The sequence below is a fragment of the Kitasatospora sp. NPDC038210 genome (assembly GCF_055600605.1).
This window is the reverse complement of record NZ_JBVJYK010000032.1, coordinates 1-57,223: the sequence shown is the minus strand read 5'-3', so window position 1 is coordinate 57,223 and position 57,223 is coordinate 1. Positions and strand designations below refer to the sequence as shown.

The following is a 57,223-nucleotide window of genomic DNA, read 5'->3' as shown; positions in this document are numbered from 1 at the left end:
ACCGCGCGCGGCGGCCTGGGACTGGAGCAGTTCTACGCCCGCAGCGGCTACCGCGAGGTCGGTCGGGTGCCGGCCGCGATCCGGGTCGCCCCCGGGGACGACCGCGACGACATCACGATGTGGCTCGATCTGCGCTGATGCCGGTCCCCGGTCCCCGGGCGGCTGCGGCCGGCCGGGGCGGGCGGCCCGCCCTCCTCGTCCGGGCCCGGGCAGGAGGGGCCCCGGCCGCGCCGGCCGTCAGGCATGCTTGACTGGAGGACCCGCCCCGACCCCGCCGGCCGCCCCGCCGGCCCGCCCCGCGCAACGAGAAGGATGTGTTCCAGTGAGCAGCAACGGCCCGGGAAAGTCGCACGCCACGCTCCGCTACACCTCCATGCGGGTCAGCATCTTCCTCGGGTGCCTGCTGGTGGCCCTGCTGCTCGGTCACTTCCAGATCATTCCGGTCAGCGGCGAGGCGGGCGTGATCTTCCTCTTCCTGCTGGCCGCGATCGCCTCCGCACCGCTCAGCTACGCGCTGCTGAGCAAGCAGCGTGACGAGATGTCCGCCCAGATCAGCGGCAAGGTCACCGGGATCCGCAGCCGTACCGCCGACCGGATCGCCGCGCAGAACGCCGAGGAGGACGCCGCCGACGACGCCGCCCGCGCGGCGACCGCCGGGCAGAACTGACCCCGGCCCCACCTCCGACCGCCGAGCCGCCGCCGCAGCCGCCGTGCCCGCCACCCCGGATCCCGTGCCGTCCGATCAGCCGGTCGGGCTGCAGTCCGAGCCGTCCGCGCAGCCGTCCGGTTCGTCGCCCGACTCGTCGTCCGGTTCGTCGTCCGGTTCGTCGTCCGGCGAGAGCGAGCTCGGGACCTGGCCGGCCCCCGTGCGCCGGCCCACCGGGCGGGACGTGGCCCGGCTCGCCGGGGTCTCCCAGGCCACCGTGTCGCTGGTCTTCTCCGGTGCCGAGGCCGGCCGGCGGGTCTCCGAGGCCACCCGGCAACGGGTCCGGGAGGCCGCCCGCAGCCTCGGCTACCGTCCGCAGGCGGCCGGCCGGCAGCTGCGGCTGGGCCGCAGCGGGATGATCCTGCTCGCCGTGCCGAACCTCCAGGGCCCGTTCTTCGGCCGGGTGCTGGACGGCGTCCACCAGGAGGCCGGCCGCAACGGCCTGGCCGTCGTGGTGAGTTCCGGCTGGGGCAGCGCCACCCTCGCCGAGGCCGCCACCGCCGGGCGCTTCGACGGCCTGCTGATCTGCTCCCCGGACGACAGCCAGCTCGGCGAGCTGCCCGCCGACACCCCCGCCGTCTTCCTGGACGCCGACCCGGGCACCGACCGCACCCGTCCGACCGTCGAGCTCGACGTGGCCGGCGGGATGCGCGCCGCCGTCGAGCACCTGGCCGCGCTCGGCCACCGCCGGATCGGCCGGCTGCGCTCCACCCACTCCGCGTACACCTTCCGGGTGCGACAGGCCGCCTTCGAGCGGGCGGTGCGGGAACTCGGCCTGGACGTCGTGGAGTTGGGCGTGAGCCTGAACGAGGGGCACCGGGCCGCGCGGACCGTGGCGGACCGGCTGCTGGCGCGGGCGGACCGGCCGCGCGCGGTGATCTGCGACGACGACGTGGTCGCCTCCGGGGTCTACCAGGCCGCCGCCGAGCTGGGGCTGCGGGTGCCGGAGGACGTGTCCGTGGTCGGCATGGACAACGTCCCGGTGGCCGCGCTGCTCGCCCCGCCACTGACCACCGTCGACCTGCCCGGCGAGGAGCTGGGCCGCGCGGGCGCCGCCGCACTGGCGGGCCTGTTGCGCGGGGAGCGGGTGGAGCCGGTCGCACCGCTGGCCACCTCGCTGGTGCTGCGGGCCTCCACGGCCTCGGCGTAGCGCCCCGGTCCCGGAGGTTCGCCCGGCCGGACCGGCCGGGGAGAGGACTGCGCCCACCGGCCAGACCACCGGTGGGCGCAGTCGTTCGTGGGGTGGGCTCAGCCCACCGGGACGGGCCGGGCCGCGCCCGGTACGACCGGCGCCGGGTGGAACCAGCGCCGGGAGCCGAACAGCAGCAGCCCGCCGAGGGCGATCCCGCCCGCCGCGCACAGCGCGACCGACTGCAGCGAGCTCTCGGCGAGGCTGCCGGAGACGGCGTAGCCGAGCGAGTTGCCGGTGGCGAACAGCGTGACCAGCCAGGCGAAGGCCTCGGTGACGGTGCCGGTCGGCGCCAGCTCGGCGACCAGCACGAATGCCGCCGCGAGCAGGGGCGCCAGCATGATCCCGGAGAGGAAGGCCAGCGCGGCCATCGGGTACGGCCCGGGCAGGGCGATCAGCGGCAGGTAGCTGGCGGCCATCGCGAGCGCCATCACCCAGGTGCGGGTGGCGGTGGTGTGCCGCCACTTGACCGCGCCGTAGGCGAGCGCGCCGAGCAGTCCGCCGAGCGCCGCCAGCGCCAGCAGGGTGCCGGCGCCGCCCGGCAGTGCACCGGTGTGGTGTTCGGCGTAGGCGATGAACAGCACGTTCTGCGCGCCGACGGCCCAGCCGGCCCCGGCCAGCCCGACCAGCAGCAGCACCAGGCCGGGGGAGCGCAGCGGTCCGAGCAGTCCGGCGGAGTGCTCGCGGACCGGGGCGCGCCAGGCCCTGGCGGGTGCGGTGGTGGCCACGATCAGGGCGCCGGCCAGGCCCAGCCCGGCGGCCACCCAGAGCGCGACGACCGGGCTGAACAGGCCGGCGATCCCGGCGACGGCCAGCGGCCCGGCGACGTAGAGGATCTGCTGGGAGGCGGAGTCGAAGGCGTAGGCGGTGTCGAGCTGCTCGGCCTCGACGACGTCCGGCCAGAGCGAGCGCAGGCAGGGCTCCAGCGGGGGCATGGCGAGGCCGGCGACCGCGGCGCCGACCGGCGCGGCGAGCGCGGAGCCGGGGGCGAGGGCGAGCAGTGCGTATCCGCCGCCGGCCACCACGGCCGAGGCGAGCAGGACGCGCGGCTGCCCGGTGCGGTCCACGATCCGGCCGAGCACCGGCCCGCCGACGGCCGCCGAGATCGCGTACGCGGCGGTGGCCAGCCCGATCCGCCCGTACGGCGCGCCGGCCTCGCGCAGGGCGAGGGCGATCACCAGGGCGGTCATGCCGGCGGGCAGGCGGCCGAGCAGGGTGCCGAGGAGCAGGCGGGTCACGTGCGGGGCGCGGAGCAGGGCGAGGTAGCCCATCGGCGTCTTCTCCGGTCTGGGCAGGCGGGGGCGGGGACGTCGTCAAGGTTATACGTATAACTGCTCGCCGGTCAATCGGGCCGTCGGCCCGGACTGATGGGGCGTCAGCGTCGTTCGTGTCCGGACCTCGACTGCGGGACAAGGAGGGGTTTCGGACGATCTCAAACAAGTACTTTGAACATCTCAAACCTTTACTGCTAACGTATCGGCCATGTCAGCCTCAGACGCACTGCGGACGCACGGACCGGGCCTCCTGCCCGGCGCCGCCCGCCCGTGCGCTCTGACCGGTGCTGTGGACAGCCCGCGCCGTTGTCGCGCCATGCGCTGTACTGCCCTGAGCTGTACGTCGGCGGCACGCCCCTGACCGGGGGCCCCGACCCCTTCCGTCCGGCCCCGCGCCGTGCCGCCCGCTCCGCCCCACACCTCACCGTTCAGCCACGCCCTCCCCCGGAGTCGCAGCCCCATGTCCACAGCGCCCGAGGCGACCTCGTCGCCGTCCGTGCTCGCCCGTATCCGCAAGACACCGTTCTGGGTGCAGATCGTCGCCGGCCTGGTGCTCGGCGTCGGCCTCGGCTACCTGGCCCGCGCCGCCGACATCTCCTGGCTGGCCACCACCCTGGAGACGATCGGCAAGATCTTCGTCCAGCTGCTCAAGCTGGCCGTGCCGCCGCTGGTGTTCACCGCGATCGTGGTGAGCGTCGCCAACCTGCGCAACGTCACCAACGCGGCCCGGCTCGCCACCCGCACGCTGCTCTGGTTCATGGTCACCTCGCTGATCGCGGTCGGCATCGGCCTGGGCCTGGGCCTGCTGACCAACCCCGGCCGGGGCACCAACCTGAAGACCGAGGGCCTCAAGGCGCTCGACTCCAAGGGCACCTGGATCGACTTCCTGACCGGGATCTTCCCGACCAACATCGTCGACGCCTTCGCCAAGGTGAACGTGCTGCAGATCGTCTTCATGGCGGTCGTGGTCGGCGCGGCGGTCATCAAGCTCGGCGCCAAGGCCGAGCCGGTCCTCAAGCTCAGCGAGTCCGTGCTGGAGCTGACCCAGACCGCGCTGTGGTGGGTCATCCGACTCTCCCCGCTCGGCACCCTCGGCCTGATCGGCAAGTCCGTCGCCAAGTACGGCTGGGACCTGCTCAAGCCCTTCGCCACGCTGACCCTCGACATCTACGTCGGCTGCGCGCTGGTCCTGTTCGTCGTCTACTCGCTGCTGCTGCGCTTCGCCGCCGGCCTCAACCCGCTGCACTTCTTCAAGGGCGCCTGGCCCGCGATCCAGCTGGCCTTCGTCTCGCGCTCCTCGGTCGGCACCCTGCCGGTCACCCGGCGCGTCACCGAGCGCCTCGGCGTCCCGAGCGAGTACGCCTCCTTCTCGGTGCCGTTCGGCGCCACCACCAAGATGGACGGGTGCGCCGCGATCTATCCGGCGATCGCTGCGATCTTCGTCGCCCAGGTCTACAACATCGACCTCGGCATCAAGGACTACATCCTCATCGCCTTCGTCTCGGTGGTCGGCTCGGCCGCCACCGCGGGCCTCACCGGTGCGATCGTCATGCTGACGCTCACCCTGTCCACCCTGGGCCTGCCGCTGGAGGGCGTCGGCCTGCTGCTCGCCATCGACCCGATCCTGGACATGATGCGCACCGCGACCAACGTCGCCGGTCAGGTCCTGGTGCCGGTCGTGGTGGCCGCGCGGGAGAAGATCCTCGACGTGGCCGCGTACAACAACCCCTCGGGTGACCTGTACGACGAGGACGCCCCGGCGGGTGCCCCCGCGGGTGCCGTCGCGAGCCCTGCCGCCGCCTGATCCCCCCGACCTCGACCCGCGTCGACCTCGACCCGCGTCGACCTACGCGGAAGGGCCCTCCCCCCGACACCGGGGGAGGGCCCTTCCGCGTTCTCCGTTCCTCTTCGAGTCCCGCTCGAAAAGGCAGGGGGCCCGCCGACGGGCGGGCCCCCTTGGGTACTGCTCTTGTGCTCATGGTGACGGCTGTCGGGAGCCGCCGGTGGACCCGTCGGGGTCCCGAGCGATCAGATCATCAGAGGATGGTCAGACGGCGGTGACGTTCTCCGCCTGCGGACCCTTCGGGCCCTGGGTGACGTCGAAGGTGACCGCCTGGTTCTCCTCCAGCGAACGGAAGCCGTTCGCGTTGATGGCGGAGTAGTGAACGAAGACGTCCGGGCCGCCGCCCTCCTGGGCGATGAAGCCGAAGCCCTTCTCAGCGTTGAACCACTTGACGGTTCCCGTGGCCATGCCGTTCTCCTTGCGAGGCGTGTCGGGGACCACACCGTGTGGCCCCCGGTCCGCTGCGCTGATCGCCCTGCCTCCGGACGAGTCCGAAGTTTTTCGATATTGCTGAAAAACTACAAAAAGCCCGCGGTTACATGCTCCGCAGGCTTCAAGTACTGCAAGGGGAATCAAACTGCAACTGAGGGCAACGCTAGCATGCGGCCGCTGTGACGACCAGAGGTCGCTTGCGGCGCGGAAGGCGCGTGTCGTAAGGCCGGGAGCGGGCGCAGAAAGGGGCGTTGGGGGCGTGTGAGGGCGTGTCGGGTGGCCGGTGCGAGCCGCCGTGAACGGCGGGCATACGCTGCGGGGAGGCGCACGAACAGCAAGGGAGCGGCGCAGTGGCAGCACCGGACGCACAAACACCGGACGCGCAAACGCGGGAGCCCCAGAACATCCCGGTCGGAGAGAACCCCCCGCTCAGGCCCAGGGTCGGCCATATTCAGTTCCTGAACTGCGTTCCCCTCTACTGGGGGCTCGCCAGGACGGGCAATCTGCTCGATCTGGACCTCACCAAGGACACCCCGGAGAAGCTGAGCGACCGGCTCGTCGAGGGTGCCCTGGACATCGGTCCGATCACCTGCGTGGAGTACCTGCGCAACGCCGACGACCTGCTCGTCCTGCCCGACATCGCGGTCGGCAGCGACGGCCCGGTGATGTCCTGCCTGATCGTGAGCAAGGTCCCGCTCGCCGACCTCGACGGCCGCCGGGTCGCCCTCGGCTCCACCAGCCGCACCTCGGTCCGGCTCGCCCGGCTGCTCCTGGAGGAGCGCGAGGGCGTGCGCCCCGACTACTTCAGCTGCCCGCCGGACCTCAGCGCGATGCTCGCCGAGGCCGACGCCGCCGTCCTGATCGGCGACCCGGCGCTGCGCGCCTACCTCGGGCAGGCCGCCGACCTCGGGCTGACCGTCCACGACCTCGGCGAGATGTGGAAGGAGTGGACCGGCCTGCCGTTCGTCTTCGCGGTCTGGGCGGTGCGCCGCGAGTTCGCCGAGCGCTGCCCGGAGCTGACCGCGGCCGTGCACCGGGCCTTCCTGGAGTCCCGCGACCTGTCGCTGGTGGAGGCCGGCAAGGTCGCCGAGCAGGCCGCCCGTTGGGAGGCCTTCGGGGCGGACGTGCTGGAGCGTTACTTCAGCGAGGCGCTCGACTTCTCGCTCGGCGAGCGGCAGCTGGCCGGGGTCGCCGAGTTCGCCCGGCGGGTCGCGCACGACAGCGGCTTCGCGCCGGACGTGGCGGTGCGGCTGCTGGAGCCGGCCGCGCTGCCGGTCGGTCCGTGAACCCTTCGCACCGATCGCGTCGTCGGGGCTGATCCGGCACGGCCCGGCCCGGTACGGTCTGCCCCGAGGCGCGTCCGGCGGGTGGCCCGCGGGAGGCGCTCCGGAAGCGGCCCGCGCGGCCGGGCGAACCCGCCCGGTGCCGCACGGGCCGGTGCGAGGGGAGCGTGCGGGGCCATGCGGGCACTGGGGTCGGACGACCCGCGCCAGGTGGGCGCCTACCGACTGCTGCGGCGGCTCGGCTCGGGCGGGATGGGCCGGGTCTACCTCGGCCGGACGGCCGGCGGGCGCACCGTCGCCGTGAAGGTGGTGCGCCCGGAGCTGGCGGACGACGCCGAGTTCCGCGCCCGGTTCCGGCACGAGGTGGCCGCCGCCCGGCGGGTCGGCGGCACCTGGACCGCGCCGGTCCTGGACGCCGACACCGAGGGCGAGCGGCCCTGGGTCGCCACCGGCTATGTGGCGGGGCCCTCGCTCACCGCCGCCGTCCAGCAGTACGGGCCGCTGCCCGAACCGGCCGTCCGCGCCCTCGGCGTCGGGCTCGCCGGGGCGCTCGCCCACGTGCACGGGCTCGACCTGGTGCACCGCGACGTCAAACCGTCCAACGTGCTGCTGACCCTGGACGGGCCGCGGCTGATCGACTTCGGCATCGCCAGGGCCCTGGACGCGACCAGCGGCTTCACCCGTTCGGGTCATGTGGTCGGTTCGCCGGGCTTCATGTCACCCGAACAGGCGGCCGGGCAGCCCGTCGGGCCGGCCGGGGACGTCTTCGCGCTCGGCGCCGTACTCGCCTACGCCGCCACCGGAGTGCACCCCTTCGGGGAGGGGGTCAGCGCGGCCGTCCTGCTCTACCGGGTGCTGCACGAGGAGCCCGACGTCGCCGGACTGCCCGAGCGGCTCCGGGCGGTCGTCCTCGACTGCCTGGCCAAGGACCCGGCCGCCCGGCCCACCCCGCAGCACCTCGCCGCCCGACTGGACCCGGACCGCCAGGGCGCCGCCCGGCTGTGGGGCTCCCTGCCGCCGGAGCTGGCGGCGGGGGTGGGGCGCAGCGCGGTGGAGCTGCTGGACCTGGAGGACGAGTCCGGGGCGGCGGGCGGGGCCGAGGCGGTGGCGACGCCGACCTACGTGCCCAGGGGCCACCGGGCGCCGGGGGCGGAGTCGGGTTCGGGTTCGGGTTCGGGTTCGGGGGAGCGTGAGGCATCGGGCACGGCCGGTGCGTCGTGGTGGCGGCGGCCGGCCGGGCTCGCGGCGGTGGCGGTGCTGGTGGCCGCGGCGCTCGGGGGCTCCGGGTACGGGCTGTACGAGTGGTCGCACCGGGACGACGATCCGGTGGCCCCGGCCGCAGGACCGCTGCCGGTCCCGTCCACCGGCCCGGGCGGGACGGACTCCCCGTCAGCGCTCCCGTCATCGGCCCCGTCCGCCTCCGCCACGGCCTCGAACCCCTCGACGCCCGCGGCCTCCCCGACCGGCGCGGCGCCCTCGACGGGCGGCCCCAACGCGGTGCCGGCCGCGTTCCTGGGCACCTGGAGCGGGGACATGGTCACCGACAAGGGCCTGCCCGGCGGCACGACCACGCTGACCGTCCGCCCGGCGGCGATCGGTCAGGAGACCACCACCAGCCGCAACGCCGTCACCGGACTGATCCCGATCAGCTGCGAGGGCGGCTGGACGCTCACCTCCGTCTCCGACACCCGGCTGGTGTTCCGGTCCCGGCTGGTCCGCTCCTCGCTGCCCGGCGCCTGCACCGGCGGCGCCAACGCCGAAACGCTCACCCTGCAGGCCGACGGGACGATCCGGTTCACCTCCGCGGATCCGCCGGGTGGGAACCCGACCGGGACGATGCGCCGGGTGAACGGGGCGGCGGGCTGAAAGCGCCCGAAAGGCCTGGCGTAGGCTGGTTCGGCCGTACCCGAGTAGCACTTTAGAGAGAGAAGGCCGCCAGGTGACCGAGCTCGCAGCGACCACCCTCGATGCGTCCAGCACCGACCTGCAGGCCGTGCTCGACCGGGCCGCCGCCGGCGGCCGGATCACTCCGGAGGAGGCGCTGGAGCTCTACCGCTCCGCGCCGCTGCACGCGCTCGGCTCCGCCGCCGACGCGGTGCGCCGCCGCCGCTACGCCGGTACCGAGCACATCGCGACGTACATCATCGAGCGGAACATCAACTACACCAACGTGTGCGTGACGGCGTGCAAGTTCTGCGCCTTCTACGTGCCGCCGAAGAGCGACAAGGGCTGGTCCCGGGAGCTCGACGAGATCCTGCGCCGCTGCGCCGAGACCGTCGAGCTGGGCGGCACCCAGATCATGTTCCAGGGCGGCCACCACCCGGACTACGGCGTGGAGTACTACGAGCGCGCGTTCTCGGCGATCAAGGCCGACTTCCCGCAGCTGGTGATCCATTCGCTGGGCGCCTCCGAGGTCGAGCACATGTCCCGGATCTCGGGCGTCTCCATCGAGGAGGCGATCGCCCGGATCAACAAGGCGGGCCTGGACTCCTTCGCCGGCGCCGGCGCCGAGCTGCTGCCGGAGCGTCCGCGCAAGGCGATCGCCCCGCTGAAGGAGTCCGGCGAGCGCTGGCTGGAGATCATGGAGGTCGCGCACGGCCTCGGCGTGGAGTCCACCTCCACCATGCTGATGGGCACCGGCGAGACCAACGCCGAGCGGATCGAGCACCTGCGGATGATCCGCGACGTGCAGGACCGCACCGGCGGCTTCCGGGCCTTCATCCCGTACACCTACCAGCCGCAGAACAACCACCTGAAGGGGTCGACCCAGGCCACCGTCTTCGAGTACCTGCGGATGATCGCCATCGCCCGCCTGTTCCTCGACAACGTCGCCCACATCCAGGGCTCCTGGCTGACCACCGGCAAGGAGGCGGGCCAGCTGTCGCTGCACTACGGCGCGGACGACCTCGGCTCGGTCATGCTGGAGGAGAACGTCGTCTCGGCGGCCGGCGCCAAGCACCGCTCCAACCTCACCGAACTGATCCACCTGATCCGGGCCGCCGACCGCGTCCCGGCGCAGCGCTCCACCACGTACGAGCACCTGCGGGTGCTGGAGGACCCGGCCGACGACCCGGTCGACCCGCGGGTCGCCTCGCACATCGCCTCCACGGCGATCGAGGGCGGCACCGCGCACCCCGAGCTGAAGATCCTGGACAACTGAGGCCCTCCCCGCAACCGTGCTGACCCTGCACCGGGCGGCCCTCGTGCTGCCCGACCCGGCCGATCCGACCGCCCCGTCCTTCCCGGACGGGGCGGTGGTGGTGCGTGGCGAGCGCGTCGAGGCGGTCGGGCCGTACCCGGAGCTGGCGGCGGCGCACCCGGGCGCGCGGGTGCGGGACTGGGGCTCGGCGGTGCTCGCGCCCGGGCTGCGCAACCCCTACGGGCACTGGCTGCTGGAGCGGGCGTACCACCCGGATCCGCGGGAGGAGACCGGCGTCGAGCCGGTGGCGGACGGGCTCGCCGGATCCACGGACGAGACGCGGTGCGGGGCGAGTGCGCGGCGCGGGCTGCAGCGGATGCTCGGGTTCGGGGTGACGGCGGTGGCCGGGCCGTTCGAGCGGGCGTCGGTGCGGACGGCGGTGGCGCGGTCGGGGCTGGTGGGGCTGGCGGGGGCTTCGGGTTCGCCGGGCTCGACGGGGGTTCCGGGTTCGCCGGGCTCGGCGGGGGCTTCGGGGGCTTCGGGGGCTTGGGGAGCTTCGGGGGACGAGGGTGCGGGGCCGTTGGACCCGCTCGCCGTGCTGCCCTTCGCGCAGGCCGTGCACGGGCGGGTGGCGGTCGGCGGCCGGGCCGACTTCGCGGTGTTCGCGGCCGCGGGGGACGGGCTCGCCGAGCCGGCGGCGGGCGGCTGCCTGGCCACGGTGCTGGGCGGGCGGTTGGTGTACCGCCGGCGCTGAGCGGGGCCGCTGCGGGCCGGTGCGGAGCGGCCGGGGAGCGGCGGACGAACGGCGGACGAACGGCGTCGGACGGGCCGGGATCGGCAGCGCCGGTGTGACGTACTCGTCAGTAGGCCGATTCCCTTGCAGTGCACGGGACTTCCTTCGTGTGCACTCGAACTACGGTGCCGGTGGCCGGGGGTGATTGTCCCTTCGCCGTGACCTGAGGGCCCGCCAGCGGATACGATCCCGGACAGCTCACTCCGTACCCTCACCACACCACCGCCCGTGCCCGCGGGCGGCGGGGCCGCGTCCCCGGTCCCGAAGGCAAGCCAGGACAGGAACCATGCGAACCGCGATCGTTCCCCCGCCGCGCGCCCCGCGGTTGGGCCGTGGTTGGTACCTCGCCGCCGTGCTCAGCGCCGTGCTGGCCGTCGGCATGTGCCTGCTCGGTTGGCGTCAGGCCGACCAGGCCGACCGGATCGAGGCGCACCCGGTGAGAGTCGAGGGCGTCGTCACCCAGCTCCCCACCGGCGGCGGCACCTACAGCGCCGTCAGCTACCGGGTGGGCGGGCAGTCGCACACCGCGGCCGCGCTGCCGCTCGCGGACGGCGCCAAGGTCGGTGACTCGATCTGCCTGGAGCACGCGGCCGACGACGCGGGCGCGGTGCGGATCTGCGGCGACACCTACCCGCAGCCCGTCGGAGTGGGCCTCGCCCGGTTCAGCGTGCCGGTCGCCGTGGTGCTGTTCGCGGTCTGCGTGCTGCGCATCTGGCGGCACCGGAAGGCCGTCGCGATCCGCGCCGGGCAGGGGCGGCTGGCCGCCAACCTCGCCCTGGCGACGGAGGCACTGGCGGACGGGATGCCCGCGATCACGCACGGCAAGCGCTCCCGGCGGAAGCGGCGCGCGGGCGGGCGGCGCGGGCAGCACTGAGGGCGCCGCGCCGGGCGGGGTGACCCGTCGGTACGGCCCGTCGGTGCGCCCCGTTGGTCGGGGTGTCCGTGCGAGGGTGAACAATGGGGGCGTGACCCGAGCCTCTCTGGACAAGCAGCCGCACGAAGTCGCCGCCATGTTCGACGACGTCGCGGCCAAGTACGACCGCACCAACGACGTGCTCTCCCTCGGCCAGGCCCGCGCCTGGCGGCGGGCGGTGGCCGAGGCGGTGGCCGCCGGACCGGGGGACCTCGTGCTCGACCTCGGAGCCGGCACCGGCACCTCCTCGCTGCCCTTCGTCGAAGCCGGGGCCCAGGTCGTCCCGTGCGACTTCTCGGTCGGCATGCTCACCGAGGGCAAGGCCCGCCACCCCGAGCTGGCGCTCACCGCCGGGGACGCCACCCGGCTGCCGTTCGCGGACGACACCTTCGACTCGGTGACGATCTCCTTCGCGCTGCGCAACGTCCAGGACACCGACGCGGCGCTGCGCGAGATGCTGCGGGTCACCAAGCCCGGCGGCAAGCTGGTCATCTGCGAGTTCTCCACGCCGACCTGGACGCCGTTCCGGACGGTCTACACCGAGTACCTGATGCGCGCGCTGCCGCCGGTCGCCACGGCCGTCAGCAGCAACCCGGAGGCGTACGTCTACCTCGCCGAGTCCATCCGGGTCTGGCCGGACCAGGCCGGGCTGGCCGCCAAGCTGCAGGAGGGCGGCTGGTCGAAGGTCGCCTGGCGGAACCTGACCGGCGGGATCGTCGCGCTGCACCGGGCGTACAAGACCGCGTAGTCCGCCACTGCCGGGCCGTCGGCCTCGGACCGTCGCTTCGGGGCCCGCCGGCGGGTGCGGCGGCGGGTGTGGCGGCTGGTGTGGCGGAGCGGGTGTGGCGGGGGCGCGGGCGCTTCCGGCGGCGTGAGCGGAACTAGACTGCCGGAGACAAAAGCCGCCGTCCCCCGCCGCAGCTCCAGGAGTGTGTCCACGTGTCCGAGACCGCAGCCGATCTGACGAAGCCGGACAGCCCGGTGGAGAGCACGGCCGACGTCATCGTGGTCGGCGCGGGCCCGGCCGGTTCGACCACCGCGTACTACCTGGCCCAGGCCGGGCTGGACGTGCTGCTGCTGGAGAAGACCGCCTTCCCGCGCGAGAAGGTCTGCGGCGACGGCCTCACCCCCCGCGCCACCAAGCAGCTCGTGGACATGGGCGTCGACGTCTCCACCGAGAACGGCTGGCTGCACAACAAGGGCCTGCGCATCATCGGCGGCGGCGTCCGGCTGGAGCTGGACTGGCCAGAGCTGTCCTCCTTCCCGGACTACGGCCTGGTCCGCAAGCGCGCCGACTTCGACGAGCTGCTGGCCCGTCAGGCCGAGAAGGCCGGCGCGCGGCTCTACGAGCGCTGCAACGTCAGCGGGCCGGTCCTGGACGAGCGCACCGGGCGGATCGTCGGCGTCACCGCCAAGCTCGGCGACGAGAAGCGGCCGGTCACCTTCCGCGCCCCGCTGGTGGTCGCCGCCGACGGCAACTCGACCCGGCTCTCGCTCGCCATGGGCCTGCACCGGCGCGAGGACCGCCCGATGGGCGTCGCCTACCGCACGTACTTCACCTCGCCGCGGCACGACGACGACTACCTGGAGTCGTGGCTGGAGCTCTGGGACACCCGGGCCGGCGAGCGCAAGCTGCTGCCCGGCTACGGCTGGGTCTTCGGCATGGGCGACGGCACCTCCAACGTGGGCCTCGGCATCCTCAACTCCTCGCCGGCCTTCGGCGAGCTGGACTGGCGCGAGGTGCTCAAGGCCTGGTGCGCGAACATGCCGCAGGAGTGGGGCTACACCCCCGAGAACATGACCGAGCCGATCCGCGGTGCCGCGCTGCCGATGGCCTTCAACCGGCAGCCGCACTACACCCGCGGTCTGCTGCTCGTCGGCGACGCGGGCGGCATGGTCAACCCGTTCAACGGCGAGGGCATCGCCTACGCGATGGAATCCGGCCAGATCGCCGCCGGGGTCATCGTGCAGGCCCTCGCCCGGGTCACCGACGGCGGCCGGGAGCGCGCCCTCCAGGCCTACCCGCGCGTCCTCAAGGACGTGTACGGCGGTTACTACACGCTGGGCCGTGCCTTCGTGAAGCTCATCGGCAACCCGAAGGTGATGCAGATCGCCACCCAGCGCGGCCTCACCCACCCGATGCTGATGCGCTTCACCCTCAAGCTGCTCGCCAACCTGACCGACCCGCAGGGCGGCGACGCGATGGACCGCGTCATCAACGGGCTCGCCCGGGTCGCGCCGAACGCCTAGTCCGGGGAGCCCGCGGGCCGGTCCCGGGAGCCCTCGGGTTCCCGGGAACCGGTGGGCTCGGCAGGGGAAGCGGTGGGCTCGGCCTGGGAGGCGGTGGGCTGCTCCTGCGCCGCCTCCGGGGCCGTGGCGACCGGGCGCCGGGAGGCGGCGGAGCGCTGTTCGACGTAGGCCAGCCGGTCGGCGAAGACCCGGGCCGCGTCGGGTGTGAGCGTCCGCAGCGCGACGAGGGCGGAGAAGACGACGTCGCAGAGCTCGTGCTGGACGTCCTCCCAACTGTGGGTCACCCCCTTGCGCGGGTTCTGGCCGGTGGCGCCGATCACGGCGGCGCCGACCTCGCCGACCTCCTCGGAGAGCTTGAGGATCCGCAGCAGGCGTTCTTCCCGGGGCGACTGCGTGCTCTGCTCGTCCAGCCATGCGACCAGGTGGTCGACGCTCTCCCAGATCCGGCTGTCCATGCGGCGCTGCTCCCCTGCGGTGTGGTTGGTGCTGCCACCGTACGGGAGCGGCGGGGCGGGCGGCCGGTGGGTCGGGGGCGGCCCGGACGAGCCGAGAACGGCCCGGGGGCCGGGCGGCTCGGGGGTTCGAGGGTCCGGGCGGCCCGGCCTGATCGGTCAGCGGGTGCCGATCTTCACGTTGCGGATGTTCACGGGCAGGTTGGGGAAACCGTCGCCGGGGTTGTTCTGGTCGTCCTCGCCGCCGGCGGCGATCTTCTGCAGGACGTCCAGGCCCGCCGTGACCCGGCCGAACGGGGTGTAGGCGGGGGAGAGCTTGGTGTCCTTCCATACGAAGAAGAACTGGCTGCCGTTGGTGTTCGGACCGGCGTTGGCCATGGCCACGGTGCCGGCCGGGTAGGTGGCGCCGGTCAGGTTCTCGTCCGGGAAGGAGTAACCGGGCCCGCCGCTGCCCGTCCCGGTCGGGTCGCCGCACTGCAGGACGTAGATCCGCTGGGTGGTGAGGCGGTGGCAGTGGCTGCGGTCGAAGTAGTCGTGCTCGGCGAGGAAGCGGAACGAGAAGGTGGTGCAGGGCGCCTTGTCGGTCAGTGCCTCGAAGGTGATCGCGCCCTGGCTGGTCCGAAGCGTCGCGCGGTAGGGCCGGGCCGCCTTCTTGGCGTCGAAGACCGGGATTCCCTTGAAGTTGTCGGCCGGCACGGCCGGCGTGTAGGTGCAGGCAGCGGCGGTGCCGGCGGCTGCGGCGGCGGAGGTGTCCGCGACGGCGGTGCCAGTGCTCGCCACGAGCGGGAGGACGGTGGCGGCGGCGACCAGCGCCCAGTGCGTGCGCTTCACGTGACGGGCCTTCCGGGGGGTGGTGGACGGCTGGATTGTCATGGAGGCATCATCCACGGCCGGGTGGGGATGCGGTAGGGGGCGCGACGGCCGTGACTCCCCGGGCCCCGGAGCCGTGAGGGGCGGTCAGGCGAGCCGCGGGGGAGGGGAGTCGGCCGGGGCCGGCGACTTCGCCGTGGTCGGTGGCGTCGGCGGTGTCGCTGTTGCGGTGTCGGTGGTGTCGCTGTTGCGAATGTTGCCGGTGTTACGGGACTTGCCGGTCTTGCCTATGTTGCCGGCCCTGCTTCTGGTGCGGGTGCTCCCTGCGAGGCGGACGTTTCCTTCGGTGCGGCGGTGGTGCTCTCGGTGGGGGTGAAGAGCCCGGCGCGGCCTGCGAGGGCGGCGGCATCGGCGGCCCGCTCGGCGGTGCGGGCGTCCAACGGTTCGCCGGAGACGAACAGGCGGAAGTAGAGCGGGGCGGTGGCGGCGCGGACCACCTCGGCGCCGTCCGTTCCGGCGGGCAACTCGCCTCGTGCGACCGCTCGTTCGGCCACCTCGGAGGCCTGTCGGTGGCGGGCGGCGAAGAAGGCGCGCAGGGCGGCCGCGCCTGCGTCGGACCGCTGGGCGGCGGAGATCAGCGCGGTCGGCGTGACGCCCAGCTCGGGGTCGGTGAAGACGTCGAACACCTCCCGGGTGATCCGGCGGAGGTCCTGCTGCAGGTCCCCGGTGTCGGGCAGGGGCCACGGCTGGTCGGCGGAGGCGGTCAGGGCGTCGGCGACCAGGCCGTCCACGCCGCCCCACCTCCGGTAGAGGGTCGCCTTGTGGACGCCGGAGCGGGTGGCGACCGCCTCGACGGTCAGGCCGTCGTAGCCCTTCGCGGTGACTTCGGCGAGCGTGGCGGCGACCACCTCCGCCCGGACCCTTGCGCTGCGGCCGCCCGGGCGCGGGGTGGGGGTGCGGGGCGGCTGCCCGTGGTGACTTGCTCCGTTCAAAGTCGACTCCAGTCGCATTAGTGCTTGCTGTGGGGTGGCGATCGTGCGATGCTCATCGTAATGCGACTCGCGTCGCATTACGAGAGGAGTCCGTGTGACCACCACCGCCATCCCCGATCCCACCGCGCTCCACCCGCTCGCCGGCCACGACAGGGTCGTGCTGTTGCGATCGCTCGTCACCGACCCGCGGATCGAGGTCGGCGAGTACACCTACTTCGACGACCCCGACGGCGCCACCCGCTTCGAGGAGCGCAACGTCCTCTACGCGTACGGTCCGGAGCGGCTGGTGATCGGCAAGTACTGTGCGATCGCGACCGGGACCCGCTTCCTGATGGCCGGTGCCGCCCACCCGGACATCGGCGTTTCCACGTTCCCGTTCACCATGTTCGGCGGCAGCTGGACCGAGCGGACCCTCGACATCGTCACGGGCCTGCCCACCCGGGGCGACACCGTGATCGGCAACGACGTCTGGTTCGGGTACGGGGCCACCGTCCTGCCCGGTGTCCGGATCGGCGACGGCGCCATCGTCGCGGCCGGTGCGGTGGTCACCGCCGACGTCGAGCCCTACACCGTCGTCGGCGGCAACCCGGCCCGGCCGATCCGCCGACGCTTCGACGACGCCGACATCGAACGCCTGCGCCGCGCCGCCTGGTGGGACTGGCCGGTCGAACTCGTCACCGAGCACGTCCGCGTCATCATGTCCGGGACGCCAGCCGACATCGAGGCGATCGCCGCGGCGAACGGCCTGCTCGACGCCTGACGGCGAGGACGTTCCGTGTGGGGCCCTGCCGGGGAGCGGCGCCCGGCGGGGGCCGGGCGTACGGAGTGGACCGGGGGAACGGGAAGGGCCGGGCCGACCGAGGGTGGTGCGCGGACCGTGCGGACCGTGCGGACCGGCCGGGCCATGCGGACCATCCGGTGTCCGGAACGGCATTGATCATCCGCCGTCCGGTGCGCGAGGATGGCGCCCCCTCGCTCCACGCTCTGCCCCGTTCGTCGCCGGGCCTTCCGTCCGGCTCCTGGGTCCGTCCGACGCGTACGGTCCTCGCGCCCGTCGGTTCCGTTCGCTCGGAGGGATCCTCGCCATGCCTGCCTCCCTGTCCAGGGGCTCGTCCTCGACGGCCCTTCGTGATCTTCCGGTGCTGTTGGTGGCGGTGGTGTGGGGGTCGAGCTTCCTCGCCGTCCAGCGGGTGGCCGAGCCCGGGACGGTCGTGGCGATGCTCGTCCTGCGCTTCGGGCTGGTGCTGCCGCTGCTCGGAGCGGTCGCCTGGCGGGCCCTGCGGAGGCTCCGCCGTGCCGAGTGGCTCGGCGGCGCGACACTGGGGCTGGTGCTCAGCGGGATCTTCCTGCTGGAGACCTACGGTGCCGTGCACACCTCCGCGACCAACGCCGGGCTGATCATCAGCCTCGCGATGGTGCTCACCCCGCTCGGCGAGAGCGCCCTCGGCCGGACCGCGCCACCGCGGGCCTTCCTGGCGGCCGCCGGACTGGCCGTCCTCGGTGTCGCCCTGCTCACCGGCGACGGCGGGCTGCGTGCGCCCTCGCTCGGTGACCTGCTGGTGCTGGGTGCCGCCCTCGTCCGCTCCGCGTACGTCCTCGCCATGGCCCGCACCCGGGCGCTCCGCGACACCGACATGCTTGCCGTGACGTGGGTCCAACTCGCGACGGCCACCGGTGTGTTCGCCGTCGTCGCGCTGTCTGCGGGGCCGGCGCCGTGGACCCTCGCCCGCTCGTACGGGGCCGGCCAGTGGGCCTGGCTGCTGCATCTGTCCTTGTTCTGCACGCTGTTCGCCTTCTTCGTCCAGATGTGGGCGGTGCGGGCCACCTCCCCCTCGCGGGTGAGCCTGCTGCTCGGCACCGAGCCGCTGTGGGCCGCCGTCTTCGGCATCACCGTGGCCGGGAACCGCATGGGCCCGCTCGCCCTGCTCGGCGGAGCCCTGGTGCTGGTCGCGACGGAGTGGGGCCGTCGTACCGCCCCCGCAGCGCGCCCGGCGGGGGACGAGGGCGGGACGGGCATCGAGGTGGCTGTGGCTGCGGGGGCCGGGGAGCAGGGGCGCGAGCCGACCCCGGCGTGATCCGTCGTCGTGGTCACCGGTGCCGCCACAACGTCCGCCGGGCGTAGTCGACGGTGACCGCGCCCAGCAGCGGGCCCCAGAGCACCAGGGGTGCGTAGGCGGCGGTCATCACCAGGGCGGCGAGGCCGCGCGGTGAATCCGGCTCGGCCAGGTTCGCGGCCCAGCGGCCGAACAGCCCTTCCATCCCGAGGACGGTGAGTATCGCCGAGCCCAGCAGCGCCGGGACGATCGCGGTGAGCGGGCGGACCCGGCGGCCGCCGATCAGCGGGATCCATCGCGGAACCACCCGCCCCCAGGGCCGGACCAGGCCGAGGGTCAGGAAGGCCAGCGCCTCCGTCAGGGCGCTCAGCACCACGCAGTAGACGGTGCCCCACCCCGGCTGGTGCTCGTTGTAGGCCGCGGCCGTGGCGCCGGTGAAGCCCACCGGGATGCCGAAGCCGAAGACGATCCGCCACACCCCCGAAGGAACGGTGCTCAGGGCCGCGGCCTTGGCGGCGAGCTCGGCCCAGCGCGGTGCGGGCGGGACGTCCGGGACGGCCGCGTCGACCGCACCAGCCGCGCCGACCGCGTGGGGGTGGTGGGCGGTGGTGCGGGCGTTGATCATGAGCCTGGACATCGTGGACTCCCTTCCGGTCCGGCCCCTCGGCCGGTGCGATGGCTCAAGACTGGAGGTCCGCGAGGGGTCCACGGCAGTGCCGATCGGGCTGTTCCTGCTGCTCAACCGGCCTGAGGAATATGCCGATCGGCACAGGCGGACCGCCTGGACCGCGTCGTAATCTGACAGCAGTCGAAGAGAGGTGGTGACGATGACTCAGATCCTGTCGCTGGTTGTCCCGGCCCTGCTGCTGCCGGCCTGGACGGTCCGCGGGCGCCGCGGGTCGGCCGCCGTGACGACCGCGCTCGGCGCGGCGTCGGCGGGTGTCTCGGTCGCCATCCGGTTCGCCGGCCCCTGGACGGAAGCGGACCGCTGGACCGGGCTGGTCGGTCTCGTCGAACTGGCGGCCCTGCTGCTGGCGGTGGTCCTCAGCCTGCGCGCCGGGGACGGCCCCCGGGTCGCGGTGGCGGCCTGGACGGCGTGCGGGGCGGTCGCGCTCTGGCCGTCCCGGTTCGACGGGCCCGTCGACGCGCTCACGCTCTTCGGGTTCGGATCGATGCTGTCCCTGCCGACCGTGCTGATCGGGCTCTACCTGCGGGGTCTGGACGACGGCCGGGCCCGCGCGGTGGCCGAGGCCAGGCGCGCCCAGCGGCTCGAACTTGCCCACGATCTGCACGACTTCGTGGCGCACGACGTCAGCGGCATGGTGGCCCAGGCCCAGGCCGGGGCGTACCTGGCCTCCGTCGACCCGGCGCGGTCAGCCGAGCTGTTCGAGCGGATAGAGCAGGCCGGGCAGCAGGCCCTGGCCTCGCTGGACCGGACCGTACAGCTGCTGCGCAGCGAGGAGGCGGGCGGCCGCAGTCCGCAGCCCGGCCTCGCCGAACTCGTCCAGGTGGCCGAGCAGTTCACCGCCGCGGGTGGCGCCGAAGTCCGGTTGGAGCTGCCGGAGGGGCCGGTGCCGCGCGAGGTGGAGGGCACCGTCCACCGGATCGCGGTCGAGTCCCTGACCAACGTCCGTCGGCACGCCCCGGCCGCGCGGACGGTCGAGGTCCGGGCCCGTTGCAGTGGCGGGCGGCTGGAGTTGACCGTGACCAACGACGGCGGGGCGCCGGCCCCCGGCGGGCGTCCGCGCCGGGGCGGCGGGAGCGGGCTCCCGGGGCTCGCAGCCCGGGTGGAGGCTCTCGGCGGTTCGCTGGAAGCCGGTCCGTACGAGCGGGAAGGCTGGCGCGTGACGGCGGTGCTGCCGGTGGAGGCGGTCGCCGTCGGGCGGCAGTGACCGGCCGTAGGGGCAGCCTGGACAGAACCGGCCCAGGCCACTGCGGTCCAGGTCGGAACGATCACAGAAGCCGACACGGGTCGGCACGGGGGAGGTGCAGGGATGGGCAGCGGCACGGGGTCGGTCCGGATCCTGATCGCGGACGACCAGGCGGACGTCCGCGGTGCGTTCCGGATGATCCTGGACGCGCAGCCGGACATGACGGTGGTGGCCGAGGCGGCGGACGGCGCCGCGGCGGTGGCAGAGGCGAGGAGGCTGCGGCCGGACGTGGTGCTCGCGGACATCCGGATGCCGAAGCTCGACGGCCTGGAGGTCACCCGGCAACTGTCCGGCCAGTGCAAGGTGATCGTGGTGACGACCTTCGACCTGGACGAGTACGTGCACACGGCGCTGCGGCACGGTGCGGCCGGGTTCCTGCTGAAGCGCTCGGGGCCGGTGCTGCTGATCGAGGCGATCCGGGCGGCGGTGGCCGGGGACGCGTTGATCAGCCCCCAGGTCACCGTTCGGCTCCTGCGGCACATGGCGCTTCCCGGGACGGAGCCGAACGCTGGGTCGGGGTCGGGCGCGGGCGCGGGCGCGGCAGTGGCGGGGTCGCTGACAGCCGCACCGACGGAGGAACTGACCGCGCGGGAGCGGGAGATCGCCGAGCAGGTGGCGGACGGGGCGACCAACGCCGAGATCGGCGCGGGGCTGTTCATCTCACCGGGAACGGTGAAGAACCACCTCGCCAGCATCCAGCGCAAGCTCGGTGCCCGTAACCGGGTGGGCATCGCGGCCTGGGTGTGGGAGCAGGCAGCCAGCAACCGGTAACCGGCCCCCGCCCCCAGCTCCGGCCCCCGCCCTTCGGCCCCCGACCCCCGACCCCGCCCCTGGTCCCGACCCCCGACCCCCGAGGAAGCAGCCCCCGAGGCGGAGGCCGCACGAACGCGGCCCCGACCCCGCCCTCCCCGCCCTCCGGCGTGCCCACGAGCACGCGTGCCAGAGCAGAGAAAACCCCGTCCGACGCCGACCTCGCGCGCTTGTGAACGAAGGGTCAAGCGGGCGTTCGGGCCCCCGCCACCCCTGCGAGTGAGCTGCAATAACACGTCAACATGACGCCCGGAAATTTGCCTGGCTCGACGCATAGTTGATATAGGAACGCGCCCCTGACCAGCCGCTTCACAGGTAAATGCGACTGGTTGTGATCATTTGACTCCTTTGCGTTGACAAATCTGGGCATGTTCACATTCGCCACCATTCACATGGTGTCGTAGATCACAAAGATCGCGGTGAACTGCGTGTCGCAGATCACAAGCCGACGGGCATAGGATGCGCTCGTTCCAGGCTTTGTGAACTGCCTCACATGAGGTGGATCCCGGGAACCGGAGGGCGGGTTCACCTGAGCGTGACCTGCCGGTTCCGATCTGCAGTCAAGGACGACTGGACGGAGGGAGCGGGGGCTATGAATGCCTACGCGCCGATCCTCGTACTCGGTGCCATCGCGGCGGCGTTCGCGGTCGGCTCCGTCGTGATGGCCTCACTCACCGGCCCCAAGCGCTACAACCGGGCCAAGTTGGAGGCGTACGAGTGCGGCATCGAGCCGACCCCGCAGCCCGTGGGCGGCGGTCGGTTCCCGATCAAGTACTACCTGACGGCGATGCTCTTCATCGTCTTCGACATCGAGATCGTCTTCCTCTACCCCTGGGCGGTGACCTTCGACGCCCTGGGGATCTTCGGCTTGGTCGAGATGCTGCTCTTCATCGCCACCGTCTTCGTCGCGTACGCCTACGTCTGGCGCCGCGGCGGCCTGGAGTGGGACTGAGCCCGGCGGGGCCGACCGACTCCCGGAGCGGGACTGAGCGCGGGGTGGCCGCCGCCCTTGTGAACGAGCGGACAAGCCCGAACGGGCCGGACGTACCAGAGGACTTGAGGGCATTGAGAGGGATCTGATGGGAATCGAGGAGAAGCTGCCGAGCGGCTTTCTGCTCACGACCGTGGAGACGGCCGCCGGTTGGGTGCGCAAGGCGTCACTCTTCCCGGCCACCTTCGGTCTGGCCTGCTGCGCGATCGAGATGATGACCACCGGGGCCGGCCGCTACGACCTGGCCCGGTTCGGCATGGAGGTCTTCCGGGGCTCCCCCCGGCAGGCCGATCTGATGATCGTGGCGGGCCGGGTGAGCCAGAAGATGGCACCGGTGCTGCGCCAGGTGTACGACCAGATGCCCAACCCCAAGTGGGTGATCTCGATGGGCGTCTGCGCCTCCTCCGGCGGGATGTTCAACAACTACGCGATCGTGCAGGGCGTCGACCACATCGTCCCGGTGGACATCTACCTGCCCGGGTGTCCGCCCCGTCCGGAGATGCTGATGGACGCGATCCTGAAGCTGCACGACAAGATCCAGCACGAGCCGCTGGGCGTGAACCGCCGCCGGGCCGAGGAGCTCGGCGAGGCGCTCGCCCTGCAGGCCACCCCGATCAGCGAGATGCGGGGGGAGCTGCGATGAACGAGCAGGTGCCCGAGACCCGCCGCGAGCAGCCGGTCCGCGAGATCCCGGTCGAGGTGGTCGGCCGCCGCCAGGGCATGTTCGGCGCGAAGGGCAGCGGCGACACCTCCGGGTTCGGCGGTCTGGCGGCCCCGATCGTGCTGCCCGGTCCGAGCGAACGCCCGTACGGCGGCTGGTTCGACGAGGTCGCCGACGAGTTGGAGGGCGCTCTGGAGGAGCAGGGCCTGGACCCGGCCGAGGTGATCGAGAAGACCGTGGTCGACCGCGGCGAACTCACCTTCCAGGTCGACCGCGAGTACCTGCTGAGGACCGTCCGCCTGCTGCGCGACGACCCGGCGCTGCGCTTCGAGCTGTGCCTGGGGGTGACCGGAGTCCACTACCCCGGAGACAAGGGGCGCGAGCTGCACGCGGTCTACCACCTGCGCTCGATCACCCACGGCCGGCTGATCCGGCTGGAGGTCACCGCGCCGGACGCCGATCCGCGCATCCCCTCCGTGGTGAGCGTCTACCCGACCAACGACTGGCACGAGCGCGAGGCCTACGACTTCTTCGGCCTGGTCTTCGACGGCCACCCGGCGCTCACCCGGATCATGATGCCGGACGACTGGCTGGGCCACCCGCAGCGCAAGGACTACCCGCTCGGCGGCATCCCCGTCGAGTACAAGGGCGCCCAGATCCCGGCTCCCGACCAGCGGAGGTCGTACAGCTGATGGACACTCAGCACCACGAAGAGGCCCGCGGCGAAGCCGCGGAGGCGGACGCCCGCGAGACCACCGAGGGCCGGGTCTTCACCGTCACCGGCGGCGACTGGGGCGAGGTGGTCGAGGCGGTCGGCCGGGCCGACGACGAGCGCATCATCGTCAACATGGGCCCCCAGCACCCGTCGACCCACGGCGTGCTCCGGCTGATCCTGGAGATCGACGGAGAGACGGTGAAGGAGGCCCGCTGCGGCATCGGCTACCTCCACACCGGCATCGAGAAGAACATGGAGTTCCGCAGCTGGGTCCAGGGCACCACCTTCGTGACCCGCATGGACTACCTGACCCCGCTGTTCAACGAGACCGCCTACTGCCTGGCGGTCGAGAAGCTGCTCGGCATCACCGACGACGTCCCGGACCGGGCCAACGTCATCCGCGTGATGATGATGGAGCTCAACCGGATCGCCTCCCACCTGGTCTGCCTGGCCACCGGCGGCATGGAGATCGGCTCCACCACCCTGATGATCTACGGCTTCCGGGACCGCGAGCTGATCCTGGACGTCTTCGAGCTGGTCACCGGCCTGCGGATGAACCACGCGTACGTGCGCCCCGGCGGCCTCGCCCAGGACCTGCCGCCCGGTGCCGTCGACCAGATCCGCGAGGCGGTCAAGGTCTTCCGCTCCCGGATGCACGAGTACGACAAGCTGGCCACCGGCAACCCGGTGTTCAAGGCCCGCCTGGTCGACGTCGGCTTCCTGGACCTGCCCGGCTGCCTCGCCCTCGGCGCCACCGGCCCGATCCTGCGCGCCACCGGCCTGCCGCACGACCTGCGCAAGACCGACCCGTACTGCGGCTACGAGGACTACGACTTCGAGGTCGCGATCGCGGACAGCGCCGACTCCTACGGCCGCTTCCTGATCCGGCTGGAGGAGATGAAGCAGTCGCTGCGGATCGTCGAGCAGTGCCTGGACCGGCTGCGCCCGGGCCCGGTCATGGTGGCCGACAAGAAGATCGCCTGGCCCGCCCAACTGGCGGTCGGGCCGGACGGGATGGGCAACTCCCTCGACCACATCCGCAAGATCATGGGCACCTCGATGGAGGCCCTGATCCACCACTTCAAGCTGGTCACCGAGGGCTTCCGGGTCCCGGTCGGCCAGGCGTACGCGGCGGTCGAGTCGCCCAAGGGCGAGCTGGGCGTGCACGTGGTCAGCGACGGCGGGACGCGCCCGTACCGGGTCCACTTCCGGGACCCGTCGTTCACCAATCTGCAGACGATGGCGGCGATGTGCGAGGGCGGCCAGGTGGCCGACGTGATCGTCGCGGTGGCCGGGATCGACCCGGTGATGGGAGGCGTGGACCGGTGACCAACGTCGAACTCGGACTGCCGGCGCTGCCGGCCGCACCGTACCCCGAGGAGGTGCGTGCCCGGCTGGCCTCCGATGCCGCCGAACTGATCGCCCGCTACCCGCAGCCCCGCTCGGCGCTGCTGCCGCTGCTGCACCTGGTGCAGGCCGAGGAGGGCTTCGTCAGCCCGACCGGCATCCGGTTCTGCGCCGAGCAGCTGGACCTCACCACCGCGGAGGTCACCGCCGTCGCGACCTTTTACACCATGTACCGGCGCCGCCCGGCCGGGAAGTACCACGTCGGGGTCTGCACCAACACCCTGTGCGCGGTGCTCGGCGGCGACCAGATCTTCGACGAGCTCCAGGAACACCTGGGCATCCGCAACAACGAGACCACCGAGGACGGCGAGGTCTCGATCGAGCACATCGAGTGCAACGCGGCCTGCGACTACGCGCCCGTGGTGATGGTCAACTGGGAGTTCTTCGACAACCAGACCCCGGAGAGCGCCCGGCAGCTGGTCGACGACCTCCGGGCCGGCCGCGAGGTCAGGCCCACCCGCGGTGCCCGGCTGTGCGGCTTCAAGGAGACGGCCAGGATCCTGGCCGGTTTCCCGGACGAGCGCCCGGGCGCCAACGACGAGTCCGGCGCCGGCGGCGCGCCCTCCCTCGCCGGACTCCGTCTGGCCCGCGGCGAGGCCCTGCCCGGCACCCCCGGTGCCAGGGTCGTCTCCCCCCGCAACGAGCCACCCCGCAACGAGCCACCCCACAACGAGCCACCCCGCAACGAGCCACCCCGCACCGGGTCCGCCACGGAGGCCCCCCGCAACGAGCCGCCCCGCACAGGAGCAGCCACCACCGAGTCCCCCCGCAACGAGTCCGCCACCACGGAGTCGCCCCGCACCGAGGGCACCGGCCAGGAAGGGAGCGAGGCGTGATGACCTCCGCCGAGCCGGCCGAGAAGCTGCTCACCCCCGTCCTGTCCGACTCCTGGGACGACAGCCGCCCCTGGACGCTGGACACCTACCGCCGCCACCACGGCTACGAGGGCCTCAAGGCGGCCCTCGCCATGCCCCCGGACGACGTGATCGCCCTGGTCAAGGACGCCGGCCTGCGCGGCCGCGGCGGCGCCGGCTTCCCCACCGGCATGAAGTGGCAGTTCATCCCGCAGAACGACGGCAAGCCGCACTACCTGGTGGTCAACGCGGACGAGTCCGAGCCGGGCACCTGCAAGGACATCCCGCTGCTGTTCGCCAACCCGCACTCCCTCATCGAGGGAATGATCATCGCCTCCTACGCGATCCGCTGCGACCACGCCTTCATCTACCTGCGCGGCGAGGTCGTCCCGGTGCTGCGCCGGCTGCACGAGGCCGTCGCCGAGGCGTACCGGGCGGGCCTGCTCGGCCGGAACATCCTCGGCTCCGGCACCGACCTGGACATCACCGTGCACGCCGGCGCCGGCGCGTACATCTGCGGCGAGGAGACGGCACTGCTGGACTCGCTGGAGGGCCGCCGCGGCCAGCCCCGGCTGCGGCCCCCGTTCCCGGCGATCGCCGGCCTCTACGCCTGCCCGACGGTGGTCAACAACGTCGAGTCGATCGCCTCGGTGCCGCCGATCCTGGCCCGCGGCAAGGAGTGGTTCAGGGGCCTGGGCACCGAGAAGTCCCCCGGTTTCACGCTCTACTCGCTCTCCGGCCACGTCACCAACCCCGGCCAGTACGAGGCCCCGCTGGGCATCACGCTGCGCCAGCTGCTCGACCTCAGCGGCGGCGTCCGCGCCGGGCACCGGCTGAAGTTCTGGACCCCGGGCGGCTCGTCCACCCCGATGTTCACCGACGAGCACCTCGACGTCCCGCTGGACTACGAGGGCGTCGGCGCGGCCGGCTCGATGCTCGGCACCAAGGCGCTGCAGGTCTTCGACGAGACCACCTGCGTGGTGCGGGCGGTGACCCGCTGGACGGAGTTCTACGCCCACGAGTCCTGCGGCAAGTGCACCCCCTGCCGCGAGGGCACCTACTGGCTGGTCCAGCTGCTCAAGCGGATCGAGGCGGGCGAGGGCGTCGAGGGGGACCTGGAGAAGCTCCTCGACATCGCCGACAACATCAACGGCAAGTCCTTCTGCGCGCTGGGCGACGGCGCGGCCAGCCCGATCGTCTCCTCGCTCCAGCACTTCCGGGCCGAGTACGAGCAGCACCTGGCCGAGCGCCGCTGCCCGTTCGACCCGGCCGCCTCCACCGTCTGGGCCGACGGCCCCCGCCCCGGCCACCAGTCCGCCACCGAAAGGGAGGTGCACGCGTGACGATCACAGAGCCAACCGCCTCCACGGGAGACAAGCCCGCGGTCGAACTGGTCACGCTCACCATCGACGGCGTCGAAGTGCAGGTCCCCAAGGGGACGCTGGTGATCCGCGCGGCCGAGGCCGTCGGCACCCAGATCCCGCGCTTCTGCGACCACCCGCTGCTCGACCCGGCCGGCGCCTGCCGCCAGTGCATCGTCGAGGTCGAGGGCCAGCGCAAGCCGGTCGCCTCCTGCACCATCCCGGTGGCCGAGGGCATGGTGGTGCGCACCCAGCTCAGCTCGCCGGTGGCCGAGAAGGCGCAGCGCGGCGTGATGGAGCTGCTGCTTATCAACCACCCGCTGGACTGCCCGGTCTGCGACAAGGGCGGCGAGTGCCCGCTGCAGAACCAGGCGATGAGCAACGGCGCCGCGGACTCCCGCTTCGAGGGCATGAAGCGCACCTACGAGAAGCCGGTGCCGATCAGCAGCCAGGTGCTGCTGGACCGCGAACGCTGCGTGCTGTGCGCGCGCTGCACCCGCTTCTCGCAGCAGATCGCCGGGGACCCGTTCATCGACCTGGTGGAGCGCGGGGCGCTGCAGCAGGTCGGCACCGGCGAGGGGGACGACTTCGAGTCGTACTTCTCCGGGAACACCATCCAGATCTGCCCGGTGGGTGCGCTGACCTCGGCGGCCTACCGGTTCCGCTCGCGCCCCTTCGACCTGGTCTCCTCGCCGAGCGTGTGCGAGCACTGCTCGGCGGGCTGCGCGCAGCGCACCGACCACCGGCGCGGCAAGGTGCTGCGGCGGCTGGCGGGCGAGGACCCGGCGGTGAACGAGGAGTGGAACTGCGACAAGGGCCGCTTCGCCTTCCGCTACGCCCAGCAGCGGGACCGGCTGACCACCCCGATGGTGCGGGTGGACGGCGAACTGGTGCCGGTGTCCTGGCCGGAGGCGCTGGCGCGGGCCGCCGAGGGCCTGCGCGGCGCCCGGACGGGCGTGCTGACCGGCGGCCGGGTGACGGTCGAGGACGCCTACGCGTACGCCAAGTTCGCGCGGGTGGTGCTGGGCACCAACGACGTGGACTTCCGGGCCCGCCCGCACAGCGGCGAGGAGGCGGACTTCCTGGCCGCGGCGGTCGCCGGGCGCGGGGTGGACGTGGACGGCTCGGGCGTGACGTACGAGCTGCTGGAGCAGGCGCCGGCGGTGCTGCTGGCGGGCTTCGAGCCGGAGGAGGAGGCGCCGATCGTCTTCCTGCGGCTGCGCAAGGCGGTCCGCGGCCGCGGCCAGAAGGTGTTCTCGGTGGCCGCGTTCGGCTCCCGGGGTCTGGCGAAGCTGCGCGGCGCGCTGCTGCCGGCCGCGCCGGGCACCGAGCCGGAGTGGTTCGCGGCGCTGGCGGCGGACGAGCCGCTGAACGACGAGGCGGGCCGGGCGGCGGAGCTGCTGCGCGCGCCGGGCGCGGTGATCCTGGCGGGCGAGCGGCTGGCCGCCGTGCCGGGTGCGCTGACGGCGGTGCTGCGACTGGCGCACGCGACCGGCGCGCGGCTGGCGTGGGTGCCGCGCCGGGCGGGTGAGCGCGGGGCCGTGGAGGCCGGTGCGCTGCCGGGCCTGCTGCCGGGCGGCCGTCCGGTGGCCGCTCCGGCGGCGCGGGCCGAGGCGGCCGAGGCGTGGGGGGTGGCGGAGCTGCCCTCCAAGCCGGGCCGGTCCACCGACCAGATCCTGGCGGCGGCCGCGCAGGGCGAGTTGGAGGCGCTGCTGGTCGGCGGGGTGGACCCGGACGACCTCCCGGACCCGGCGTTGGCCGACGAGGCGCTGGCGGCGGTCCCGTTCGTGGTGTCGCTGGAGCTGCGGCCCTCCGCGGTGACGGCGCGCGCGGACGTGGTGCTGCCGGTGGCGGCGGTGGCGGAGAAGGCCGGCACCTTCCTGGACTGGGAGGGCCGAGTGCGGATGTTCGAGGCGGCGCTCAAGCCGGACCAGCAGATGGGCTGTCACCTGCAGTCGGACCTGCGGGTGCTGAGCATGCTGGCGGACGCGCTGGGCCACCGGCTGGGCCTGCCCGACGTCCGGGCGGCGCGGCTGGAGCTGGACGCCTTCACCCCCTGGGAGGGCGACCGCGCGGCCGATCCCGCGGCGCACCCGGGCCTGCTGCCCCGGCCGGCCACCGGCCAGGCGGTGCTGGCGGGTTGGCGCCAGCTGCTGGACGAGGGCGTGCTGCAGCAGGGTGATCCGCACCTGGCGGGCACCCGGCACCGGGCGGTGGCCCGGATCTCCGCCGAGACGGCGAAGGAGATCGGCGCCGAGGCGGCCGCCGGGCTGCGGCTGACCGGCCCGGCGGGCTCGCTGACCCTGCCGCTGGAGGTCACCGACTCGATCCCGGACCGCACGGTCTGGATCCCGCTCGGCTCCACGCCGGGCGGCGCCCACCGCGCGCTCGGCACCACCGTCGGCCACCTGGTCACGATCGCGGCGGCCGAGGCCGGGCCCGAGCCGGCGGCGCAGGCCCCGGCCGACACGACCGCGGGCGAAGGGGAGGACCGATGACTCCGCAGCCGTACGAGACGCTCCACTTCTTCGGTCAGGACCCGTGGTGGCTGGTCCTGCTGAAGGCGGTGTTCTGCTTCGCCTTCCTGGTCCTGACGGTGCTGGTCGCGATCGTCTGGGAGCGCAAGGTGGTGGCCTGGATGCAGTTGCGCATCGGGCCGAACCGGCACGGGCCGTGGGGCCTGCTGCAGTCGCTGGCGGACGGCGTGAAGCTGGCGCTGAAGGAAGACCTGGTGGTCAAGGGCTCGGACAAGGTGGTCTACATCCTGGCCCCGATCGTCTGTGCCATCCCGGCCTTCATGGCCTTCGCGGTGATCCCGTTCGGTCCGGCCAACGACGAGGTGTCGATCTTCGGCACCCGGACGCCGCTGCAGCTGACCGACTTCCCGGTGGCGCTGTTGTACATCCTGGCGACGGCCTCGGTGGGCATCTACGGCATCGTGCTGGCGGGCTGGTCCTCCGGCTCGACGTACCCGCTGCTGGGCGGGCTGCGCTCGTCCGCGCAGATGATCAGCTACGAGATCGCGATGGGCCTGTCCTTCGCGGCGGTGTTCATCTACTCGGGCTCGATGTCGACCTCGGAGATCGTGGCGCACCAGCAGCCGACGTGGTTCGCGGCGCTGCTGCCGGTGTCCTTCATCGTCTACGTCATCGCGATGGTCGGGGAGACCAACCGGGCGCCGTTCGACCTCCCGGAGGCCGAGGGCGAGCTGGTCGGCGGCTTCAACACCGAGTACTCCTCGCTGAAGTTCGCGATGTTCATGCTGGCCGAGTACGTGAACATGGTGACGGTCTCGGCGGTCGCCTCGACCCTCTTCCTGGGCGGCTGGCGGGCCCCGTGGCCGGTGTCGACCTTCTGGGAGGGCGCCAACCACGGCTGGTGGCCGATGCTGTGGATCACGCTGAAGATCCAGCTGCTGCTGTTCTTCTTCATCTGGCTGCGCGGCACGCTGCCCCGGTTCCGCTACGACCAGTTCATGAAGCTGGGCTGGAAGGTGCTGATCCCGGTCTCGCTGGTGTGGCTGGTGCTGATCGCGAGCGTGCGGGCACTGCGCAACGAGGGCTACGACTTCGGCGAGGTGGTGCTGTACGTGGGCGCCCCGGTCGGGGCGGTGCTGTTGCTGGCGCTGCTGCGGGACTTCCTGCGGAAGCAGCCGGAGGCCGAGGAGACGCCCCCGGAGGGGCAGTTCGACCCGATGGCGGGTGGCTACCCGGTCCCGCCGCTGCCCGGCCAGGAGCTTCCGCCGGTGCCGCGCAGGCGCAGCCGCGCCCCGAAGCAACTCCAGGACGCCCTCAACGGCGCCGACCATTCCGAAGGGAGCTGAACCGAGATGTCGTCCGACCAGTCCGGTCCTTCCGACCGTACGGACCGGCCCGAGCGGGCCGACCGGCCGTCGATCCTCGGCCCGGCCGCCGGCTTCGGCGTGACCTTCAAGGCCATGTTCAAGAAGCGGCTCACCGAGCAGTACCCGGAGCAGAAGAAGCCCACCGCTCCGCGCTTCCACGGCCGCCACCAGCTGAACCGGCACCCGGACGGCCTGGAGAAGTGCGTCGGCTGCGAGCTGTGCGCGTGGGCGTGCCCGGCCGACGCGATCTACGTGGAGGGCGCGGACAACCGGGACGAGGAGCGCTACTCGCCGGGCGAGCGCTACGGCGCGGTGTACCAGATCAACTACGCCCGCTGCATCCTGTGCGGGCTGTGCATCGAGGCCTGCCCGACCCGCGCGCTCACCATGACCAACGAGTACGAGCTGGCCGACTCCTCGCGGCGGGACCTGATCTTCACCAAGGAGCAGCTGCTGGTGGGCCTGTCCGAGGGCATGGTCGACACCCCGCACGCGATCTTCCCGGGCGCCGACGAGGGCGCGTACTACCGGGGCGAGATCACCGCGGTCGCGCCGGGCACGGTGCAGCAGGAGCGCACCGACCGGGAGAAGGAGGCGCAGCAGTGACCGGACAACTCGCAGCCGCCACCGGGACGACCTCCACCGGCGAGGCCGTCCAGTTCTGGGTGCTCGCGGTGGTCGCGGTCGGCGGCGCGCTCGGCATGCTGCTGATGCGCAAGGCCGTGCACAGCGCGCTCTGCCTGGCGGCCACCATGATGGCGCTGGCGGTCTGTTACATGGCCCAGGGGGCGGTGTTCCTGGGCGTGGTGCAGATCGTGGTCTACACCGGCGCGATCATGATGCTGTTCCTGTTCGTGGTGATGCTGGTCGGCGTCACCAGCGAGGACTCCCTGAAGGAGCAGCTGAAGGGCCAGCGGTTCGCGGCGGTGCTGTGCGGGCTGGGCTTCGGCGTGCTGCTGATCGCCGGGATCGCCAACGCGAAGCTGGACCACTTCACCGGGCTGTCCGAGGCGAACGCCGAGGGCAACGTGCCGGGCCTGGCCCGGTTGATCTTCACCCGGTACGTGTGGGCCTTCGAGGTCACCGGCGCGCTGCTGATCACCGCGGCGATCGGCGCGATGGTGCTGACCCACCGCGAGCACGTGAAGGCGCCGAAGACCCAGCGTGAGCTGGCGGCGCAGCGGATCAAGGACAACATCCAGGTGCCGCCGATGCCGGCGCCGGGCGTGTACGCGCGGCACAACGCGGTGGACGTGCCGGGTCTGCTGCCGGACGGCACGGTGGCCGAGGACTCGGTGATGGCGACGCTGCGCGAGCGCGGCCAGATCCGGGACGTCAGCCAGGCGATGCTGCAGCGGATGGCGGAGCTGGAGAACAGCACGGCGGACTGGCTGGGCCGTCCGTCCTCCGAGCGGCCGGCGGTTACCGGCCCGCGCAAGTCCCTGGAGCCGGCGAACGCCAACAACGGCAACAACGGCATCAACGCCACCGGGGCGGACGAGGAGGGAGCGCAGTGAATCCGGTCAACTACCTCTACCTGTCGGCCCTGTTGTTCACCATCGGCGCGTCCGGGGTGCTGATCCGGCGCAACGCGATCGTGCTGTTCATGTGCGTGGAGCTGATGCTGAACGCCTCGAACCTGGCGCTGGTGACCTTCTCCCGGATGCACGGGACCCTGGACGGTCAGATCATCGCGTTCTTCACGATGGTGGTCGCGGCCGCCGAGGTCGTGGTCGGCCTCGCCATCATCGTCTCCATCTTCCGGACCAGGCACTCCGCTTCGGTCGACGACAGCAACCTGATGAAGCTGTAGGCGGAGGGCCTCGGTGAACTCTCTCATTCCGCTGCTGGTGGCGGCTCCACTGGCCGGTGCCGTCCTGCTGCTGCTCGGCGGCCGGGCGCTGGACCGCTTCGGCCACTGGCTGGCCACCGCGCTCGCCGCGCTCCCGTTCGGCTTCGGCCTGGCGCTCCTCTCGGACATGCTCGGCCGCGACGCCGAGCACCGGACGCTCACCAAGTACCTGTTCACCTGGATCCAGGTGGACGGCTTCCGGGCCGACATGGCCTTCCGGCTCGACCAGCTGTCGATGACCTTCGTCCTGCTGATCACCGGCGTCGGCACGCTGATCCACGTCTACTCGGTCGGCTACATGGCGCACGACGAGCGACGGCGCCGCTTCTTCGCCTACCTGAACCTCTTCCTGGCGGCCATGCTGCTGCTGGTGCTCGCCGACAACTACCTGCTGCTGTACTTCGGTTGGGAGGGCGTGGGCCTGGCCTCGTACCTGCTGATCGGCTTCTGGCAGCACAAGCCGAGCGCGGCGACGGCGGCGAAGAAGGCCTTCATCGTCAACCGGGTCGGCGACATGGGCCTGTCCATCGCGATCATGCTGATGTTCGCCGAGTTCGGCTCCTTCGCCTTCGGCCCGGTCTTCGCCGGCGCCCCCGGGGCGAGCGAGGGCAAGCTGACGGCGATCGGCCTGATGCTGCTGCTGGCGGCCTGCGGCAAGTCGGCCCAGGTGCCGCTGCAGTCCTGGCTCGGGGACGCCATGGAGGGTCCGACCCCGGTCTCGGCGCTGATCCACGCGGCCACCATGGTGACCGCCGGCGTCTACCTGATCACCCGCTCCTCGGCGATCTTCGACCTGGCGCCGGACGCCCAGACCGCCGTGGTGGTGGTCGGCACGGTCACGCTGCTGTTCGGTGCGATCGTCGGTTGCGCCAAGGACGACATCAAGAAGGCGCTGGCCGGCTCGACCATGTCGCAGATCGGCTACATGGTGCTGGCGGCCGGGCTCGGCCCGATCGGCTACGTCTTCGCGATCATGCACCTGGTGACCCACGGCTTCTTCAAGGCCGGACTGTTCCTCGGCGCCGGGTCGGTCATGCACGGCATGGACGACGAGGTGAACATGCGTCACTACGGCGGCCTGCGGAAGTACATGCCGGTCACCTTCGCCACCTTCGGCCTCGGCTACCTGGCGATCATCGGCTTCCCGGGCCTGTCCGGGTTCTTCTCCAAGGACAAGATCATCGAGGCGGCCTTCGCCAAGGGCGGCACCGAGGGCTGGATCCTCGGCCTGTGCGCACTGGTCGGCGCCGCCGTCACCGCGTTCTACATGACCCGGGTGATGCTGCTGACCTTCTTCGGCGAGAAGCGCTGGAAGTCCGACGCCGAGGGCAACGCCCCGCACCCGCACGAGTCGCCGAAGATCATGACGCTCCCGATGGTCCTGCTGGCCTTCGGCTCGGTCTTCGCGGGCGGGCTGTTCGCCTACAACGAGTCCTTCCTGAAGTGGCTGGAACCGGTCACCGGGTACAGCGAGGGCGACTCGCCGCTCACCGCGACGGTCGTCACCGCGCTGACCACGGTCTGCATGCTGGCCGGCGTCGGCCTCGCGCACCTGATGTACGGGCGCTCGCCCGTCCCGGTGGTCCCGCCGGTCGGCTCCCCGCTCACCCGGGCCGCCCGCCGCGACCTGCTGCAGGACGACTTCAACCACGCGGTGCTGGTGCGGCCCGGCTCGGCGCTGACCGCGACCCTGGTCTTCTTCGACAGCCGCGGCCTGGACGGCTTCGTCAACGGCCTCGCCGCCGCGATCGGGGGCCTGTCCGGCCGACTGCGGCGGATCCAGAACGGCTTCGTCCGCTCGTACGCGCTCTCCATGTTCGGCGGCACGCTGGTGCTGGTCGCCACGACTCTCCTGATGAGGTCCGTCTGATGACTCGTCGTCCTGATTCCCGTCGGGAGGTGGGGGCATGAGTGCCCTCCTGAGCACCACCTGTGCCGTCCCGGCGGTCGGCGCGGTGCTGACCGCCGCCCTGCCCGCCGGGTCGACCGGGGCCAGGCGCCGGACCACCAAGGCCGTCGCCCTGGGCGTCTCCGCCGTCACCCTGGCGCTGGCCGCCGTGGTGGCGACGCAGTTCGACCCGCACGGCGACCGCTACCAGCTGACCGAGTCGTACAGCTGGATCCGCTCCTTCGGGATCACCTTCTCGCTCGGCGTGGACGGCATCGGCGCCGTCCTCGCCCTGCTCACCGCCGTCCTGGTGCCGATGGTGATGCTCGCCTCCTGGCACGACGCCGACCCGCTTTCCTTGCCCGCCAACGGGCAGGAGGGGTCCGGCCCGGCCGGGCCCGACGGCACCGTCGACCCCGACACCATCGAGGGGCGGCGCCGCACCCAGGGCTTCTTCGCCCTGGTCCTGGCGGTGGAGGCGATGGTGATCGTCTCCTTCTACGCCACCGACGTCTTCGTGTTCTACGTGTTCTTCGAAGCCATGCTGATCCCGATGTACTTCCTGATCGGCGGCTTCGGGGACCGGGCCGGCGGCCCCGAGTCGGCGCGTCAGCGCTCCTACGCGGCCGTGAAGTTCCTGCTCTACAACCTGCTCGGCGGCCTGGTGATGCTGGCCGCCGTGATCGGCTTCTACGTGATCGCGCAGGACCAGGGCTTCGGCACCTTCGACCTGCAGACCCTCACCTCGGCGATCGCCGACGGCAGGCTGCAGCTGTCCGGCACCGCCGAGAAGGCGCTGTTCCTGGGCTTCTTCTTCGCCTTCGCGGTGAAGGCCCCGCTGTGGCCGCTGCACACCTGGCTGCCGAACGCGATGGGCGAGGCCACCGCCGGCACCGCGGTGCTGATCACCGCGGTGGTGGACAAGGTCGGCACCTTCGCGATGCTGCGCTACTGCCTCGGTCTGTTCCCGCACGCCTCGAAGACCTTCGCCCCGGCGATCCTGGTCCTCTCGCTGATCGGGATCGTCTACGGCGCGCTGCTGGCGGTCGGCCAGAAGGACATCAAGCGGCTGGTCGCCTACGCGTCGATCTCCCACTTCGGCTTCATCATCATGGGCATCTTCGCCCTGACCAGCCAGGGCCAGAGCGGCGCGACCCTCTACATGGTCAACCACGGCCTCTCCACCGCCGCGTGGATGCTGGTGGCCGGCTTCCTGATCTCCCGCCGCGGCTCGCGGCTGATCGCCGACTACGGCGGCGTGCAGAAGGTCGCCCCGGTGCTCGCCGGGACCTTCCTGATCGGCAGCCTGGCGACCCTCTCGCTGCCCGGCCTCGCCCCGTTCGTCAGCGAGTTCCTGGTCCTGGTCGGCACCTTCACCCGCTACCCGGCGATCGGGATCGTCGCGACCCTCGGCATCGTGCTGGCCGCGCTGTACGCCCTGCTGCTGTACCAGCGCACCATGACCGGCCCGGTGAAGGAGGGAGTGCACGCGATCCCCGACCTCAAGGTCCGCGAACTCGCCGTGGTCGCCCCGCTGGTGGCGCTGACCGTCCTGCTCGGCGTCTACCCCAAGCCGCTCACCGACCTGGTCAACCCCTCGGTGAACGCGACGCTCTCGCAGGTCCACGAGACCGACCCGGCGCCGGCCCACCCGGTCGCCGCCACCCCAGGAGGTGAGCAGAAGTGAGCGCCACCGCAGTGCTCGCCGCCGCCGGCGGCAACACCCCCAGCATCCCGGCGCCGCACATCGAGTACGGCCAACTCTCCCCGATGCTCGTGGTGTTCGGCGCCGCCGTGGCCGGCATCCTGGTGGAGGCCTTCGTGCCCCGCCGGTACCGGCACTGGACGCAGGTGACGCTCGCGCTGACCGGGCTGGTCGGTGCCTTCGTCGCCGTGGTGGTGCTGGCCGTGCAGAGCCACGGCTTCACCCGGATCGACCTGCTGGCCATGGAGTCGGTCGCGCTGGACGGCCCGGCGCTGTTCCTGCAGGGCGTCATCCTGCTGGCGGCGGCGGTCGCGGTGCTCACCTACGCCGAGCGGAAGCTGGAGCCCAAGGCCGGCGGCCTGCCCGCCGACGCCTTCACCGCCCAGGCCGCCGCCACCCCCGGCGGCGAGCAGGAGCGGGCCGCAGTCCGGGCCGGTTTCGCCACCAGCGAGGTCTTCCCGCTCACCATGTTCGCGGTCGGCGGCATGCTGCTCTTCCCCGCCGCCAACGACCTGCTGACCATGTTCGTGGCGCTGGAGGTCTTCTCCCTCCCGCTGTACCTGCTGTGCGCCCTGGCCCGGCGCCGCCGGCTGCTCTCCCAGGAGGCGGCGGTCAAGTACTTCCTGCTCGGCGCCTTCGCCTCGGCGTTCTTCCTGTTCGGCACGGCCCTGCTGTACGGCTACGCGGGCAGCGTCAAGCTCGGCGACATCGGCGACGTCATCTCCGGCAAGGCGATGGCCACCCCCGCGCAGCTCAGCAGCACCCAGAGCGACGTGCTGGTGCTGACCGGCCTGGCGGTGCTCTCGGTCGGGCTGCTGTTCAAGGTGGCCGCGGTGCCGTTCCACTCCTGGACCCCGGACGTCTACCAGGGCGCGCCGACCCCGGTCACCGGATTCATGGCGGCCGCCACCAAGGTCGCGGCCTTCGGGGCCTTCCTGCGGCTGTTCTACGTGGCCTTCCCGGGCCTGCGGCTGGACTGGCGGCCGGTGATGTGGGGCGTGGCGATCCTGACCATGGTGGTCGGCGCGGTGCTGGCGGTGACCCAGCAGGACGTGAAGCGGCTGCTGGCGTACTCCTCGATCGCACACGCCGGGTTCATCCTGACCGGCGTGATCGCCGTCAACAAGCAGGGCATCTCCTCGGTGTTGTTCTACCTGCTGGCGTACTCCTTCGTGACGCTCGGCGCGTTCGCCGTGGTCACCCTGGTGCGCGACTCCAAGGGAGAGGCCACCCACCTGTCCAGCTGGGCCGGGCTGGGGCGGCGCTCGCCACTGGTCGCCGCGGTCTTCGCGCTGTTCCTGCTGGCCTTCGCGGGGATCCCGCTGACCTCCGGCTTCACCGGGAAGTTCGCGGTCTTCCAGGCCGCGGCGAGCGGCGGGGCGACACCGCTGGTGATCGTCGGTGTGCTGAGCTCGGCGGTGGCCGCCTTCTTCTACATCAGGGTCATCGTGCTGATGTTCTTCTCGGACCCGCAGCCGGGCGGGCCCACGGTGGCGATCCCGAGCGCCTTCACGGCGACGGCGATCGGGGTGGGGGTGCTGGTCACGCTGGGTCTCGGCCTGCTGCCGCAGTACTTCCTCGACCTCGCGTCGAAGGCCTCCCTGTTCGTGCGCTGACCTCCCGTCGCGAACGCACCCGTCCAGGGCCCCGTCCGGGCCGCGCCCCGTTCGCGCGGCCCGGACGGGTGTTTGTCGGCACCCCGGGCCGGAGCGTTCCGGCGGCCCTCCCGCCTTTATTTCCAGCCGAATTCACCCCCACCGCCGCACGGCCCGTACAGCGGCCCTGACCAGGGAATCCAGCCGGATCATGACAGGATCCGCACGCCCGTGCAGTGATCCACTCGCGACCGGATACCCTGCCTGTATGGCCAGCGGCGGCACTCAGGGACCAGGCCGCTAGATCGACCAGGGACAGAGGAGTGGTCTTCGTGACCGTCGTGGAACCCTTCGGGCTCAGCGTGCAGGACCGCGACCTGACCCGGGACGTCCAGGCCGGACTGGACGCGGTGGAGGCGGCGCTCGGCGAGGCCGTCAAGAGCGACGTCCCCTTCATCACCGTCACCGCCAGTCACCTCCTTGAGGCCGGCGGCAAGCGCTTCCGTCCGCTGCTCCTGCTGCTGGCCGCCCAGTTCGGCGACCCCGGGGCGCCCGGCGTGGTGCCGGCCGCGGTCGTCGTCGAGCTCACCCACCTGGCCACGCTGTACCACGACGACGTCATGGACGAGGCCCCGGTGCGCCGCGGCGCCCCCAGTGCCAACTCCCGCTGGGACAACTCGGTCGCCATCCTCACCGGCGACTTCCTCTTCTCCCGCGCCTCCCAGGTGCTGGCCGACCTCGGCCCGGAGGCCGTGCGGATGCAGGCCGAGGCCTTCGAGCGGCTGGTCACCGGCCAGATCCTGGAGACCCGCGGCCCCGGCTCCGACATGGACCCGCTCCTCCACTACCTGGACGTGCTGGAGGGCAAGACCGGCTCGCTGATCGCCGTCTCCTGCCGGATAGGAGCGCTGATGGCCGGCGCCGAGCCCGCCCTCGTCGACACCCTCGGCGAGTTCGGCGAGCGGATCGGCATCGCCTTCCAGCTGGCCGACGACGTGCTCGACATCGCCAGCGACGGCCACGAGTCCGGCAAGACCCCCGGCACCGACCTGCGCGAGGGCGTGCCGACCCTGCCGACCCTGCTGCTGCAGCAGATGCCGGCCGACCCGGCGGACCCGGACGACGCCCGGCTGCGCGAACTGCTCACCCAGGACCTCTCGGACGACGGCCTGCACGCCGAGGCGCTGCGCCTGATGCGGGCCCACCCCGCGCTGGAGCGCGCCCGCGCCGAGACGCTGCGCCGCGCCGAGGAGGCCCGGGCGCTGCTCGCCCCGCTGCCGGCCTGCGCGGCGAAGGCGGCCCTGGAAGGGCTCTGCGACGCGGTGGCCATCCGCACCATGTGACGCCCCGGCCCGACGGTCCCGCCCCCGCCCCCGAGCTCTCGGCCGTGACCGGCCCGGGCTCGGCGCGACCGGGCCCCGGCCCCGGTGGAACCGGCCGGATCGGTGGGGCGGGCCCCGGCGATGGGGGAGACTGACTTCCGTCAGCTCACCCCTGCCGGGAAGGTCGCCATGCGTCGCGTCGTCATCGCCGAGGACTCCGTACTGCTGCGGGAGGGACTGACCCGGCTGCTCACCGACCGCGGCCTGGAGGTCGTCGCGGGCGTCGGGGACGGCGCCGCCCTGGTGAAGACCATCCACGACCTGGCCTCGGCCGACGAGCTGCCCGACGTCGTGGTCTCCGACGTCCGGATGCCCCCCACCCACACCGACGAGGGCCTGCGCGCCTGCGTCGAGCTGCGCGGGCACTACCCGCAGCTGGGCGTGCTCGTGCTGTCGCAGTTCGTGGAGGAGCGGTACGCCGCGGAGCTGCTGGCAGGATCCACGCGCGGTGTCGGCTACCTGCTGAAGGACCGGGTCGCCGAGGTGCGCGAGTTCGCCGACGCGGTGGTCAGGGTCGCCGAGGGCGGCACCGCTCTGGACCCCGAGGTGGTGCAGCAGCTGCTCAGCCGCAGCCGCAAGGGGGACGTTCTGGCCAATCTCACGCCGCGCGAGCGCGAGGTGCTCGGGCTGATGGCCGAGGGCCGCACCAACGCCGCGGTGGCCAAGCAGCTGGTGGTCTCCGACGGCGCGGTGGAGAAGCACGTCAGCAACATCTTCCTCAAGCTGGGCCTGGCCCAGAGCCCGGAGGACCACCGCCGGGTGCTGGCCGTGCTGACGTACCTCAAGTCCTAGGAACCCCGCCGCCCCGCCCCGCCCCGCCCGCTCCCGGCGGGTGTCGGCGGGTGCCGGCTCCCGTCCGGCACCCGGGAAGGTCCGCCCGATTCGGAATGATCTCCGGCGGTCGGACGTTCTTCCCGTGTGCGGTACGGGCGCGGGCCGGTGATTTCCCGCCGCACGCGGGAGTTCCGTTCCAGGCCGACTCCACCCGCATAGGATGCGAGAGGTGCACCAGGCGGACGGGGCACGGGGCCGCGCCCGCGGTGGTGTGCCCTAGGAGGTCCGCGGCAGTGACCAGTCAGGTCGATCAGTCAGAGGCAGTGGACGGTTCGGACGGCGACGAGGCCGGTACCGGGAACGGGGAGGCACGCCCCGGCCCGAGCGCACCGGCCGGCCCGGCCGCCCCGGGCGGCCCGCCACCCGGGCGCACCAAGCCGATCCGCAGACTCGACCGGGTGATCATCCGTTTCGCCGGCGACTCCGGTGACGGCATGCAGCTCACCGGTGACCGGTTCACCTCGGAGACTGCGTCCTTCGGCAACGACCTGTCCACGCTGCCGAACTTCCCCGCCGAGATCCGCGCCCCCGCCGGCACCCTGCCCGGTGTCTCGTCCTTCCAGCTGCACTTCGCCGACCACGACATCCTGACCCCGGGCGACGCCCCCAACGTGCTGGTCGCGATGAACCCGGCCGCGCTCAAGGCGAACCTGGCGGACCTTCCGCGCGGCGCCGAGGTCATCGTCAACACCGACGAGTTCACCAAACGCGCGCTGGCCAAGGTCGGTTACGCGGCCGACCCGCTCGCCGACGGCTCGCTGGACGGCTTCCACCTGCACAAGGTGCCGCTCACCACGCTGACCCTGGAGGCGCTCAAGGACAGCGGCCTCGCCCGCAAGGACGCCGAGCGGGCGAAGAACATGTTCGCCCTGGGCCTGCTGTCCTGGATGTACCACCGGCCCACGCACGGCACCGAGACGTTCCTGCGCAGCAAGTTCGCCAAGAAGCCGCAGATCGCCGAGGCGAACATCCAGGCCTTCCGGGCGGGTTGGAACTTCGGCGAGACCACCGAGTCCTTCGCGGTCTCCTACGAGGTGCCGCCGGCCAAGCTCCCCGCCGGGCGCTACCGCAACATCTCCGGCAACCTCGCGCTGTCCTACGGGCTGATCGCCGCCTCGCAGCGCTCGGGCCTGCCGCTCTACCTGGGGTCGTACCCGATCACCCCGGCCTCGGACATCCTGCACGAGCTGAGCAAGCACAAGAACTTCGGGGTGCGCACCTTCCAGGCGGAGGACGAGATCGCCGGCATCGGTGCCGCGCTCGGCGCCGCCTTCGGCGGGGCGCTCGGCGTGACCACCACCTCCGGGCCGGGCGTGGCGCTCAAGAGCGAGACGATCGGCCTGGCGGTCTCGCTCGAACTGCCGCTGCTGGTCGTGGACATCCAGCGCGGCGGCCCCTCCACCGGGCTGCCGACCAAGACCGAGCAGGCGGACCTGCTGCAGGCCATGTTCGGGCGCAACGGCGAGGCGCCGGTGCCGATCGTCGCCCCGGCCACGCCCGCGGAGTGCTTCGACGCGGCACTGGAGGCGGCCCGGATCGCGGTCACCTACCGCACCCCGGTCTTCCTGCTCTCCGACGGCTACCTGGCCAACGGCTCGGAGCCCTGGCGGATCCCCGAGGTCGACGAACTGCCCGGGATCGACCCGCAGTTCGCGACCGGCCCGAACCGCGAGGACGGCGCCTTCTGGCCGTACCTGCGCGATCCCCGGACGCTGGCCCGGCCCTGGGCGCTGCCCGGCACGCCCGGCCTGGAGCACCGGATCGGCGGCATCGAGAAACAGGACGGCACCGGGAACATCTCCTACGACCCGGCCAACCACGACTTCATGGTCCGCACCCGGCAGGCCAAGATCGACGGCATCACCGTCAAGCCGGTCGAGGTGGACGACCCGAGCGGGGACGCCCGGGTGCTGGTCCTCGGCTGGGGCTCGACGTACGGGCCGATCACTGCGGCGGTGCGCCGGGTCCGGGCGGACGGCGGCGAGGTCGCCCAGGCGCACCTGCGCAACCTCAACCCCTTCCCGGCCAACCTGGGCTCGGTGCTGAGGAGTTACGAGAAGGTCATCGTGCCCGAGATGAACCTGGGGCAGCTCGCGCTGCTGCTGCGGGCGAAGTACCTGGTGGACGCCGAGTCCTACAACCAGGTGCGCGGACTGCCCTTCAAGGCAGCCCAGTTGGCGGACGTGCTGTGGGCCGCGATCGGCACCCTGGACGAGGAGGACCACCGATGACCGAGAGCGGCTTCCCGTCCCTGCGGCTGGTGCCCAAGGCCGAAGCACCGCAGAGCGCGAAGGACTTCAAGACCGACCAGGAGGTGCGCTGGTGCCCCGGCTGCGGGGACTACGCGATCCTGGCGGCGGTGCAGTCCTTCATGCCGGAACTCGGCATCAAGCGGGAGAACACGGTCTTCGTCTCGGGGATCGGCTGCTCCTCGCGCTTCCCGTACTACATGAACACCTACGGGGTGCACTCCATCCACGGGCGGGCGCCGGCCATCGCGACCGGGCTGGCGAGCTCGCGCCAGGACCTCAGCGTCTGGGTGGTGACGGGTGACGGCGACGCGCTGTCGATCGGCGGCAACCACCTGATCCACGCCCTGCGACGGAACGTCAACCTGAAGATCCTGCTGTTCAACAACCGGATCTACGGCCTCACCAAGGGCCAGTACTCACCGACCAGCGAACTCGGCAAGATCACCAAGTCCACGCCGATGGGCTCGCTGGACGCACCGTTCAACCCGCTGTCGCTGGCGCTCGGCGCCGAGGCCACCTTCGTCGCCCGCACCATCGACTCCGACCGCCAGCACCTGCAGTCGGTGCTGCGGGCGGCGGCCGAGCACGAGGGCACAGCGTTGGTGGAGATCTACCAGAACTGCAACATCTTCAACGACGGCGCCTTCGAGGTGCTGAAGGAGCCCGGCACCCGGGACGAGGCGCTGATCCGGCTGGAGCACGGGCAGCCGATCCGCTTCGGTGCGGAGGGGGCCAACGGCGTGTTCCGGGGCCGGGACGGCGAACTGTCCACCGGGCCGGTCACGGCGGAGAACGAGGCGGACCTCCTGGTCCACGACGCGCACGCGGCGAGCCCGGCCACCGCCTTCGCGCTCTCCCGGATCGCCGACGCGGACACCCTGCACCACACGCCGATCGGCGTGCTGCGCAGCGTCGAGCGGCCGGTCTACGACGAACTGATGGCGAGCCAGCTGGCCTCCGCCGTCGCCGACCGCGGCCCCGGCGACCTGGCCGCGCTGCTGGCGGGCAGCGACACCTGGACGGTGGACTGACCGCCCCCCCGGACGCGACTCGGCGCCCCCGTCCCGGCCGGGACGGGGGCGCCCGTCGTTCCGCCCCTACTGCGGGCCCGGCTGCCGTCGGCCGGCTACTTCTCGACCCACTCGACCAGCTCGATCGCGATCCCGTTCGGGTCGGCGACCTGGAACAGCTTCTCGCCCCACGGCTCCTCGCGCAGCGGCAGGGTGATGGTGACCCCTTCCGCGCGCAGGCGGCGCTCCTCGGCGGCGACGTCCTCGACGACGAACGCCAGGATCACGCCGTCCGCGATCCGGTGGCGCTGGTCCTCCGGCAGGACTTCGAGGCCGCGCCGCAGGTAGACGACGTTCGTTCCGCCGCCCGGGTGGGCGAGCGAGACGAAGCCGTCGGCCGACATCTCCTCGGCGTAGCCGAAGTGCCGCTTGAGGAAGGCGGCGGAGGTGGTGACGTCCTCGACGGTCAGGGAAACGGCGGTCCTGGTGATCTGCAAGGCGGAGAACCCTCTCGTCCGTACGTGCCCGGTTATCCCGTACGCAGTACACTATACATAGTACGGAGAATTGCGCCAGGGGTCGCCGCCGGAACGCCCGAGGGAGGCTCCCGGGTGGGAGCCTCCCTCGGGCGGTCGGTGCGGGACGCGTCAGTAGACGCAGGGGATGCCGCCGTCGGACTGGGCGTCGACCCCGGGGCCCTGCATCGGGAGGTTGGCGGTCGGGTCGGACGGCGCACCGGCCGGGGCGGCCGGCTTGTCGGCGTCGACGCCGGTGAAGCCGGTGCCGAGGGTCACCACGACGCGGTCCGCGCCGACGGAGGCGGACTCGGTGGCGGTCACGCCGTAGCGGGCCGCGATCTGGTCGGCCGCCTCCTTGGCGCCCTTGCCGTGGACGACGGTGGTGGTCTTCGGCCTGGTGGCCGCCGGGCCGGTCCGGCCCTCCTTGAAGCCCATCGCGACCAGGGCCCTGGACTCGGCCGTCGAGGTGACCCCGGCAGCCGAGGAGGCGTTGAGGACGTCCACGGTGACGGCCTTCGCGGCGGTCGGCGTCGGCGTCGGGGTGTCGGCGGGGGCCGACGGGGCGGGGGTGGCGGAGTTGTCCGCGGCGTCGGCCGGCGCGGCGGCGTCCGCGTAGCCGAACAGCTGCTTGACCACCTTCTGGATCTTCGACGGGGTGACCAGGTTGACGTCCTGGCCGTTGCGGGTGCCGAAGCCGTCGAAGGTCAGGGTGTTGAACTCGACGTTGCCGCCGGTCAGCGCCGGGGCCTGCTGGGCGAAGTCGAGGATGTTCCACTCGTTGTCGATGACGAGGTCCTTCTGCACCACGCCCATCAGCTGCTGCAGCTTGCCGAGGTCGCCGATGATGCCCTTCTGCTTCAGGTTGTGCACGACGGCGGAGATGAAGGCCTGTTGGCGGTGGGTGCGGGCGAAGTCGCCGGAGTTGCCGTCGGGGCCGTCGAGGTTGTGGCGCTGGCGGACGAAGGACAGGGCCTGGGCGGCGTTGAGGGTGTTGATGCCCTTCTTGAAGTCCGCGCCGGAGCCCTGGCCTTCCATGGCCGGGTCCTTGGTGTCGTGGGTGAGGCAGACCTGGATCGGCTCGACCGCCTTGGCGATGTCGTAGAAGCCCATCAGGTTGACCTCGGCGATGTGGTCGATCGGCTGGTCGAGGAACTTCTGCACGGTGCGGATGGTGGCCGCGCGTCCTATGTCACGGCCGGCCTTCTCCAGGTCGGCGCCCTTGAGGCCCTTGGCCCGCAGGCCCGGGTCCGCCTTGTCCTTGGCGGCGCCGTAGGCCTCCTTGATCTTGGCCATGCCCAGCTGGGACCCGTCGGCGTTGTAGGTCATGACGTAGTCGTCGCGCGGTATGGAGACCGCCTGCACCTTGCCGCCGTTCGCGGGGATGTGCAGCAGGATCAGGGAGTTGGTGTTGTAGCCGCCGACGTCGGAGCTGTGGCCGGCGTGCAGCTCGTCCTGGACGAACTGCGGCGGGAGGTCCGAGCCGTCCATGTTCTTGCGGCTGTCCAGGCCGATCAGCAGCAGGTTGACCGAGTTGTCCAGGTGCTTGGGGGCGTCCTTCTTGGTGTCGGCGATGACGTTGGAGGTGGTCATCCCGTCGGTGAGCTGCTTGACCTCGTACCAGACCACCCCGCTGGCGGCGAACACCGCCAGTCCGACGGTGCAGGCCACCACCCGGCCGGCGATCAGCAACGGGGAGGGCCGGCGGGCTCCGGCGCCCCCGCGGCCCGCGGCGCGCCTGCGGGCGGCCGCCCGGCCGCCGTTCCCGGCCTCCGCGGTGCCCTCGGTGTGCTCGGCGTCGTCAGCCACGGTGCCTCCTCCGGTCCCGGACCAGCCGGACCACGATCACCAGCAGGGCCGCCGCCGCGGCCTCGGCCATCACGGGGAAGCCGTGCACCACCCACTTCGCGGCGCCGGTGGCCAGGCCCTTGCCCCGGTAGTCGTCCCGGTGGGCCGTCAGCTCGACGACGGCCGTCGCGCCCAGGACGACCAGCGGCGAGGACGCCAGGACCCACCACCAGCCGTTCCGGCTGCTCAGCGCCGCCGCGGCCGCCGTCCCGAGCACCGCGCCCACCGCGAAGGCGAGCCCCATGCCGGGGCCGGACAGCTCGTCGACCGCGGCGCCCGCCAGGGGCAGCCCGAGGGCCGCGGCGACGGGCAGGGCGGCTCCGCCGGCCAGGGGGCGTGCGGACGCCCCGGGCCTGCCCGCCGCCCGCTCCCGCGCAGCCTGGTCGGATGACCGTCCTCGTTGTCCCGCCACGCATTCACCCCCGGTGTTCCCGTGTGCCGTGCGCCACGATGGCGCGCGCCGGTCGTCGATCGTCCTCCCGGTGTCCGGAACTCCGTTCGTGGCGCTGCCAGTTCTGGACGCTCGCGGCGGTCGGTCGGTTCCCGTGTGCGGCCGGGCCGCCGGTGAGCGGGGCGGAGGGTTCCGCATGGCCTCTACACGGGTGTAGAGATCGTAGGCAGCATAGATGACGTGCGTCCGGCGGCAAGCGCTCCGGATCGGCTGCGGATCGGCGGGAGGCTCTGCGCGCGACCCGGTCGGGGGCCTGGTCGGGGGCCTGGGCCGTGGCCGGTCCGTGGTGCGTCGGATAAACTACACCGGGTAGTTTCTAGCGGGTCGGCCACCGGGCCGACGGATGAGGAGTGGGTCGTGGCGACCACGGGTGGAGCGGCGGGGCGTCCGGAGAAGCGCAAGGCGATCACGCAGGCCGCGATGGTGGTGTTCGGGCGCGAGGGCTACGTGCGGGCCAGCATGGACGCGATCGCGGCCGAGGCCGGGGTCTCCAAGCGCACGGTCTACAACCACTTCGCCGACAAGGAGACCCTCTTCCTGTCGGTGGCGCTGCAGAACTCGGCGGAACTGACCGAGAAGATCCGGGAGCTGATGGCGAAGTACCTCGACCGGGTGGTGGACCTCCGCCAGGACCTGGTCGACTTCGCGGTCGAGCGGGCGCACGCGGTGCTGTCCGCCGGGGAGCACGGGGCGCTCGGCAGGGCGATCCGCGCCGAGGTGGCCAACATCCCGCCGGACGTCCTGGAGGCCTGGCTGGAGGCCGGGCCGATCGCCTCGATGCGCGACCTCGCGGCGCACTTCGAGGCGCTCGCGGAGCGCGGACTGCTGGTGGTCGAGGACGTCGGACTGGCCGCCGAGCAGTACACGCTGCTGACCTTCCACGGCATCGCCGAGCGCTCCTTCTGGGGCGCCCTCCCGGTGGCGGACGAGGAGGTCGTGCGGATCGCGACGGTCGGCGTCGACGCCTTCCTGCGGATCCACGGCGGCCCGGCGGCCCGCGGCTGAGACCCGGCAGGCCCGGTCCGGGCGTAGCGGGTCCCGCCAGGGCCGGAAACCCGGGCGGGGGCGGCATTGCGCCGCCCCCGCCCGAAGACCGTACCGGTCACTTCCAGTTGACGCCCTTGCCGAGGGTGTACGGGTCGCCCCAGTACTCGGCGCCCGCCACCTTCGACGCCTCCGGGGACATCGCCACCGCGCAGGAGGTGGCCGACTGCCCGTTGGTGAAGCCCTTGGGCAGCGAGTCGCTCTTGCACTTGGGGAAGGAGCCGATGATCATCAGCTCCTGCGCCTCGGTGCCGTCCGCCAGCAGGCCCTTCATGTGGTTGACGCTGGTGAAGGACAGGTCGCTGCTGCCGGCGTTGGTGACCTTGTAGTGGATGTAGTACGGCACCAGCCCCTTGGCCTTGTCGCCCAGGTTCAGCGAGGTGAGGTCGGCCGGGTCGCCCTTCTCGATCGACGTGACCGCGAGCGCGATGGTGCCGCTGGTGCTGCCCGACGTGAACGGGATGGTGACGGCGTCGCCGACCTTGACCGTGGTGCCGGGTGCCGGGGTCGAGCCGGCGGGCGCGGGCGCGGCGGCCGAACCGGACGCCGCGCCCCCCGCCGGGGCGGAGGTCGGGGCGGCCGGGGTGATGGCGCCGCCGCTCGGCGACGGGGCACCTGTGGCGGACGCGGACGGCGCGGACGGTGCCGCCGGCGGGGTCGTCGCGGTGTCGGACGACGACGCGTCGTCGTTGCAGGCGGTCATGGTGAGTGCGCCGACCGCGGCCAGCGCGGCCAGGGCCAGCGCACGGCGATTGTTGCGGATGGGCTTCATGTGACGTTCCCCCGTCATCGCGGACCGCCGGTGGGCGGTCCTCCTGAGAGACGTTCATAGCGCAGCGCGGGGGCGGGGTGCCATCGCTTTGGCGCCGTCTTGACTGGTCCGTGACGACTCCCCCGCGGGTCCGTGACAAGGGATATCGAGCCGTGATCAGGGGGCGGGGCGGGGGCGGAACCCCGGGCCGATCATGTTCGCGCGAATCTGTTCGTCGTGGTTCCGCAAATGATCGATCAAGCCCGTCGGCTGGGCGGCCTGGCGGACGCCGGGGAGGACGCGGAGCACGCCGTCGGCACGCGGGGTCGTCGCTCGCGCCGTCGGCACACGCCGTCGGCACACGGGTTCGTCGCTCGCGGGGTCGTCACGAGGCGCTGAGCACCAGCTCGTTGTACTCGGCGACGGTGGTGAAGCCGAGTCGCTCGTAGAGCCGGATCGCCGGCGTGTTGTCGGTGCGGACGTTGAGGCCCAGGTGGTCGGTGGTCGCGGCCAGGTGCCGGCACAGGGCGGTGACGCAGACCCGGGCCAGGCCGCGGCCGCGGGCGTCGGGGTGGGTGGTCACATTGCCGAGCACGGCGACCCGCTGGACGGGGGAGTGGACGTGCACCCCCGCGACGGCCAGCAGCCGGCCGTCCCGGCGGACACCGACGTAGCCGCCCCCGGACAGCATCCGCGGGTCGAACCAGGCCTCCGGGTAGGACTCGGCCAGCAGGGCGCGCACGGCGGGGAGGTCGTCCGCGGTCAACGGCTCGGCGTCGTGGCCGGCTTCGCCGTCCGGGAGCACGTCCGGCAGCCCGCCTGACAGCCCGTCCGGCAGTCCCTCCGTGAGGAGCATCCGGAGCAGCGGCGTCCGGCGCTCGACCGCGTAGTCGGGCGCGAGGGCCCGCTCGGCACCGTCCGGCAACGCGGCCGTGAAGCGGCGGGGCAGGAACGGCCGCAGGTCGCCCAGCAGGGCCTCCAGCCGCGGGACGGCGGCGGGCCGGGCGAAGGCGAGCAGGACCGGGGTGTCGCCGCCGCTGAAGAGCAGGGCGACCGGGCCGTGCTCGGCGGAGGCGGTGTACCAGGCGGTGTTGTGCCAGGTGGGTTCGTCCAGGTCGCCGAGCTCGAAGAGGTGCAGCGCCGGATCGGTGCGGAAACGGGCGGCGAGCGCGGCGCGGTCGTGCAGGCTGATGAGGGGCACGCGGTCGAGGATAGGCCCGGCCGCGAACCCGGTCCGGGGCCCGGTCCGTTCGTCGGCGCCGACGAACGGACCGGGCCCCGGGGGCGGGTCAGAGCATCCAGCGCTGGGCGGGGTCGTTGCGGTCGCAGGACGTCATCGAGGTGTATTGCGCCGCCCCGTTGCTCTTGAGGCACTGCCCGTTGGTCGCGCTGCGGACCAGGTACCAGCCGCGGTCCTCGTCGGTCAGCCGCCACTTCTGGCTGTCCGGCATCCCGTACTCGAACGGACGGTTGAGCCCGTCCCAGCCGCCGGGGGTGTCCCAGAGCCGGACGGCGCCCGAGCCGGTGTCGAGGTCGACGGCCTTGCCCGAGCCGCCGTGCGAGATGGCGGTGGTGCCGTCGCAGTAGCCCCAGACCATCCAGCGCTGGGCGTCGGACCAGTCGTTGGCCGAGTAGACGCCGATCCGCGTGCCGTTGGCCTCGTTGTTGCCCGGCAGGTCGAGGACGCCGGTGGCGCCGTTGTAGATCTTCGCGGGGCTGTGCAGGGAGGGCGACAGCTCGCAGCCGGCCTGCGCGGACGACGCGGCCTGCGCGGTCGGCGCACCGGCCACGACCGCCCCCGCGACGGCCGCGACGGCGCCGAGCGAGGCGAGGACCCTGCGGGTACGGGTGGTGGTTGCCGCGGTGGTGGTTCTCATCGCTGTTCTCCTTCTGGTGTGGTGGAGGGCCCCGGCGTCAGCCGCACGGGACCTGGAGCGCGGCCCACTGCTTGGGGCCGGGGATTCCGTCGGCGTCCGGACCGGAGTCGCCGAGCTTGTGCTGCCAGTTGCGGAAGGACTCGCGGTCGGCGTCGGACCACTCCGGGCCGGGGCCCTCGGAGTAGGCCGAGCAGCCCTCGGCGACGAGGCGCTCGCCCATCCGCGTGACGACGTCGCTGCGCCGGCCGTCGTGGAAGAAGTCGGCGCCGGGGAAGGGCTCGAAGGCGCTCCCGCCGGCGTCGTCCGCCGGGCCGGAGCCGGCGGCCGTGGCGCCGCCGGACGACGTGCCGCTACCGGACGGCGCGCCGCCGCTCGGACTGTCGTCCGCGGAGGCCTCCTGCCCGAAGTGGATCGCCCCGGGCCGGTCCTTCCACGCCGGGTCGGCGAGGACCACGCCACAGGCGAAGTCCGGGATGCCGTACCCGTGGACCCAGTCCGAGCGGCGATCGCGGGTCTTCATGTAGACGCCGTCGCCCTCGGCGCCGCCGCCGTCGTTGGTGTTGCCCTCGATGGTGGTGATGGTGGTGCCGGTGTAGGCGATGCAGATGCCGGTGTGGCTGCCGCCGCCGGGCCCGAAGAAGACCTGGCCGCCGATCACCGGGTACTCGGTGAAGCGGCCGCGCTCCTTGAACCAGGCGACGCCCTCCGCGCAGGAGGCGCTGACCGGGAAGAGGCCGGCGTTGCCGGACTCCTGGGCGCACCAGGCGACGAAGGTGGCGCACCAGGCCTCGCCCTGGGACCACTCCAGGCCGGAGACGGCGGGCGAGAACTTCTGGACGTTGTTCCAGTGCCCGCCGCTGCGACCCTCGTGGTAGCCGACCTCGTCTCGGGCGATGCGGATCAGGTCCGCCGCGTTCGAGGACATGGGTGTGGACTCCTTGTTGCTGGAAGGCTGGATGGGTGGCGGTCGGGTCTCAGGCCTGGCCGAAGGTCTGCACGTAGCGGCCCCAGTTGCCGCGCTGGCGCGGGGCGTAGCCGATGCCGATGCTGTTGTAGGCGGGGTTGAGGATGTTGTCCCGGTGGTGCGGGCTGTTCATCCACATCTGCATGGCCTCCGGCACGCTGTTGCCGGGCGTGACGTTCTCGGCGGAAGCGCGCGAGACGAAGCCGGCGTCGCGGATGCGGTCCCAGGGCGAGCTGCCGTCGGTGCCGTCGTGCTGGGTGAGGTCGTGCGAGGCCATGTCGTTGGCGTGCCGCTGGGCGGCGGCGCTGAGCCGGTCGTCCAGGCGCAGTGGCGGGGCGCCGACGCGGCCGCGCTCGACGTTGACGGCGTTCAGCATCTCGTTGCGGTAGTCGCCGCCACCCGCGCCGGGCTGCGGCTGCGGCTGGGGCTGGGGCTGCTGCTGGCCGCCTCCGCCCGTACCGCCCGCGCCGGCCGGGACGAGCTGCCAACGCTGCGCCGGGTTGCCGCCGTCCTCCCGGCTCAGGGTGAGCGGGGAGCCGGGGGCGGCGGCGGTGAGGAAGAGCGTGCCCTCGTCGGTGCGGGTGGTGCGGATGCGGATCCAGTCGTTGTCGACGGGCTCGAAGCACCAGTGCTGGTTGGGCTGGTTGTGCTCGTTGAACAGCCAGGCCTGGCCGATGGAGTAGTTGTAGTCCATGACCATGGCCTGGCCGCCGACGTGCCGCCCGGTGGTCAGCTGGGTCTCCAGGAGGAAGCTGCCGTTCTCCTTGGCCCAGAAGGTCCAGCCCTGTGCGGCGGTGCCGTTGGGGCCCCAGGACTGGACGGCGGTGCCGGCGGCGGTCTGGCTGGAACGGACGTCGGCGACGGTTCCGTTGGCGGACCTGAGGGTGAGGGTCTGGCCGTGCTGCGGGAGGGTGGGCATGGGTTGCGCCTCTCGTCTGTGCTGCGCCCCGGGTCGTGACCGTTTCGGTCGCGGCGGCCCCGGGGCCTGACGAGGAAGACGTTCCAGGACTGCGGCAGACGGGCGGTCAACGCGCGTAGCGGGAAGCCGCGTTGATGCCGCGTCTACCGCACCATCAGCCCCCTGACCTGCGCCGCTTCCTCCGACAGCCCCAGCCGCTCGTACACCTCCAGGGAGTCCGCCAGACAGGCCCGGGCCTGGCGCGGGCGGCCGAGGCCGGTGAGCGCGGTGCCGAGGGTGCGCAGCAGGCCGGCCTCCAGCGCGGCACTGGTGCGGCGGGCGAGCGGGAGGACGGCCTCGGCGGAGTCGACGGCGAGCAGCCAGCGGCCGGCCTCGGCGTGGATGCGGGCGGCGAGGTCGCCGGCCGCGGCCGCGAACACGGTGACCTGGAGCTCGGTGAACTCCTCGCGGGCACCGACGGCGTGGTCCAGCGCCGCCTCCGGGTCGCCGCACAGCCGCAGCACCCGGGCGAGGTAGTAGCGGCCGATCGCCGCGGAGACCGGCCCCGAGGCGCTCATCAGGCGGGCGCTGCGTTCGGCGGCGTCCCGGGCTTCGTCGAGGCGCCCGGTCTGGGCGGCGCTGAACGCGAACTCGCCGAGCGCGCTGCCCTCCGCGCGCTGGGCGCCGAGGCGGTGGAACAGGCCGGCGGCGCGGCCGGCGTGTTCGGCGGCCTCCGCGTAGCGGCCGTGCGTCCGGGCGTTGCTGCCGAGGGTGACCAGGGCCTTGGCGAGCACGCGTTCGGTCCGCTCGTCCCCGTCGGACAGGGCGACGGCCCGGCGGATCTCCTCCTCGGACTCGGCGTAGCGGTTGATGTGCCAGAGCATGCTGCCGCGCAGGTAGCGGGCGAGGGCGAGCGGGCCGTGCTCGCCCCGGGCGGCCGCTTGCCGGGCGATGGCTCCGGCGAGGTCGACGATGACGGTGGTCTGGGTGCGTTCCGGCAGCACGGCGCCCATCCGGTCGGCGAGTTCGGCGGCCCGGTCGAGCGGCAGGGCCGGATCGGCGCAGCCGAGCGCGATGACGGCGGCGTGCACCTCGGCCTGGTCGCGCATCCACTGCACGGCTTCCGGGCCGTCGGCGATCGGCCGGCCGGGAACGGCCACGGGTGCGCCGAGCAGGCTGAGCTCGGCGGGCTCGGCCTTGCGGGCGGCGAGGTCGGCGTTGCGGGCGGTGGCGAGGCAGAAGTCGAGCAGCCGGTCGGTGGCGGCGGTCCGTTCGGCGGCGCTCTCCTCGGCGGCGAGCCGGCCGCGGGCGTAGGCGCGGACGAGGTCGTGGAAGCCGTAGCGGCCGAACCGGGGGGAGTGCAGCAGGTTCAGGTCGACGAGCTCTTCGAGGAGGCGGTCGGCCTCGTCCTCGTCGCGGCTGAGCAGGGCGGCGGCGCAGGGCAGCGGGAGGTCGGGGGCGTCGGGCAGCGACAGAAGGCGGAAGGCGCGGGCGAGTTCGGGCGCCAGGCGACGGTAGGACAGCGCGAAGGTGGCTTCCAGGGTCCGTTCGCCGTCGCTGAGTTGGGCCAGCCGGTGTTCGTGGCGCAGGCCTTCGGCGAGCGCCGCGAGGGTGAGCGCGGGGTCGGTGGCGAGCCGGGATGCGGCGATGCGGACGGCGAGTGGGAGCAGCCCGCAGGCCCGGACGACCTCCTCGGCGGCCGCGGGTTCGGCGGCGACGCGTTCGGCGCCGACGATGCGGGTGAGCAGTTCCAGGGCCTGCTCCGGCGGCAGGGTGTCCAGGCGCAACTGGTGCGCCCCGGGGAGGCCGGCCAGCCGGTGGCGGCTGGTGATGAGCACGGCGCAGCCGGCCGAGCCGGGCAGCAGCGGTTCGACGTGGCCGGAGTCGGCGGCGTTGTCGAGGACGACCAGGACGCGCCGCCCGGCCAGCGCCGAGCGGTAGAGCGCGCTGCGTTCGCCGGTGTCCGGGGGGACGTCCGCGGGGTCGACGCCCAGGACTCGCAGGAATCCGGCGAGGACCTTCCCCGGGTCGGGCGGGGTGCGGTCCTCGCCGCGCAGGTCGGCGAAGAGCTGCCCGTCGGGGAAGTGCGTGCGGACGTGCCGGGCGACGTGCACGGCGAGCGTGGTCTTGCCGACGCCGCCCATGCCGTCCAGGGCGGAGACCACGACGGCGCGTCCGCCGGCCGCGGAGAGCTGGTCCGCGAGGGTCTCCACCTCTTCGTCGCGTCCGGTGAAGTCGGGCAGGTCGCAGGGCAGCTGGTTGGGCGCCCGCCAGGTGTCGGCGGCGGGTCCGGCTGCGGCCCCGGCGGGCAGCAGGGTGGCGTCCTCGCGCAGGATGCGCAGCTGGACCTCGGCCGGGCCCGGTGCGTCCGGCGGCAGTGACGGGCGGGCGTCCTCGTACACGGCGAGCGCCTCGGCCTTGCGGCCCGACTGGTAGAGGGCGCGCATCAGGACGGCGGTGAGCCGGGGGCGCCCGGGGTGCTCCAGGGCGAGTGCCTCGGCCTCCGCCGTCAGGTCGGTGCGGTCGCCGAGTTCGGCGTCCAGCTCCAGCCGGGTCTCCTTGGCCGAGATCCGCTGCTCGGCGAGCCGGGCCCGGACGGCGTCGGCGTGCGGCCCGGGCAACCCGGCGAGCGGCTCGCCGACCCACAGCTGCTGGGCGCGCCGCAGCACCTCGCGGACCTCCCGCGGCGGTGCGTCCGCCGCCCGCAGCCGTTCGGCCTCGGCCAGCAGCTCCTCCCAGGCGGCCGCGTCCACCTCGGCCCCGGGCACCCGCAGCGCGTAGCCGTCGCCGACCCGGACCAGGGGCAGCCGGTCCGGGTCGGCGTCGCTGTACGGGCGGAACGCGCTGCGCAGCCGGGAGACGGCGAGCTGGACGGCCTTGCGGGGGTCGGCGGGCGCGGCCGCCCCGCCCCACACCCCTTCGACCAGGACCGGGACCGCCACGGTCCGCCCGGCGGCGGCCAGCAGCACGGCGAGCACGGCCCGCTGCTGCGGTCTGCCCAGCTCCAGTTCCTGTTCCCCGTACCACGCCCGGAGCGGCCCCAGCAGTCCGAACCGCAGTCCGGATCCCCCCATGTCGTCCATGTCCCCGTCCCGAGAGTCGTCCCTGCGCCGTGATTCCGCCACTTCCGTCCGGACAGCGGCGCCCCCATACCCCGGCGGCCTATGCTCTGTCACAGATTGTGCACCGGATTCCGAGCTTCGAGGGGTGGGCTGTGCGGCTCGAATTCCGCGTGCTGGGGCCGTTGGGTGCCACGTGTGACGGCCGCGAGGTGGATCTCGGCCGGCCGCAGCAGCGGGCCGTGCTGGCCGCATTGTTGCTCGCCCCCGGGCAGTTGGTGCCGACGGACCGGCTGGTGGAGGGTCTGTGGGGCGAGGACGACACCTGCTGGCCGAAGGATCCGGTGGGGCAGATCGGCACCCATGCGCACCGGCTGCGGCGGGCGCTCGGCGCTCCCGAGCTGCTGGTGGCGGCCGCGGGCGGGTACCGGCTGGCGGTGCCGCGGGAGGCGGTGGACCTCTTCCGCTACGAGGGCGCGACGGCGGAGGCCGTTGCGCTGCGTCACGAGGATCCGGCCCGGGCACGGGAGCTGCTGGTGGCGGCGCTCGCCACGTGGGAGGGCGACCGCGCGTTGGACGGCGTGCCCGGGGCGTTCGCGGAGCGGACGCGGGAGCGGCTGTCGGCCGGCCGCTTCGCGCTGGTGAAGACGCTGCTCGACCTGGAGCTGACCCTCGGGCGGCACGCCGACGTGGTGGAGCCGCTGGCCGTGCTGGCGGCCGCGCACCCGCAGGACGAGGAGGTGCACCGGCTGCGCCTGCTGGCGCTGCACCGCTGCGGCCGCACGGAGGAGGCGCTGGCGGTGTACGAGGCGCTGCGGGAGCGGTTGGACGGGGAGCTGGGGCTCGAACCGGCGCCGGTGCTGGTCGAGCTGGCCGAGCGGATCCGGCGCGGGGAGGCCCCGATGGCGCTGCGGCGGCTGCCGAGGCCCGGCCAGCTCCCGCCGGACATCCCCGACCTGGTCGGCCGGGCCGGGCTGGCGCGGCAGGCCCAGCAGGTGCTCCGGACGGCCGGTGGTTCGCCGGTGGTGGCGCTGTCGGGCCCGGCGGGCTGCGGGACGTCCGCGCTGGCCGTGCACGTCGCGCACGCCGTCCAGGACGACTTCCCGGACGGGCAGTTGTACGCGGGCGGGGGAGACCCCGGCACGATCCTCGCGGCGTTCCTGCGGGCCCTGGGGGAGCGGCCCGCAGGCTGTGCCGCGGTCAGCGAGCTGACCGCGCAGTACCGGGCGGCGCTCACCGGGCGGCGGGTGCTGGTGGTGCTCGACGGGGCGGCCGACCCCACACTGCTGCTGCCCGCCGTACCGGGGTGCGCGGCCGTGGTGACGGGGGCGGACCCCGAGGTGCTGCCCGCCGGGGCGGTCCGACTGGCGGTCGGACCGCTGGAACCGCACGACGCCCACGAGCTGCTGGCGCGGATCGTGGGCGTGGAGCGGATCAGCCGGGAGCCGGCCGCGGCGGTGGAGCTGGCCGGCCTCTGCGGTCACCTGCCCGTCCTGCTGCGGACGGCGGCGACACGGCTCGCGGCCCGGCCCTGGTGGTCGGTGGCCGACCTGGTGAGGTGGCTCGCCGAACGGGGATGAGGGCCGGGCCGCGCGGCAGGGGTTTAGTAGGGGTCGGAGCTGCGGAGCGTGTCCGTGACGATGCCCCACTCGCGGGGGTTGGTGTAGACGATCTTGAGACCGCCCTTGGGCTCCACCAGCACGGCGGCGGTCTGCAACGAACTGGTCTTGAACGAGTTGCGGGCCCAGCAGATGCGGTTGCCGGCGCCGTAGACCACGAAGTTGCCGTCGCCCTGCATGATCGCCCGCTGGCCGCAGTACTGGGTTCCCGGGGCGACCCACACCGGCGTCGGGTTCGTCTGGGCGTACTTGTAGAGGACGAGGTTGCCGTCGCCCTGCATGAACAGCCTGGTGTCGCCGGACTCAAGGTAATCGCCCGGGTAGAGCACCCCGGGCTCGTCCAAGGTCGAGCCGTACGCGGTAGCGGCCTGCGCGGTCCCCGTCGATACCACCGTTCCCACCAGCGCCAGCATGCCGGCTGCCGCACCTATGGCCAGGTTCCGCAGAGTCTTCATCGCCTTCATGTTCATGTCCCCGTGTGCCTCTTCTCGTCCCTGCATGTGCTGCACGACCGCGATCCGCGGCGCGCCTTGTGCAAACGACCATGGCCGACGGCGATAGACAACCGATGAACGTTTGCTTGGCGCGAGCGGCCGGGCTCGGCAGCCACGCCGGGGGCTGGCGGGCAGTGGGGACGCCGGGGACGCCGGGGACGGCGCGGGTCGACGCGGGGCGGCGCGAGGCCGCAGCCGGCCGGAGCTGGGGCGTTTGGCTTGGGCGCGAAGTAGGAGTAGTGTTCTCTAGTCGCTCGGCAGGGAGCACCGGACACGCAACAGCGCGGACGGTCCCGGGGTGGCCAATCCCCTGAAACACCACTTCCCAGGTTCGGGCTGGGCTGCGTTCGCATTCCTGCGTCGCGGCTCGGCATGTATTTGGTGTGTCGTTTTATCGGATTGCGGTCGATTCGCCTTTCGGGGCAGGGATCGGCTAGAGTTTGAAACGTCGGACGGGGCGTCAAACCTCGGAAGACACCGG

General features: G+C 72.8%; 51 protein-coding genes (1 of these 51 cut by a window edge). 35 read left to right on the top strand and 16 right to left on the bottom strand.

Annotated elements, in window-relative coordinates:
* From ACZ7KX_RS37535 to ACZ7KX_RS37525, 3 genes are all read left to right on the top strand, one after another.
* On the top strand, positions 1-138 hold the 3' end of the coding sequence (locus ACZ7KX_RS37535; protein ID WP_470330434.1) for a GNAT family N-acetyltransferase. 390 nt of this gene lie to the left of the window's left edge; only the last 138 of its 528 coding nucleotides appear in the window; the start codon falls outside the window, past its left edge; it ends in the stop codon at positions 136-138.
* A gap of 184 nt (positions 139-322) precedes the next feature.
* Positions 323-667: a DUF4229 domain-containing protein gene (locus ACZ7KX_RS37530; protein WP_350524919.1), complete on the top strand. Its 345-nt coding sequence runs from the start codon at positions 323-325 to the stop codon at positions 665-667.
* A 64-nt stretch (positions 668-731) separates the two neighbouring features.
* Positions 732-1,856: a LacI family DNA-binding transcriptional regulator gene (locus ACZ7KX_RS37525; protein WP_470330433.1), complete on the top strand. Its 1,125-nt coding sequence runs from the start codon at positions 732-734 to the stop codon at positions 1,854-1,856.
* Positions 1,857-1,954: 98 nt separating this feature from the next.
* Here ACZ7KX_RS37525 and ACZ7KX_RS37520 read toward each other — a convergent pair whose 3' ends face one another.
* Positions 1,955-3,166 carry an MFS transporter gene (locus ACZ7KX_RS37520; protein ID WP_470330432.1) on the bottom strand — a complete coding sequence of 404 codons (1,212 nt, stop codon included), beginning with the start codon at positions 3,164-3,166 and terminating at the stop codon, positions 1,955-1,957.
* A 463-nt stretch (positions 3,167-3,629) separates the two neighbouring features.
* Here ACZ7KX_RS37520 and ACZ7KX_RS37515 point away from each other — a divergent pair, with 463 nt between their 5' ends.
* On the top strand, positions 3,630-4,973 hold the full coding sequence (locus tag ACZ7KX_RS37515; RefSeq protein ID WP_470330431.1) for a dicarboxylate/amino acid:cation symporter: 1,344 nt from the start codon (positions 3,630-3,632) through the stop codon (positions 4,971-4,973).
* Between the two features lie 243 nt (positions 4,974-5,216).
* Here the strand turns inward: ACZ7KX_RS37515 and ACZ7KX_RS37510 are convergent, their stop codons facing one another.
* Positions 5,217-5,420, bottom strand: coding sequence for a cold-shock protein (locus ACZ7KX_RS37510; RefSeq protein WP_045692393.1), 204 nt, complete (start codon positions 5,418-5,420; stop codon positions 5,217-5,219).
* A 428-nt stretch (positions 5,421-5,848) separates the two neighbouring features.
* On the opposite strand from ACZ7KX_RS37510, the gene ACZ7KX_RS37505 reads away from it, so the two are divergent.
* From ACZ7KX_RS37505 to ACZ7KX_RS37475, 7 genes are all read left to right on the top strand, one after another.
* Positions 5,849-6,730 carry a menaquinone biosynthetic enzyme MqnA/MqnD family protein gene (locus ACZ7KX_RS37505; protein WP_470330450.1) on the top strand — a complete coding sequence of 294 codons (882 nt, stop codon included), beginning with the start codon at positions 5,849-5,851 and terminating at the stop codon, positions 6,728-6,730.
* A gap of 174 nt (positions 6,731-6,904) precedes the next feature.
* Positions 6,905-8,593: a serine/threonine-protein kinase gene (locus tag ACZ7KX_RS37500; protein WP_470330430.1), complete on the top strand. Its 1,689-nt coding sequence runs from the start codon at positions 6,905-6,907 to the stop codon at positions 8,591-8,593.
* A gap of 73 nt (positions 8,594-8,666) precedes the next feature.
* Positions 8,667-9,887 (top strand): cyclic dehypoxanthinyl futalosine synthase, encoded by a 1,221-nt coding sequence (mqnC, locus tag ACZ7KX_RS37495; RefSeq protein WP_350524924.1) that lies wholly within the window; start codon positions 8,667-8,669, stop codon positions 9,885-9,887.
* 16 nt (positions 9,888-9,903) lie between these two features.
* Positions 9,904-10,620 carry an amidohydrolase family protein gene (locus tag ACZ7KX_RS37490; RefSeq protein ID WP_470330429.1) on the top strand — a complete coding sequence of 239 codons (717 nt, stop codon included), beginning with the start codon at positions 9,904-9,906 and terminating at the stop codon, positions 10,618-10,620.
* A gap of 325 nt (positions 10,621-10,945) precedes the next feature.
* Positions 10,946-11,533: a hypothetical protein gene (locus ACZ7KX_RS37485; protein WP_350524926.1), complete on the top strand. Its 588-nt coding sequence runs from the start codon at positions 10,946-10,948 to the stop codon at positions 11,531-11,533.
* Positions 11,534-11,624: 91 nt separating this feature from the next.
* Entirely contained in the window at positions 11,625-12,320 is a 696-nt protein-coding gene (locus ACZ7KX_RS37480; RefSeq protein WP_350524927.1) for a demethylmenaquinone methyltransferase, read from the top strand.
* A gap of 191 nt (positions 12,321-12,511) precedes the next feature.
* On the top strand, positions 12,512-13,822 hold the full coding sequence (locus ACZ7KX_RS37475; RefSeq protein WP_470330428.1) for a geranylgeranyl reductase family protein: 1,311 nt from the start codon (positions 12,512-12,514) through the stop codon (positions 13,820-13,822).
* On the opposite strand, the gene ACZ7KX_RS37470 is transcribed toward ACZ7KX_RS37475, so the two are convergent.
* The 3 genes from ACZ7KX_RS37470 to ACZ7KX_RS37460 all read right to left on the bottom strand — a co-directional run bounded on the left by ACZ7KX_RS37470 (position 13,819) and on the right by ACZ7KX_RS37460 (position 16,076).
* Entirely contained in the window at positions 13,819-14,277 is a 459-nt protein-coding gene (locus ACZ7KX_RS37470; RefSeq protein ID WP_470330427.1) for a MazG-like family protein, read from the bottom strand. The two genes, ACZ7KX_RS37475 and ACZ7KX_RS37470, sit on opposite strands and share 4 nt — an antisense overlap.
* 156 nt (positions 14,278-14,433) lie before the next feature.
* On the bottom strand, positions 14,434-15,147 hold the full coding sequence (locus ACZ7KX_RS37465; RefSeq protein ID WP_470330426.1) for a peptidylprolyl isomerase: 714 nt from the start codon (positions 15,145-15,147) through the stop codon (positions 14,434-14,436).
* Between the two features lie 224 nt (positions 15,148-15,371).
* The gene (locus ACZ7KX_RS37460) at positions 15,372-16,076 is read right to left on the bottom strand and encodes a TetR/AcrR family transcriptional regulator (protein WP_470330425.1); all 705 of its coding nucleotides are present in this window, start codon (positions 16,074-16,076) and stop codon (positions 15,372-15,374) included.
* Positions 16,077-16,170: 94 nt separating this feature from the next.
* On the opposite strand from ACZ7KX_RS37460, the gene ACZ7KX_RS37455 reads away from it, so the two are divergent.
* The gene (locus ACZ7KX_RS37455) at positions 16,171-16,836 is read left to right on the top strand and encodes a CatB-related O-acetyltransferase (protein WP_470330424.1); all 666 of its coding nucleotides are present in this window, start codon (positions 16,171-16,173) and stop codon (positions 16,834-16,836) included.
* Positions 16,837-17,161: 325 nt separating this feature from the next.
* Complete coding sequence (locus ACZ7KX_RS37450; protein WP_470330423.1) at positions 17,162-18,151, top strand: DMT family transporter; 990 nt, start codon at positions 17,162-17,164, stop codon at positions 18,149-18,151.
* Between the two features lie 13 nt (positions 18,152-18,164).
* Here the strand turns inward: ACZ7KX_RS37450 and ACZ7KX_RS37445 are convergent, their stop codons facing one another.
* Complete coding sequence (locus ACZ7KX_RS37445; RefSeq protein WP_470330422.1) at positions 18,165-18,767, bottom strand: hypothetical protein; 603 nt, start codon at positions 18,765-18,767, stop codon at positions 18,165-18,167.
* A 190-nt stretch (positions 18,768-18,957) separates the two neighbouring features.
* On the opposite strand from ACZ7KX_RS37445, the gene ACZ7KX_RS37440 reads away from it, so the two are divergent.
* The 20 genes from ACZ7KX_RS37440 (at position 18,958) to ACZ7KX_RS37345 (ending at position 43,243) form a co-directional block, all read left to right on the top strand.
* Complete coding sequence (locus ACZ7KX_RS37440; protein WP_470330421.1) at positions 18,958-20,022, top strand: sensor histidine kinase; 1,065 nt, start codon at positions 18,958-18,960, stop codon at positions 20,020-20,022.
* 102 nt (positions 20,023-20,124) lie between these two features.
* Positions 20,125-20,832 (top strand): response regulator, encoded by a 708-nt coding sequence (locus ACZ7KX_RS37435; protein ID WP_470330420.1) that lies wholly within the window; start codon positions 20,125-20,127, stop codon positions 20,830-20,832.
* Between the two features lie 631 nt (positions 20,833-21,463).
* Positions 21,464-21,823: an NADH-quinone oxidoreductase subunit A gene (locus ACZ7KX_RS37430; RefSeq protein WP_030060100.1), complete on the top strand. Its 360-nt coding sequence runs from the start codon at positions 21,464-21,466 to the stop codon at positions 21,821-21,823.
* Positions 21,824-21,950: 127 nt separating this feature from the next.
* The gene (locus ACZ7KX_RS37425) at positions 21,951-22,505 is read left to right on the top strand and encodes a NuoB/complex I 20 kDa subunit family protein (RefSeq protein ID WP_350524936.1); all 555 of its coding nucleotides are present in this window, start codon (positions 21,951-21,953) and stop codon (positions 22,503-22,505) included.
* Positions 22,502-23,215, top strand: a complete 714-nt coding sequence (locus tag ACZ7KX_RS37420) for an NADH-quinone oxidoreductase subunit C (protein ID WP_470330419.1) — start codon at positions 22,502-22,504, stop codon at positions 23,213-23,215. The genes ACZ7KX_RS37425 and ACZ7KX_RS37420 overlap by 4 nt, the downstream gene beginning before the upstream one ends.
* On the top strand, positions 23,215-24,567 hold the full coding sequence (locus tag ACZ7KX_RS37415) for an NADH-quinone oxidoreductase subunit D (protein WP_350524938.1): 1,353 nt from the start codon (positions 23,215-23,217) through the stop codon (positions 24,565-24,567). The genes ACZ7KX_RS37420 and ACZ7KX_RS37415 overlap by 1 nt, the downstream gene beginning before the upstream one ends.
* Before the next feature lie 17 nt (positions 24,568-24,584).
* A complete protein-coding gene (nuoE, locus tag ACZ7KX_RS37410) occupies positions 24,585-25,481 on the top strand; it encodes an NADH-quinone oxidoreductase subunit NuoE (protein WP_470330449.1) in 897 nt (298 codons plus the stop codon).
* Positions 25,481-26,842: an NADH-quinone oxidoreductase subunit NuoF gene (gene nuoF, locus ACZ7KX_RS37405; protein WP_350524939.1), complete on the top strand. Its 1,362-nt coding sequence runs from the start codon at positions 25,481-25,483 to the stop codon at positions 26,840-26,842. Before nuoE ends, nuoF begins: the two co-directional genes overlap by 1 nt.
* Positions 26,839-29,358 carry an NADH-quinone oxidoreductase subunit G gene (locus tag ACZ7KX_RS37400; RefSeq protein WP_470330418.1) on the top strand — a complete coding sequence of 840 codons (2,520 nt, stop codon included), beginning with the start codon at positions 26,839-26,841 and terminating at the stop codon, positions 29,356-29,358. The genes nuoF and ACZ7KX_RS37400 overlap by 4 nt, the downstream gene beginning before the upstream one ends.
* On the top strand, positions 29,355-30,683 hold the full coding sequence (gene nuoH / locus ACZ7KX_RS37395; RefSeq protein WP_350524941.1) for an NADH-quinone oxidoreductase subunit NuoH: 1,329 nt from the start codon (positions 29,355-29,357) through the stop codon (positions 30,681-30,683). Before ACZ7KX_RS37400 ends, nuoH begins: the two co-directional genes overlap by 4 nt.
* A 6-nt stretch (positions 30,684-30,689) precedes the next feature.
* Positions 30,690-31,310 carry an NADH-quinone oxidoreductase subunit NuoI gene (nuoI, locus tag ACZ7KX_RS37390; RefSeq protein ID WP_350524942.1) on the top strand — a complete coding sequence of 207 codons (621 nt, stop codon included), beginning with the start codon at positions 30,690-30,692 and terminating at the stop codon, positions 31,308-31,310.
* On the top strand, positions 31,307-32,221 hold the full coding sequence (locus tag ACZ7KX_RS37385; RefSeq protein WP_470330417.1) for an NADH-quinone oxidoreductase subunit J: 915 nt from the start codon (positions 31,307-31,309) through the stop codon (positions 32,219-32,221). Before nuoI ends, ACZ7KX_RS37385 begins: the two co-directional genes overlap by 4 nt.
* Positions 32,218-32,517: an NADH-quinone oxidoreductase subunit NuoK gene (nuoK, locus tag ACZ7KX_RS37380; protein WP_030235394.1), complete on the top strand. Its 300-nt coding sequence runs from the start codon at positions 32,218-32,220 to the stop codon at positions 32,515-32,517. The genes ACZ7KX_RS37385 and nuoK overlap by 4 nt, the downstream gene beginning before the upstream one ends.
* 13 nt (positions 32,518-32,530) lie before the next feature.
* Positions 32,531-34,426, top strand: coding sequence for an NADH-quinone oxidoreductase subunit L (gene nuoL / locus ACZ7KX_RS37375; RefSeq protein ID WP_470330416.1), 1,896 nt, complete (start codon positions 32,531-32,533; stop codon positions 34,424-34,426).
* A gap of 37 nt (positions 34,427-34,463) precedes the next feature.
* Positions 34,464-36,131 (top strand): NADH-quinone oxidoreductase subunit M, encoded by a 1,668-nt coding sequence (locus ACZ7KX_RS37370; RefSeq protein ID WP_470330415.1) that lies wholly within the window; start codon positions 34,464-34,466, stop codon positions 36,129-36,131.
* On the top strand, positions 36,128-37,765 hold the full coding sequence (nuoN, locus tag ACZ7KX_RS37365; RefSeq protein WP_470330414.1) for an NADH-quinone oxidoreductase subunit NuoN: 1,638 nt from the start codon (positions 36,128-36,130) through the stop codon (positions 37,763-37,765). Before ACZ7KX_RS37370 ends, nuoN begins: the two co-directional genes overlap by 4 nt.
* A 311-nt stretch (positions 37,766-38,076) precedes the next feature.
* The gene (locus ACZ7KX_RS37360) at positions 38,077-39,087 is read left to right on the top strand and encodes a polyprenyl synthetase family protein (RefSeq protein WP_396552212.1); all 1,011 of its coding nucleotides are present in this window, start codon (positions 38,077-38,079) and stop codon (positions 39,085-39,087) included.
* Between the two features lie 168 nt (positions 39,088-39,255).
* Complete coding sequence (locus ACZ7KX_RS37355; protein WP_470330413.1) at positions 39,256-39,918, top strand: response regulator; 663 nt, start codon at positions 39,256-39,258, stop codon at positions 39,916-39,918.
* Positions 39,919-40,193: 275 nt separating this feature from the next.
* On the top strand, positions 40,194-42,191 hold the full coding sequence (locus ACZ7KX_RS37350; protein ID WP_470330412.1) for a 2-oxoacid:acceptor oxidoreductase subunit alpha: 1,998 nt from the start codon (positions 40,194-40,196) through the stop codon (positions 42,189-42,191).
* Entirely contained in the window at positions 42,188-43,243 is a 1,056-nt protein-coding gene (locus tag ACZ7KX_RS37345) for a 2-oxoacid:ferredoxin oxidoreductase subunit beta (RefSeq protein WP_470330411.1), read from the top strand. The genes ACZ7KX_RS37350 and ACZ7KX_RS37345 overlap by 4 nt, the downstream gene beginning before the upstream one ends.
* A gap of 95 nt (positions 43,244-43,338) precedes the next feature.
* Here ACZ7KX_RS37345 and ACZ7KX_RS37340 read toward each other — a convergent pair whose 3' ends face one another.
* The 3 genes from ACZ7KX_RS37340 to ACZ7KX_RS37330 all read right to left on the bottom strand — a co-directional run bounded on the left by ACZ7KX_RS37340 (position 43,339) and on the right by ACZ7KX_RS37330 (position 45,997).
* Complete coding sequence (locus ACZ7KX_RS37340) at positions 43,339-43,719, bottom strand: VOC family protein (protein ID WP_470330410.1); 381 nt, start codon at positions 43,717-43,719, stop codon at positions 43,339-43,341.
* 150 nt (positions 43,720-43,869) lie between these two features.
* Positions 43,870-45,546, bottom strand: coding sequence for an LCP family protein (locus tag ACZ7KX_RS37335; protein ID WP_470330409.1), 1,677 nt, complete (start codon positions 45,544-45,546; stop codon positions 43,870-43,872).
* A complete protein-coding gene (locus ACZ7KX_RS37330) occupies positions 45,539-45,997 on the bottom strand; it encodes a DUF6542 domain-containing protein (protein ID WP_470330408.1) in 459 nt (152 codons plus the stop codon). The genes ACZ7KX_RS37335 and ACZ7KX_RS37330 overlap by 8 nt, the downstream gene beginning before the upstream one ends.
* Positions 45,998-46,393: 396 nt before the next feature.
* On the opposite strand from ACZ7KX_RS37330, the gene ACZ7KX_RS37325 reads away from it, so the two are divergent.
* Complete coding sequence (locus ACZ7KX_RS37325; protein WP_470330407.1) at positions 46,394-47,041, top strand: TetR/AcrR family transcriptional regulator; 648 nt, start codon at positions 46,394-46,396, stop codon at positions 47,039-47,041.
* Between the two features lie 97 nt (positions 47,042-47,138).
* Here the strand turns inward: ACZ7KX_RS37325 and ACZ7KX_RS37320 are convergent, their stop codons facing one another.
* From ACZ7KX_RS37320 to ACZ7KX_RS37295, 6 genes are all read right to left on the bottom strand, one after another.
* On the bottom strand, positions 47,139-47,852 hold the full coding sequence (locus ACZ7KX_RS37320; protein WP_470330406.1) for a hypothetical protein: 714 nt from the start codon (positions 47,850-47,852) through the stop codon (positions 47,139-47,141).
* Between the two features lie 364 nt (positions 47,853-48,216).
* Positions 48,217-49,032: a GNAT family N-acetyltransferase gene (locus tag ACZ7KX_RS37315; protein WP_470330405.1), complete on the bottom strand. Its 816-nt coding sequence runs from the start codon at positions 49,030-49,032 to the stop codon at positions 48,217-48,219.
* Between the two features lie 88 nt (positions 49,033-49,120).
* On the bottom strand, positions 49,121-49,708 hold the full coding sequence (locus ACZ7KX_RS37310) for an RICIN domain-containing protein (protein WP_470330404.1): 588 nt from the start codon (positions 49,706-49,708) through the stop codon (positions 49,121-49,123).
* A gap of 37 nt (positions 49,709-49,745) precedes the next feature.
* Positions 49,746-50,633 carry a peptidoglycan-binding protein gene (locus tag ACZ7KX_RS37305; protein ID WP_470330403.1) on the bottom strand — a complete coding sequence of 296 codons (888 nt, stop codon included), beginning with the start codon at positions 50,631-50,633 and terminating at the stop codon, positions 49,746-49,748.
* Positions 50,634-50,682: 49 nt separating this feature from the next.
* Positions 50,683-51,591 carry a CAP domain-containing protein gene (locus ACZ7KX_RS37300; RefSeq protein WP_470330402.1) on the bottom strand — a complete coding sequence of 303 codons (909 nt, stop codon included), beginning with the start codon at positions 51,589-51,591 and terminating at the stop codon, positions 50,683-50,685.
* A gap of 143 nt (positions 51,592-51,734) precedes the next feature.
* Complete coding sequence (locus tag ACZ7KX_RS37295) at positions 51,735-54,653, bottom strand: AfsR/SARP family transcriptional regulator (protein ID WP_470330401.1); 2,919 nt, start codon at positions 54,651-54,653, stop codon at positions 51,735-51,737.
* A 131-nt stretch (positions 54,654-54,784) separates the two neighbouring features.
* On the opposite strand from ACZ7KX_RS37295, the gene ACZ7KX_RS37290 reads away from it, so the two are divergent.
* Complete coding sequence (locus ACZ7KX_RS37290; protein WP_470330400.1) at positions 54,785-56,209, top strand: AfsR/SARP family transcriptional regulator; 1,425 nt, start codon at positions 54,785-54,787, stop codon at positions 56,207-56,209.
* Between the two features lie 23 nt (positions 56,210-56,232).
* Here ACZ7KX_RS37290 and ACZ7KX_RS37285 read toward each other — a convergent pair whose 3' ends face one another.
* Entirely contained in the window at positions 56,233-56,703 is a 471-nt protein-coding gene (locus tag ACZ7KX_RS37285) for a hypothetical protein (RefSeq protein WP_470330399.1), read from the bottom strand.
* Positions 56,704-57,223: the final 520 nt, after the last annotated feature.

Bases quoted from the DNA above. Each gene is read 5' to 3' on its own strand.
- ACZ7KX_RS37465 (WP_470330426.1), bottom strand. From the start codon at position 15,147: ATGACAATCCAGCCGTCCACCACCCCCCGGAAGGCCCGTCACGTGAAG.
- ACZ7KX_RS37430 (WP_030060100.1), top strand. From the start codon at position 21,464: ATGAATGCCTACGCGCCGATCCTCGTACTCGGTGCCATCGCGGCGGCG.
- nuoI (WP_350524942.1), top strand. From the start codon at position 30,690: ATGTCGTCCGACCAGTCCGGTCCTTCCGACCGTACGGACCGGCCCGAG.
- ACZ7KX_RS37425 (WP_350524936.1), top strand. From the start codon at position 21,951: ATGGGAATCGAGGAGAAGCTGCCGAGCGGCTTTCTGCTCACGACCGTG.
- ACZ7KX_RS37420 (WP_470330419.1), top strand. From the start codon at position 22,502: ATGAACGAGCAGGTGCCCGAGACCCGCCGCGAGCAGCCGGTCCGCGAG.
- ACZ7KX_RS37370 (WP_470330415.1), top strand. From the start codon at position 34,464: ATGAGTGCCCTCCTGAGCACCACCTGTGCCGTCCCGGCGGTCGGCGCG.
- ACZ7KX_RS37485 (WP_350524926.1), top strand. From the start codon at position 10,946: ATGCGAACCGCGATCGTTCCCCCGCCGCGCGCCCCGCGGTTGGGCCGT.
- ACZ7KX_RS37305 (WP_470330403.1), bottom strand. From the start codon at position 50,633: ATGTCCTCGAACGCGGCGGACCTGATCCGCATCGCCCGAGACGAGGTC.
- ACZ7KX_RS37500 (WP_470330430.1), top strand. From the start codon at position 6,905: ATGCGGGCACTGGGGTCGGACGACCCGCGCCAGGTGGGCGCCTACCGA.
- ACZ7KX_RS37510 (WP_045692393.1), bottom strand. From the start codon at position 5,420: ATGGCCACGGGAACCGTCAAGTGGTTCAACGCTGAGAAGGGCTTCGGC.
- ACZ7KX_RS37450 (WP_470330423.1), top strand. From the start codon at position 17,162: ATGCCTGCCTCCCTGTCCAGGGGCTCGTCCTCGACGGCCCTTCGTGAT.
- ACZ7KX_RS37440 (WP_470330421.1), top strand. From the start codon at position 18,958: ATGACTCAGATCCTGTCGCTGGTTGTCCCGGCCCTGCTGCTGCCGGCC.
- nuoH (WP_350524941.1), top strand. From the start codon at position 29,355: ATGACTCCGCAGCCGTACGAGACGCTCCACTTCTTCGGTCAGGACCCG.
- ACZ7KX_RS37285 (WP_470330399.1), bottom strand. From the start codon at position 56,703: ATGAAGACTCTGCGGAACCTGGCCATAGGTGCGGCAGCCGGCATGCTG.
- ACZ7KX_RS37435 (WP_470330420.1), top strand. From the start codon at position 20,125: ATGGGCAGCGGCACGGGGTCGGTCCGGATCCTGATCGCGGACGACCAG.
- nuoF (WP_350524939.1), top strand. From the start codon at position 25,481: ATGACCTCCGCCGAGCCGGCCGAGAAGCTGCTCACCCCCGTCCTGTCC.
- ACZ7KX_RS37345 (WP_470330411.1), top strand. From the start codon at position 42,188: ATGACCGAGAGCGGCTTCCCGTCCCTGCGGCTGGTGCCCAAGGCCGAA.
- ACZ7KX_RS37295 (WP_470330401.1), bottom strand. From the start codon at position 54,653: ATGGACGACATGGGGGGATCCGGACTGCGGTTCGGACTGCTGGGGCCG.
- ACZ7KX_RS37300 (WP_470330402.1), bottom strand. From the start codon at position 51,591: ATGCCCACCCTCCCGCAGCACGGCCAGACCCTCACCCTCAGGTCCGCC.
- ACZ7KX_RS37355 (WP_470330413.1), top strand. From the start codon at position 39,256: ATGCGTCGCGTCGTCATCGCCGAGGACTCCGTACTGCTGCGGGAGGGA.
- ACZ7KX_RS37415 (WP_350524938.1), top strand. From the start codon at position 23,215: ATGGACACTCAGCACCACGAAGAGGCCCGCGGCGAAGCCGCGGAGGCG.
- ACZ7KX_RS37310 (WP_470330404.1), bottom strand. From the start codon at position 49,708: ATGAGAACCACCACCGCGGCAACCACCACCCGTACCCGCAGGGTCCTC.
- ACZ7KX_RS37445 (WP_470330422.1), bottom strand. From the start codon at position 18,767: ATGTCCAGGCTCATGATCAACGCCCGCACCACCGCCCACCACCCCCAC.
- ACZ7KX_RS37520 (WP_470330432.1), bottom strand. From the start codon at position 3,166: ATGGGCTACCTCGCCCTGCTCCGCGCCCCGCACGTGACCCGCCTGCTC.
- ACZ7KX_RS37470 (WP_470330427.1), bottom strand. From the start codon at position 14,277: ATGGACAGCCGGATCTGGGAGAGCGTCGACCACCTGGTCGCATGGCTG.
- ACZ7KX_RS37515 (WP_470330431.1), top strand. From the start codon at position 3,630: ATGTCCACAGCGCCCGAGGCGACCTCGTCGCCGTCCGTGCTCGCCCGT.
- ACZ7KX_RS37320 (WP_470330406.1), bottom strand. From the start codon at position 47,852: ATGAAGCCCATCCGCAACAATCGCCGTGCGCTGGCCCTGGCCGCGCTG.